The organism is Streptomyces sp. 2A115 (assembly GCF_052245575.1).
Lineage (GTDB): Bacteria > Actinomycetota > Actinomycetes > Streptomycetales > Streptomycetaceae > Streptomyces.
In genome coordinates this window covers 57672-115342 of sequence record NZ_JBQQCG010000010.1, presented here as the reverse complement: position 1 = coordinate 115342, position 57671 = coordinate 57672, and the positions used below count along the sequence as shown (strand labels likewise).

42 protein-coding genes, 1 pseudogene and 1 riboswitch (1 of these 44 only partly in view) are annotated in these 57671 nt (G+C 71.1%); of the genes and pseudogenes, 16 read left to right on the top strand and 27 right to left on the bottom strand.

Features of this window, described 5'->3' with window-relative positions; translation table 11 throughout:
- The 6 genes from ACTWQR_RS11850 to ACTWQR_RS11825 form a co-directional block, all read right to left on the bottom strand.
- Positions 1-116, bottom strand: partial view of a betaine/proline/choline family ABC transporter ATP-binding protein gene (locus ACTWQR_RS11850; RefSeq protein ID WP_443226947.1) — the start only. The gene continues 1210 nt to the left of window position 1, outside the view; the window shows 116 of its 1326 coding nt (coding positions 1-116); its start codon is at positions 114-116; its stop codon lies off the left edge, out of view.
- Positions 117-175: 59 nt separating this feature from the next.
- Entirely contained in the window at positions 176-1702 is a 1527-nt protein-coding gene (locus ACTWQR_RS11845) for a GMC family oxidoreductase (RefSeq protein WP_443226946.1), read from the bottom strand.
- Positions 1703-1818: 116 nt separating this feature from the next.
- Positions 1819-3366, bottom strand: a complete 1548-nt coding sequence (locus tag ACTWQR_RS11840) for an aldehyde dehydrogenase family protein (protein ID WP_443226945.1) — start codon at positions 3364-3366, stop codon at positions 1819-1821.
- 295 nt (positions 3367-3661) lie between these two features.
- Entirely contained in the window at positions 3662-4678 is a 1017-nt protein-coding gene (locus ACTWQR_RS11835; RefSeq protein WP_443226944.1) for a hypothetical protein, read from the bottom strand.
- Positions 4679-4707: 29 nt separating this feature from the next.
- Positions 4708-5064, bottom strand: coding sequence for a hypothetical protein (locus tag ACTWQR_RS11830; RefSeq protein ID WP_443226943.1), 357 nt, complete (start codon positions 5062-5064; stop codon positions 4708-4710).
- A complete protein-coding gene (locus ACTWQR_RS11825) occupies positions 5051-6892 on the bottom strand; it encodes a hypothetical protein (protein WP_443226942.1) in 1842 nt (613 codons plus the stop codon). The genes ACTWQR_RS11830 and ACTWQR_RS11825 overlap by 14 nt, the downstream gene beginning before the upstream one ends.
- A gap of 277 nt (positions 6893-7169) precedes the next feature.
- On the opposite strand from ACTWQR_RS11825, the gene ACTWQR_RS11820 reads away from it, so the two are divergent.
- Complete coding sequence (locus ACTWQR_RS11820; protein ID WP_443226941.1) at positions 7170-8063, top strand: GNAT family N-acetyltransferase; 894 nt, start codon at positions 7170-7172, stop codon at positions 8061-8063.
- Positions 8064-8171: 108 nt separating this feature from the next.
- On the opposite strand, the gene ACTWQR_RS11815 is transcribed toward ACTWQR_RS11820, so the two are convergent.
- From ACTWQR_RS11815 to ACTWQR_RS11795, 5 genes are all read right to left on the bottom strand, one after another.
- Positions 8172-9161, bottom strand: coding sequence for a malate dehydrogenase (locus ACTWQR_RS11815; RefSeq protein ID WP_443226940.1), 990 nt, complete (start codon positions 9159-9161; stop codon positions 8172-8174).
- A gap of 906 nt (positions 9162-10067) precedes the next feature.
- A complete protein-coding gene (locus ACTWQR_RS11810) occupies positions 10068-11333 on the bottom strand; it encodes a helix-turn-helix domain-containing protein (protein ID WP_443226939.1) in 1266 nt (421 codons plus the stop codon).
- 630 nt (positions 11334-11963) lie between these two features.
- Complete coding sequence (locus ACTWQR_RS11805) at positions 11964-12722, bottom strand: helix-turn-helix domain-containing protein (protein ID WP_443226938.1); 759 nt, start codon at positions 12720-12722, stop codon at positions 11964-11966.
- A 186-nt stretch (positions 12723-12908) separates the two neighbouring features.
- Positions 12909-13517: a DUF3017 domain-containing protein gene (locus ACTWQR_RS11800; RefSeq protein ID WP_443226937.1), complete on the bottom strand. Its 609-nt coding sequence runs from the start codon at positions 13515-13517 to the stop codon at positions 12909-12911.
- Positions 13507-14361 carry a bifunctional methylenetetrahydrofolate dehydrogenase/methenyltetrahydrofolate cyclohydrolase gene (locus ACTWQR_RS11795; RefSeq protein ID WP_443226936.1) on the bottom strand — a complete coding sequence of 285 codons (855 nt, stop codon included), beginning with the start codon at positions 14359-14361 and terminating at the stop codon, positions 13507-13509. Before ACTWQR_RS11795 ends, ACTWQR_RS11800 begins: the two co-directional genes overlap by 11 nt.
- Before the next feature lie 255 nt (positions 14362-14616).
- Here ACTWQR_RS11795 and ACTWQR_RS11790 point away from each other — a divergent pair, with 255 nt between their 5' ends.
- The 3 genes from ACTWQR_RS11790 to ACTWQR_RS11780 all read left to right on the top strand — a co-directional run bounded on the left by ACTWQR_RS11790 (position 14617) and on the right by ACTWQR_RS11780 (position 17714).
- Positions 14617-15231, top strand: a complete 615-nt coding sequence (locus ACTWQR_RS11790; RefSeq protein WP_443226935.1) for an RDD family protein — start codon at positions 14617-14619, stop codon at positions 15229-15231.
- Positions 15232-15363: 132 nt separating this feature from the next.
- Positions 15364-16128 carry an FHA domain-containing protein gene (locus ACTWQR_RS11785; RefSeq protein WP_443226934.1) on the top strand — a complete coding sequence of 255 codons (765 nt, stop codon included), beginning with the start codon at positions 15364-15366 and terminating at the stop codon, positions 16126-16128.
- Positions 16125-17714 (top strand): serine/threonine protein kinase, encoded by a 1590-nt coding sequence (locus tag ACTWQR_RS11780; protein WP_443226933.1) that lies wholly within the window; start codon positions 16125-16127, stop codon positions 17712-17714. Before ACTWQR_RS11785 ends, ACTWQR_RS11780 begins: the two co-directional genes overlap by 4 nt.
- Positions 17715-17847: 133 nt before the next feature.
- Here the strand turns inward: ACTWQR_RS11780 and ACTWQR_RS11775 are convergent, their stop codons facing one another.
- Complete coding sequence (locus tag ACTWQR_RS11775) at positions 17848-18849, bottom strand: helix-turn-helix domain-containing protein (protein WP_443226932.1); 1002 nt, start codon at positions 18847-18849, stop codon at positions 17848-17850.
- A gap of 341 nt (positions 18850-19190) precedes the next feature.
- Here ACTWQR_RS11775 and ACTWQR_RS11770 point away from each other — a divergent pair, with 341 nt between their 5' ends.
- The 3 genes from ACTWQR_RS11770 to ACTWQR_RS11760 all read left to right on the top strand — a co-directional run bounded on the left by ACTWQR_RS11770 (position 19191) and on the right by ACTWQR_RS11760 (position 23765).
- Positions 19191-20621, top strand: a complete 1431-nt coding sequence (locus ACTWQR_RS11770; RefSeq protein ID WP_443226931.1) for a serine/threonine protein kinase — start codon at positions 19191-19193, stop codon at positions 20619-20621.
- 60 nt (positions 20622-20681) lie between these two features.
- A complete protein-coding gene (locus ACTWQR_RS11765; RefSeq protein ID WP_443226930.1) occupies positions 20682-21437 on the top strand; it encodes an FHA domain-containing protein in 756 nt (251 codons plus the stop codon).
- A 513-nt stretch (positions 21438-21950) separates the two neighbouring features.
- On the top strand, positions 21951-23765 hold the full coding sequence (locus ACTWQR_RS11760; protein WP_443226929.1) for a protein kinase domain-containing protein: 1815 nt from the start codon (positions 21951-21953) through the stop codon (positions 23763-23765).
- A gap of 85 nt (positions 23766-23850) precedes the next feature.
- Here the strand turns inward: ACTWQR_RS11760 and ACTWQR_RS11755 are convergent, their stop codons facing one another.
- Positions 23851-24267, bottom strand: coding sequence for a hypothetical protein (locus tag ACTWQR_RS11755; protein ID WP_443226928.1), 417 nt, complete (start codon positions 24265-24267; stop codon positions 23851-23853).
- Between the two features lie 186 nt (positions 24268-24453).
- Between ACTWQR_RS11755 and ACTWQR_RS11750 the strand changes: the two genes are divergently transcribed.
- Positions 24454-24870 carry a hypothetical protein gene (locus ACTWQR_RS11750; protein WP_443226927.1) on the top strand — a complete coding sequence of 139 codons (417 nt, stop codon included), beginning with the start codon at positions 24454-24456 and terminating at the stop codon, positions 24868-24870.
- A gap of 146 nt (positions 24871-25016) precedes the next feature.
- On the opposite strand, the gene purH is transcribed toward ACTWQR_RS11750, so the two are convergent.
- Both purH and purN read right to left on the bottom strand, forming a co-directional pair.
- Positions 25017-26606, bottom strand: coding sequence for a bifunctional phosphoribosylaminoimidazolecarboxamide formyltransferase/IMP cyclohydrolase (gene purH, locus ACTWQR_RS11745; protein ID WP_443226926.1), 1590 nt, complete (start codon positions 26604-26606; stop codon positions 25017-25019).
- Positions 26603-27223, bottom strand: coding sequence for a phosphoribosylglycinamide formyltransferase (purN, locus tag ACTWQR_RS11740; RefSeq protein WP_443226925.1), 621 nt, complete (start codon positions 27221-27223; stop codon positions 26603-26605). Before purN ends, purH begins: the two co-directional genes overlap by 4 nt.
- Positions 27224-27592: 369 nt before the next feature.
- Here purN and ACTWQR_RS11735 point away from each other — a divergent pair, with 369 nt between their 5' ends.
- Both ACTWQR_RS11735 and ACTWQR_RS11730 read left to right on the top strand, forming a co-directional pair.
- Positions 27593-28459, top strand: a complete 867-nt coding sequence (locus ACTWQR_RS11735) for a hypothetical protein (protein WP_443226924.1) — start codon at positions 27593-27595, stop codon at positions 28457-28459.
- A 119-nt stretch (positions 28460-28578) separates the two neighbouring features.
- Entirely contained in the window at positions 28579-29565 is a 987-nt protein-coding gene (locus ACTWQR_RS11730; protein WP_443226923.1) for an aldo/keto reductase, read from the top strand.
- 59 nt (positions 29566-29624) lie between these two features.
- Here ACTWQR_RS11730 and ACTWQR_RS11725 read toward each other — a convergent pair whose 3' ends face one another.
- Positions 29625-31766, bottom strand: a complete 2142-nt coding sequence (locus ACTWQR_RS11725) for a cell division protein PerM (RefSeq protein WP_443226922.1) — start codon at positions 31764-31766, stop codon at positions 29625-29627.
- 70 nt (positions 31767-31836) lie between these two features.
- On the opposite strand from ACTWQR_RS11725, the pseudogene ACTWQR_RS11720 reads away from it, so the two are divergent.
- Positions 31837-32739 (top strand): annotated as a pseudogene (locus ACTWQR_RS11720) (sigma factor-like helix-turn-helix DNA-binding protein); the annotation flags it as partial.
- Positions 32740-32859: 120 nt separating this feature from the next.
- Here ACTWQR_RS11720 and sucD read toward each other — a convergent pair.
- From sucD to ACTWQR_RS11685, 7 genes are all read right to left on the bottom strand, one after another.
- Entirely contained in the window at positions 32860-33744 is an 885-nt protein-coding gene (gene sucD, locus ACTWQR_RS11715; protein WP_443226921.1) for a succinate--CoA ligase subunit alpha, read from the bottom strand.
- Between the two features lie 22 nt (positions 33745-33766).
- A complete protein-coding gene (gene sucC / locus ACTWQR_RS11710; RefSeq protein ID WP_443226920.1) occupies positions 33767-34945 on the bottom strand; it encodes an ADP-forming succinate--CoA ligase subunit beta in 1179 nt (392 codons plus the stop codon).
- A gap of 463 nt (positions 34946-35408) precedes the next feature.
- Complete coding sequence (locus ACTWQR_RS11705; protein WP_443226919.1) at positions 35409-37541, bottom strand: hypothetical protein; 2133 nt, start codon at positions 37539-37541, stop codon at positions 35409-35411.
- A 339-nt stretch (positions 37542-37880) separates the two neighbouring features.
- Complete coding sequence (locus ACTWQR_RS11700; protein ID WP_443226918.1) at positions 37881-39053, bottom strand: hypothetical protein; 1173 nt, start codon at positions 39051-39053, stop codon at positions 37881-37883.
- A 368-nt stretch (positions 39054-39421) separates the two neighbouring features.
- Complete coding sequence (locus ACTWQR_RS11695; protein WP_443226917.1) at positions 39422-40720, bottom strand: VWA domain-containing protein; 1299 nt, start codon at positions 40718-40720, stop codon at positions 39422-39424.
- The gene (locus ACTWQR_RS11690; RefSeq protein WP_443227024.1) at positions 40717-43407 is read right to left on the bottom strand and encodes a DUF5682 family protein; all 2691 of its coding nucleotides are present in this window, start codon (positions 43405-43407) and stop codon (positions 40717-40719) included. Before ACTWQR_RS11690 ends, ACTWQR_RS11695 begins: the two co-directional genes overlap by 4 nt.
- A gap of 50 nt (positions 43408-43457) precedes the next feature.
- Positions 43458-44660 carry an ATP-binding protein gene (locus tag ACTWQR_RS11685; protein ID WP_443226916.1) on the bottom strand — a complete coding sequence of 401 codons (1203 nt, stop codon included), beginning with the start codon at positions 44658-44660 and terminating at the stop codon, positions 43458-43460.
- 134 nt (positions 44661-44794) lie between these two features.
- Here ACTWQR_RS11685 and ACTWQR_RS11680 point away from each other — a divergent pair, with 134 nt between their 5' ends.
- Together ACTWQR_RS11680 and ACTWQR_RS11675 are read left to right on the top strand one after the other, a co-directional pair.
- Positions 44795-46147 (top strand): SWIM zinc finger family protein, encoded by a 1353-nt coding sequence (locus ACTWQR_RS11680; protein WP_443226915.1) that lies wholly within the window; start codon positions 44795-44797, stop codon positions 46145-46147.
- A 73-nt stretch (positions 46148-46220) separates the two neighbouring features.
- On the top strand, positions 46221-47858 hold the full coding sequence (locus tag ACTWQR_RS11675) for a DUF5691 domain-containing protein (protein ID WP_443226914.1): 1638 nt from the start codon (positions 46221-46223) through the stop codon (positions 47856-47858).
- 392 nt (positions 47859-48250) lie between these two features.
- Here the strand turns inward: ACTWQR_RS11675 and ACTWQR_RS11670 are convergent, their stop codons facing one another.
- Positions 48251-48667, bottom strand: a complete 417-nt coding sequence (locus ACTWQR_RS11670) for a cobalamin B12-binding domain-containing protein (RefSeq protein WP_443226913.1) — start codon at positions 48665-48667, stop codon at positions 48251-48253.
- Positions 48668-49236: 569 nt separating this feature from the next.
- On the opposite strand from ACTWQR_RS11670, the gene ACTWQR_RS11665 reads away from it, so the two are divergent.
- Both ACTWQR_RS11665 and ACTWQR_RS11660 read left to right on the top strand, forming a co-directional pair.
- On the top strand, positions 49237-50148 hold the full coding sequence (locus ACTWQR_RS11665; protein WP_443226912.1) for an esterase/lipase family protein: 912 nt from the start codon (positions 49237-49239) through the stop codon (positions 50146-50148).
- Between the two features lie 199 nt (positions 50149-50347).
- A complete protein-coding gene (locus ACTWQR_RS11660; protein ID WP_443226911.1) occupies positions 50348-52222 on the top strand; it encodes a M23 family metallopeptidase in 1875 nt (624 codons plus the stop codon).
- 110 nt (positions 52223-52332) lie between these two features.
- Here the strand turns inward: ACTWQR_RS11660 and pcrA are convergent, their stop codons facing one another.
- Positions 52333-54795 carry a DNA helicase PcrA gene (gene pcrA / locus ACTWQR_RS11655; protein WP_443226910.1) on the bottom strand — a complete coding sequence of 821 codons (2463 nt, stop codon included), beginning with the start codon at positions 54793-54795 and terminating at the stop codon, positions 52333-52335.
- A 145-nt stretch (positions 54796-54940) separates the two neighbouring features.
- The gene (locus ACTWQR_RS11650) at positions 54941-55408 is read right to left on the bottom strand and encodes a hypothetical protein (protein WP_443226909.1); all 468 of its coding nucleotides are present in this window, start codon (positions 55406-55408) and stop codon (positions 54941-54943) included.
- 328 nt (positions 55409-55736) lie between these two features.
- A riboswitch (cyclic di-AMP (ydaO/yuaA leader) is annotated at positions 55737-55907 on the top strand.
- A 7-nt stretch (positions 55908-55914) separates the two neighbouring features.
- Between ACTWQR_RS11650 and ACTWQR_RS11645 the strand changes: the two genes are divergently transcribed.
- Entirely contained in the window at positions 55915-57093 is a 1179-nt protein-coding gene (locus ACTWQR_RS11645; RefSeq protein WP_443226908.1) for an NlpC/P60 family protein, read from the top strand.
- 223 nt (positions 57094-57316) lie between these two features.
- Here ACTWQR_RS11645 and ACTWQR_RS11640 read toward each other — a convergent pair whose 3' ends face one another.
- On the bottom strand, positions 57317-57670 hold the full coding sequence (locus tag ACTWQR_RS11640) for a hypothetical protein (RefSeq protein WP_443226907.1): 354 nt from the start codon (positions 57668-57670) through the stop codon (positions 57317-57319).
- Position 57671: the final 1 nt, after the last annotated feature.

Below are 57671 nucleotides of genomic sequence, written 5' to 3'. Positions count from 1 at the left end.
AGGGAGGCGAGTTCGGGGTCGGCGGGGATGCGGTCGGCCTTCGGCCCGAAGACCTTCCAGAGCCCGTCGACGGAGAAGACAGGCTCAACGGCCGTACGATCGTGGGCAGTTGGCATGTCGGCTGCTTCGGTGGTTGTGGTTGGCATACCGACTGACCTACTCGTGGACGTACTCATCACGCACCGCCCCCCACCAGATCCACGCACTTCTCCCCGACCATGAGCACGCCGATCATCGGGTTCACGGCGGGCATCGCCGGGAAGACGGACGCGTCGGCGATCCGGATGCCGTCGAGGCCGCGGATCCTCAACTCCGGGTCCACCACGGCGCGTTGGTCGTCAGGGGCGCCCATGCGGCACGTACCCGCCGGGTGGTAGACCGTGTGGGCCACCTTCCGCGCGTACTCGCTCAGCTCCTCGTCCCCCGTGACGTCCGGTCCGGGGCACACCTCGCGCTTCAGCCAGCCCGCGAGCGGTTCGGACCGGGCGATCTCGCGGGCGATGCGGATCCCGTCGACGAGGGTGCGGCCGTCGTGGTCCTCCTCGTCCGTGAAGTAACGGAAGTCCAGAGCGGGTTTGACGGTCGGGTCGGCACTCGTCAGGTAAAGGCGACCGCGGCTGCGTGGCTTGGGGATGTTCGGGGTCATCGAGACGCCGTGCGCGGGCCGTTCGTAGCCGAGGCGCTCCGGGTTGTCCGTGAACGGGATCTGGTAGAAGTGGAACATCAGGTCCGGGCCCGCGTGTTCGGGGTCGCGCCGCACGAACAGACCGGCGTCGGAGTCCATCGCCGAGTTCTCGGGGATCGGCCCGTTCGTCTCCCAGACGATGACCGACTCGGGGTGGTCGAGCAGGTTCTCGCCGACACCCGGCAGGTCGTGGACGACGGGGATGCCGAGCTCCTCCAGGTCCTTCCTCGGCCCGATGCCGGAGTGGAGGAGCAGCCGGGGCGAGTCCACGGCCCCGGCGCACAGCAGGACTTCGTTCCTGGCCCGTACGAGGAGTTCCTCGCCGTCCTTGGTGCGCACGTGCACGCCGCGCGCCCGCGTTCCGTCCAGCTCCAGCCGGTACGCCCAGGTCTCCAGCAGGATCGTCAGGTTCGGCCGGTCGAGGAAGGGGTGCAGATACGCGACCGACGCGCTCGACCGCTTGTTGTTCTCCGGGTGGTACGCGAGGTCGAAGAAGCCGACGCCCTCGGTGAACGGTTCCTTGTTGAACCCCTCGACGCGCGGCACGCCGAGCGCCGTCTGTGCCGCGTCCACGAAGTCGCGCGCGATGGGGTTACGGTCCTTCTCGTCGACGGCGACGATGTTGTTCCGCAGCCGCGCGAAGTACGCCTCCATCGGCACCGCGCCCCAGCCCTTGGCCCCCGCCGCCTCCCACTCGTCCCAGTCGGACGGCAGGGGCTTGAACGCGATGAGCGTGTTGTGCGAGGAGCAGCCGCCGAGGACGCGGGCGCGGCTGTGCCGGATGTGCGAGTTGCCGCGCGGCTGCTCGGTCGTCGGGTAGTCGTAGTCCAGCTCCCCGCCGAGCAGGCCCATCCAGCGGCGCAGGGTCAGGACGTCCTCGCGGTCGACGTCGCTGGGGCCGCCCTCGATGACGGCGACGCTGACGTCCGGGTTCTCGGTGAGTCTGGAGGCGATGACGGATCCGGCGGTGCCGCCGCCGATGACGACGTAGTCGTACGTTTTCTCGTGCTCGGACATGAAGGAGTACTCCAAGTGCCTTGTGCAGTGGGGGGACCGGCTCCAAGTGCCTTGTGCGGTGGAGGGCTGGCTCCGGGTGCCTTGTGCGGTGGGGGGTTACTGGCTCCGGGCCGGGCTCAGCCCGCGAACCACCGGACCGGCTTCGGGGCGAGGTTCTGGTACACGTGCTTCGTCTCGCGGTACTCGGCGAGCCCCGCGGGACCGAGCTCACGCCCGACGCCGCTCTTGCCGAAGCCGCCCCACTCCGCCTGCGGGAGGTACGGGTGGAAGTCGTTGATCCAGACGGTGCCGTGCCGCAGCCGGCCCGCGACACGCCGGGCACGCCCCGCGTCGGCGGTCCAGACGGCGCCGGCGAGCCCGTACTCCGTGTCGTTGGCGAGCGCGACGGCCTCGTCCTCCGTGCGGAAGGTCTCCACCGTCAGGACCGGCCCGAAGACCTCTTCCCGCACGACCCGCATCTCCCGGTGACACCGGTCGAGAACGGTCGGCTCGTAGAAGTACCCGGTGGCGGGCCTGCTCTCGGACGGCTCGGGGCGCCCGCCGCCGGCCCGCAGCACCGCGCCCTCGGCCAGCGCGGAGGCGACGTACGACTCGGTCTTCTCGCGCTGCTGCTCGGAGACGAGCGGACCGCACTCGACCCCGTCCTCGGTGCCTCGGCCGAGCCGGATGGCGCCGGCCCGCCGGGCGAGTTCGGCGACGAAGCGTTCGCGCACCGACTCCTCGACGATGAGCCTGGATCCCGCCGAGCAGACCTGGCCGCTGTGGATGAACGCGGCGTTGAGGGCCTGGTCGACGGCAGTGTCGAAGCCCTCGTCCGTCGAGCAGGCGTCGGTGAAGACGACGTTGGGGTTCTTGCCGCCGAGTTCGAGGGCGACCTTCTTCACGGTGACGGCGGCGGCCTGCGCGACCTTCGTACCGCTGACGAGCCCGCCGGTGAAGGACACGAGGTCGACGTCCGGGTGCTCGGCGAGCCGGGCGCCGACGCTGTGTCCCGGCCCGGTGACGATGTTGGCGACACCGGTGGGCAGCCCGGCCTCGACGAGCAGCTCCACGAGGGCGACGGTGGTCAGCGGAGTGATCTCGCTGGGCTTGACGACGAAGGTGTTCCCGGCGGCGAGGGCGGGCGCGACCTTCCAACTGGCCTGCAGCAGCGGGTAGTTCCAGGGCGTGATCAGCGCGCAGACGCCGACGGGTTCGTGCACGACGACGCTGTGGATGTCGTCGGACCCGGCGTCGACGACACGTCCCCCGCCCTCTCCGACGACGAGATCGGCGAAGTAGCGGAAGGCGTCGGCGACACAGTCGATGTCGACCCGCCCCTCCTCCAGGGTCTTGCCCGCGTCCCGGCTCTCCAGGAGCCCGAGCCGCTCACGATCACGTACGAGGAGGTCGGCGACGCGGCGCAGGAGGGCGGCGCGCTCGGTGACGGGCGTCCGGGTCCACTCTCCGTGGTCGAAGGCGTGCCGGGCGGCCTCGACGGCGGCGTCGGTGTCCGGCACGCCGCCTTCCGCGACCACGGCGAACGGCTTGGCGTCCGCCGGATCGAGAATGTCGCGCGTGGCTCCGGAGGCGGCGGCACGCCACTCTCCGCCCACGTGAATCGTCTCCTGGGTCTTCCGCTTCTCCTGTGCTTGCTGCGCCCGCTGCGCCTGCTGTCCCGGCATGTTCGGTGTTGCCTTCCGTTCCTGTTCCGTGCCCCTGTGTCACACGCGTGTCACTCTCGGGGGCCGGGAGCACCTGCCCTCCGGCCCGGGATGCATGCACAACCCGTGACGGAAAGTGCGCCGTGTCACTGAAAAACAGGAAGAAATACACCCAGAAGACGCGGACCGTACGCTGAGAGTGATCCGCTGCGATCCGCCCGTGATCCATCCTGATCCGCCGTGATCCGCCGTGATCCGCTGGACGGTCAGGTCGTAGTGACAGCTGCGGGACGGGACGAACCTCGGAACGTGTGAGTCAGTCCACTGCCGCTGGGGCGCATTCACCGAAGGGCGGGCAGAACCACTCCAACGCCGTGGTGAGCAGCGCCAGTTCGTCGTCGCGGCCGTCCGCGTCGGGGCCGTATGCGGCGATGGCGTAGATGTTGCCGTCCGACGCCACGAAGCGCTCGTCGTAGACGTGCCAGGTGCCGACGTCGGGCTCGCCCTTGAGGCTGTCTGCCAAGTACTCCAGCCGTGAGCCCGTGAACTCTCCGTCGTCGAGGTTTTGCAGGGACAGCTCCTCGAAGCCGGCCGGCTTGGAGGTCTCGTCGGACAGGTACAGCTCGAACGAGGCGTCCGGCGACTCCTCGCTCACCTGGTACACCTGCAAGCGGTGTCGGCCGTCGGGGCTGCGGTAGTTGACCACGGCGATGCCGTACTGGGAGTCCACCGAGCTGCGCTTCCACCCCTCGGGTCTCCCGATCCAGAAGCCCTCGGTGTCCTCGTACGCCTCGTAGCCCGCCGGGAGTTCGGGAGCCGAGGAGGAGGGCGACGCCGTCTCCTCGGTGGGCGAGGGCGACGGCGACGCGTACGGGTCGCTCTGCCGCGAGGCCCCGGCCGTCGGGGAGGCGCTCGCCGCGGCCGACGGATCGTCCTCGTCGTCCCCGGAACCGACCACCAGGGTCAGCACCAGGCTGACGGCGACCCCGACGGCGGCGGCCCCCGCCAGCACGGACCACACGAGCCGACGGCTCATCCCGCGCGCTGGAACCGGCGCCGCGAGCTGGACCGCGGGCGGCCAGGAGACACCGGTGCCGGCGGCGCCACTCGGCCACGGAGCCGACGGCAGGACCTCCCCGCCACCGCCGGGCTGTTCCGGCGGACCCGCGCTCGACGCATCGGTGCCCGCCGCCCCCTCTCCCGGACTCCACACCGGCGCGAAGTCCGGGCGTGCCGGTGGCGGCGGAGTGGCCTGGGCGGACGTGTTCCCCGTGCCGTCGCCGTCCTCCCAGCGCTGGGTCTCCTCGTTCCAGTACCGCGCTCCCCCGCTCATGGTGTCCCTCTTCTCCCTCTCGCTCCCTCTCACGTCCCCAGCAGGCCGGCCACGGCTCCGGCCGACGCGATCAGGCCGACGAGGGCCTGGGAGTCCTGGAGCAGCTGCCGCACCCGCTCCAGGCGCGTCGGACCGGCCTGCCCGGTGCGGTTGATCTCCTCCTCCGTCTCGGCGAGCGCGGCGTCCAGCTCGGCCGTCCGCTCGTCGGCACGCACCCGGGTCAGGTCGGCGCGCAGTTCGCGCACCGCCTTCAGCAGCTCCTCGGCGGCCTGGTCGCGCTGTACGGCCGCGCCGTGATGGCTCTCGGCGTGCGCGTGGCTGCCGACCGCGAAGGTGCTGTGCGAGACGCCTCCGTTGATGCTGAAGTTCGGCTCATCCGTTGCCATCGGTGCCGGATCCCTTCTGCGGCGCGGCGCCGCCGGTTGCGGTGGACGTGGTGGTCGTGGTGGAAGACGAGGACGAAGAAGACGCGGAGGCGTGGCTGCCGACGGCGAAGGTGCTGCCCTCGACGCCGCCCTCGACGTTCACGCCGCCGCCGCTGATGTTCACGATCTTCTGGACGAACTCGCCGGTCTGGTAACCGGATTCGGCAAGCGCCGCCGTCACTCCGTGCGCGACGCGGTCCTGCACGCTCTTGAGGTAGCGGGAGACGTCCATCTCCTGGAAGAGCGAACCGGCGCTCCCCGAGCCCAGCTCCCGCACGGACAGGGCGGGGCCGTCGGGCAGGGCGCCCGCGTATCCGCCGGTCAGCATCCGCCACGCGTACCACAGGCCCTTGCCGAGGGCGATCAGGGAGCGGGCCGCGGAGCCGGGCACCCGCGCGACGGCCCAGGCCGCCTTGCCGACCACGTTGTTGTGGCGGAAGGCGTGGGCCGTGCGGTCGGCGTTCTTGAAGTCCTCGCGCACCGGCAGCAGCACGTGCGGGGCGGTCTCCAGCATGAGCATGCGGCCCTGGGTGTGGATGCGCACGAAGACCGTGACGACCAGCTCCTCCTCCCAGCCGCCGACCCGGATGCGCAGGAAGTGCCGCCGCTTCTCGGCGCCCTCCTCGACCGCGCGGGCCCGGTGCTCCTCGAAGGCGTGCGGGGTGTACGGCGCCTCCTCGCGGCGCAGCAGCCCCTCGGCGGGCAGGAACACGCACTCGTCGATCTCCAGCCAGCGCAGCCGGTCGCGCACGGTGTGCCCGGCGAACTCGGCGGGCAGCCGAAGCTGTTCGATCAGCGGCCGGATCTTCTCCAGGACCGTGCGGTTGCTGAGCGGCCGCTGTTCCTTCTTCATGCCGTCGGGGCGCAGCTCGACGGCGAGGACCCAGGTCTCGTAGGCCTCGCCCGCACCGCAGAACGGACGGCTCTCGTGATACATGACCAGCGGCGCGTGCTGTTCCAGCCGGACGCGCTCCTTCAGCCGCTGGAAGCGCTGGCCCTCGCCCTGCTCGGCGGGGTCGGCGGCGGCGTCCGGGAAGCGCTGCGGGGACAGTTCGCCGGCCATCACCCGGGCGAACTGGGCCCGCTGGGCGGCCACGCACAGCGCGATGAGCGCGAACACACCGAGCGTGAGCCAGGCCCGCCAGGGCTCGACGAGACTGCTGATCTCGTCCGGGTCCGGGAACAACAGGTCGGACGGGCTGGAGCTGTCGCCGTAGCCGTACGAGTCGCCATAGCCGGACGAGCCATAGCCGGACGAGTCATAGCCGGACGAGTCGTAGGAGCTGTCGTCCGAGCCGCCGAACGCCGCGTAGAGCGTGATGAGCAGGAACATCGCGAAGGTGATACGGCCCCACCAGCGGAGCAGGAAGGCGGGCAGCCGCCGGTACACCGGCGCGTCCGCGTCCCGGCCCCGGATCCAGGCGGCGACCGCGAGCAGCAGGCTGGGTACCAGGAAACCGACCAGCAGACCGCCGGTCAGCGGCAGCCCCACCACCCACAGGCCCATGATCGCCCCGGCCCACAACAGTTCCTGGCGCCGGGCCCGAAGGGCGTGCGCGAGGACGCGGGCCGCGTCGAGGCCGAGCGAGGGCGCCACGATCCGCTGCTCGTTGAGGTGCAGCTGTTCGATGACCCGGTCCCGGTAACCGGAGTCCAGGTAGGTGCCCGCGCACAGCAGCCGGGTCGCCTCGCTGGCGTGCGGCGGAGTGGGCGGCGCCGGCGGTGCTGCCGACGGCGGTGCGTCGGCGTGTGTCTGCTGCGGTTGCTGCGGCACGTATGCGGTGCTCACGCCACTCCCCCGATGCGTGGAAAACACTTTGTTACTGGTTCTGTTGACGGACCATCACCATAGAGTGACGGATGGGACTGGGGGAACCGGAATATCAAGAGGACGACAGTGCGACCCGGGACTCACACGAGGCCTTCACGTCTCCACGACCCTTCACGCCGGCGGGTCCTCCCGACCCGGCCGTCCCGCCGAGGACACCACGGAGCAGCTGTACGCCCTCTGGGAGGGCAGCCGAGTCATGGACGCTCCATAGTTCTTTGACTAGAGTCAAAGAACTATGGAGCCAGTGTCGACGGAGCACGTGGCGGCCTTCCGCCGGTTCAACCGCTACTTCACGCGCCGTATCGGGGCGCTCGACGACCATTACCTCGGCCAGGACCGCCCGCTCGGCGAGGCAAGGCTGCTGTTCGAGATCGAGGACGGAGTGCCGCTGCGCGAGCTCAGAAACCGGCTCGGGCTGGACGCCGGATATCTGAGCCGGATGACGAAGGCGCTGGAGGCGCAGGGAATGGTCCGGGTGAGCGTGCACCCGGACGACAACCGGCTGCGCATGATCGAGCTGACCCCGGCCGGCCGCGTCGAGCTGAAGGAGCAGCAACGGCGGGCCAACGCCCTCGCCGCCGGCCTCCTCGGCGGGCTCAGCGCGGACCAGCGCGAGCAGCTGACCGAGGCGCTGGCCGTCACGCGACGGCTGCTGCGGCTGGCCGGCATCACCGTCGAGCACGTCCCCGGCGCGTCCGCCGATGCTCGCGCCTGCCTGGACGCGTACGCCGCCGACATCGACGCACGGTTTCCGGAAGGCTTCGACGCGTCCGATCTCGTACGGGCCGAAGAGGTGTCTGGGGACTCCGGCGCGTTCTTCGTCGCCTACGAGGAGGGTCACCCGGTGGGCTGCGGGGCGCTGCGCCGGCTGGAGCCCCGCGTCGGCGAGATCCGGCACGTGTGGGTGCATCCGGACGCCCGGCGCCTCGGACTCGCCCGACGGCTGCTGGCGGCGCTGGAAGGGGAGGCGGCCGCGCGCGGTTTCGACGTCGTACGACTCGACACGCACGCGGCACTCACGGAGGCGCAGGCGATGTACCGGGCGTGCGGGTACACGGAGATCCCGGCGTACGTGGATCATGTCTACGCCGATCACTGGTTCGAGAAGCGGCTGACACGGCGGGGATGACGGCGGGGGCGGCAAAGGAGAAGGCGACGGGCCCCGTGCCGGTCGGTACGTACCGGAACAGGGCCCGTGCGGGTTGGGACAGAACGGCTCAACAGAACCGCGGGTGGGTCAGATCAGGCCGAGACCGCGGACCGCCTCGCGCTCCTCCTCGAGCTCCTTCACCGACGCGTCGATGCGGGCGCGGGAGAACTCGTTGATGTCGAGGCCCTGGACGATCTCGTACGAGCCGTCCTTCGTGGTGACGGGGAAGGAGGAGATGAGGCCCTCCGGAACGCCGTACGAACCGTCCGACGGGATGCCCATGGAGGTCCAGTTGCCGTCCGCCGTGCCGTTGACCCAGGTGTACACGTGGTCGATGGCGGCGTTGGCGGCGGAGGCGGCCGACGACGCACCGCGGGCCTCGATGATCGCCGCGCCGCGCTTGGCGACGGTCGGGATGAAGTCCTCGGCCAGCCACTTCTCGTCGTTCACGGTCTCGGCGGCGTTCTTGCCGGCGACCGTGGCGTGGAAGATGTCGGGGTACTGGGTGGCGGAGTGGTTGCCCCAGATGGTGAGGCGCTTGATGTCCGCGACCGTCGAACCCGTCTTCTTCGCGAGCTGCGTCAGCGCGCGGTTGTGGTCCAGGCGGGTCATCGCGGTGAAGCGCTCGGCCGGTACGTCCGGGGCGGCGGCCTGGGCGATGAGGGCGTTCGTGTTGGCCGGGTTGCCCACGACGAGGATCTTGACGTCGTCCGCCGCGTTGTCGTTGATCGCCTTGCCCTGGGGCTTGAAGATGCCGCCGTTGGCGGAGAGCAGGTCACCGCGCTCCATGCCCTTGGTGCGGGGGCGGGCGCCGACGAGCAGGCCGACGTTCGCGCCGTCGAAGGCGACGTTCGGGTCGTCGGTGATGTCGATGCCCTGAAGGAGCGGGAAGGCACAGTCGTCGAGCTCCATGGCGGTGCCCTCGGCGGCCTTGAGCGCCGGCGTGATCTCGAGGAGGCGCAGTTTGACCGGCACATCCGCGCCGAGCAGCTGGCCGGAGGCGATGCGGAAGAGCAGGGCGTAACCGATCTGGCCGGCCGCGCCGGTGACGGTGACGTTCACGGGAGTGCGGGTCATGGCGTTCTCCGTATGACAGCTGACGGTGGGGCGTCCCTGCCCCGGGGTACGGGATTTCAGTTGGCCGCGACGATGATCGATCACCGATGCCGATGATCGGCCGATGATCGATCTCTCGGCGTCAAGAGAGATCCAGCGGTCAGGCTATCGCGCATCCGGGATCTCGCACGGCCGGGTCCGATGTGGCCCACCCCACAAGGCTGGGCACGAGCCGCAAGCCTTCGCACGAAGTGGCGGCCGCCGATCCGGGAGAGAGGGACGGCGGCCGCCGGGTGGGGGTGCCGGGTGCCGGGAGGGGGTGTGACTCCTCCCGGACGGCGCCGGACTCCCGTGGGGGTACTGTCCGCCTGCCCCGGAGCGGGGCAGGCATTCCCCTCGTGCGGCGATTAGTTACTGACGGGGTTTCGGGAGCCGTTGACGGGAGGCGTTGCGGCGGGGGCGAAGGCCTGCTCGGAGGGGCTGCTCGGAGGGGCGACGCTTGCCTCGGAGGCGCCCGACGCCTGCCTCGGAGAGCGCCTGCCCGACGCCTGCCTCGGAGAGCGCCTGCCCGACGCCTGCCTCGGAGCGGCCGCGGTCTCTCTCGGATCCGGGGCGGAGTCCCTCTCGGATCCAGGGCGAAGCCCCACTCGAATCCCGGCCGGGCAGCCGTCTCCGATCGGGCCGAGCACCCGCGCGGATCCGGGCCGAAGCCCCACTCGAATCCAGGGCGAAGCCCCACTCGAATCCCGGCCGGGCAGCCGTCTCCGATCGGGCCGAGCACCCGCGCGGAAACGAGAACGGGCGCCCGTCTCGGAGGAGGCGGAGGCCCGTTTCGGAAACCGTGTCGGGCGCCCGCTTCCAACGGCTCGGGCGCCCGTGCGGGGCGGTGCCCGGTCAATCGTGGGCAGCCTCCCGCATCAGCCGAAATTACTCTGTGCACCCCTTCTGCCCGGACTGCAGAGTGACGCATGCCGTTGCGTCGCCGGCGTCCTTCACGGCCACCATCGGGGTGTAGGCGGTGGTGTCTCCGGCCGTCGCGACCGAACCCGTCTGCTTGGCCTTGCCGACGGTCACACCGACCTCGTCGCCCTGTGCGGCCCCGGTGATGCGGGCCCAGGCGGCGTTGCAGGTCTTGCTGTAGCGGACCTCGACGACGGTCGTGCCGACGGTGACGCTGGTGGCGGTGTTCGCCAGGTCGCCGCTGCAGCCCATGTTCTCCGCGTCCTTGCCGGTGCAGTCCGCGCCGACGCACTTGACGCCCACCGGCAGTTCGGGGTTCGCACTGGCCGAGGCCGTCGGCGTCGGAGTCACGCCCGCGTTCGTCTCGTCGCCGCCGGAGTCCGTGAGGAACATGGCCGCGGCTATCACCACGCCCGCGCCCACGACACCGGCGAGGAACATCGTCAGCCGCCGCTTCCGCCGCTGCCCGTCGGGCGAACCGCCGGAACCCGGCCGCGCGTCCTGAGGCGACCGCCCGGCAGGACCGGCGGGACCGGACAGGCTGGACGGGCCGAACGAACCAGGCGAAGGCGAACCGGACGCACTGGACCCGGAAGAACCGGGCGCCCCCGAAAATCCGGACGCACCGGCGCCGGCACCCGCAGCCCCCGAATACCCGGAGCCGCCGGAAACCCCGGCCGCCCCCGAAGGCGTGGCCACGGCTCCCCACCCGCCACCGCGCGCATCCCCGCCGGAGCCAGAACCGGCACCCGCCCCGGACGGCTTCCGTTGCTCCCCAGACGTCGGATTCCGCGGCGGCACCGTCGGTGCCACCCCGGCCGGCCCCGCGATACCAGGCGTGGGCGCAGCCGTCGCGCTGCCCCCGGCGCGCGCCTGCTTCCCGTTCCGTCCCCCCTTGGCAGGAGTCGGCCCGAACTCCCCGAGCGCGGCACGCGCCTGGGAGATCTGGATCGCCTGCATGGTCATGTCGTGGCGCATCTCCGAGCGGCTCCATGCGCGCTCGGCAAGCTCCCACATCGTGGTCAGATGGACAGGATTTGTCCCGGTCACCTCGGCCAGTGCCACGATCGCGCCTTTCGGCGCGAGCAGCCGACCGTTCAGATACCGCTCCCAGGACGTCTTGCTGTAACCGGTGCGGTCGGCCACAGCGGCGACGCTCAGTCCGCTGCGGTCGACAAGCCGACGCAGCTGACTGGCGAACTCCCTGACCTGCGGATCGAGTTCATCCGGCAAGGCCCTCCAACGAGGCATTGCTACCCCCCTCTTTCCCCCCGTACGTGCTGGCTTTTCCCGCGCGTTAAGCCCTGTGCCGAGTCCGTGTCTGGCTACCCACAGGGATGCGCCCAGTCAGGATCTCAGTTCCCGGGATGGGGGCGCACGGGAGCATTCGGGCCTGTGGGCATGCACCGTTGCACGCCCGCTGGTCTGCGGTCCAGTGTCCCACCGACTTCCCTCCCGGCCGACAGGATCTCCCGGTGAATGCACAGGACGTCCCGGACCGTCCCGATTGGCCACGTTATCCCTGGTGTCGGAGGTGATTGACGTAAATCCTCGAACTTGTCGACACATCGACACATGGGGAACACATATACGACATCATGCGTCACTCGCATCATCAGGGGATCACGCACACACCAGGGCAGGTTGGGTCGTCGACTGCTCAGGTGCTCAAGCCTGCGCCCCGGCGGTACGCACGACGTAGCGGAACCGTCACCTCTCTGCCACAGGAAATTGACAGGCGTTGAACCTCCGTTGGCACCTCCATCACTCTTGACCCCAGGCGTCGCCCGTCCTCGCTCGGGGGAGTGGACGGGCGACGCCCTCTTTGATCGGACCCCGAACGGACCCGAAAGGGAGACCAGGTCAGACCCCGAAACAGACCCGCTCACCGTCGGCCGGCACCAGGCAGACGCGCGCTCCGCGCGGCCCGTCGTCCGCTGCCGTCATCGGTGTCGCGAGGTACCCCTCGGTGTCGCCCTCGTTCACGGCCCGTACGTCCTTGGCGCGCGCCCCGGCCCGGCTCAGTTCGACCCGGTCCCCGACCCTCAGCTGCGACGCACGCGCCCAAACGGCCCGGCACACCTCGCCGTACCGCAGCTCCACGCGCTGCCCGCCCGCAAGGGTGCGCTCGGCGGCCGAGGTCACCATGAACTGCCCGCCGCAGCCCATGTCCGCGGGGTCCCGCCCGTCGCAGGTCTCGCCGGTGCAGCCGGGTGCGTACGTGGCCGGGGCCACCGCCTGTCCCGCAGGCTCGGCGGGTTTGTCCGGAAGGAGCAGGACGGCGGCGCACAGGACGGCGACGACACCGGCACCCGTGACGAGCAGCGGCCCGCGGCGGTACCTCGCGGCCGCGCCCCGCCGTCCCCGCTCCTCCCCGGTTGTACGCCGCCTCCCCCTGCCGCTCCACTCCGCGTCCGCCAGCTCCCACAGCGCCAGCAGTCGTTCGGGGCGCTCCCCCGCGACCCGGCACAGCGCCTCGACGGCGTCGTACGGAACCGGCTTCTCGCCGTTGAGATAGCGGGCCCAGGAGGACTTGCTGTAGGGCGTGCGCACGGCGAGCCGGGCGAGGCTCAGTCCTGCCGACTCTCGTAACTCCCGTAGCCCTATGGTCAGTTGGCGCACTTCCGGGGACCTCTGCGGAGCGGTCTGGCGAGTTGTACTGCTACGACTACCTGCCCACGCACAGCTGACCGCGCCACACCGCGGGGGAAAAAGGAGCGGAGGCCCGCACTCACTCGGGGGAGTGTGCGGGCCTCCGCCGCGCGTACCTTCGCCGCGCGTACGCCGTCCTCGGCGGGCTACGTCGGGCTACGTCCTGATTGTGAAGTGCAGCGTGTCGTCCAGGAACGGGATCTCCAGCAACGGGTTGGGCTGAGCCATCATCGCGAGCAGCACGATGGTGACGCCCAGGACGCCGTACGTGACGAGGTCAGTGAAGCGGGAGCGGACGGCGAGCATGCCCACGTCCGGCAGGATCCAGCGCAGGGCGCCGCCCGCGAGCAGCGCGGCGCCGATCAGCAGGATGCCGACCCGGAAGACGTCGAGCGCGGTCAGCAGCAGCCCGAGTCCGACGGTCGTGGTGACGGCGAGGATCGGCCACTGCCGGGCGGGCGCGGGCGCGTCACGGGGAGCGGCCCGGCCACCGCCCTCGGGGCGCGCGGTGTCCCGCGTGAAGAGCGGAAAGCGCCGGGTGACCCGCTCGGCCTGTCCATCGGGCCCGACCGCGCTGACGGCGTCCCGGGCGGTGAGCTCGCCGTTCCGCACCTGGAGGTCGCCGGGCTCACTGTCCGCGGTCTCGTCCTCCGCCCGAAGAACGGTGGCGTCGCCGTCCCGCGACTGCGCGGCACGCGGCTCCGTGCCGGACGGATCCACGGCATCCCTCTCGGCCGGTGCACCCGGCCCGTCCTCAGCCGGCACTGCGTTCCGCCGCCTCGACCACGTTGACGAGGAGCTGGGCTCGGGTCATCGGGCCCACCCCGCCGGGGTTCGGGGAGATCCACGCGGCGACCTCGGCGACGTCCGGGTGGACGTCGCCCACGATCTTGCCCTCGGCGCTGCGCGAGACGCCGACGTCGAGGACGGCGGCTCCGGGCTTCACGTCCTCGGGGCGGACCAGGTGCGCGGAGCCCGCCGCGGCGACGATGATGTCGGCGCGCTTCAGGTGCGAGGAGAGGTCGCGCGTGCCGGTGTGGCACTGCGTCACGGTGGCGTTCTCGGAGCGGCGTGTGAGCAGCAGCGGCATCGGGCGCCCGATGGTCACGCCACGGCCGACGACCACGACCTCGGCACCCTTGATCTCCACGCCGTACCGGCGCAGCAGGGTGAGGACGCCGTTGGGGGTGCAGGGCAGCGGGGCCGGCTCGTTGAGGACGAGGCGGCCGAGGTTCATCGGGTGCAGGCCGTCCGCGTCCTTGTCCGGGTCCATCAGTTCCAGGATGCGGTTCTCGTCGATGCCCTTGGGGAGCGGCAGTTGGACGATGTACCCCGTGCAGGCGGGGTCCTCGTTGAGCTCCCGTACCACCGCCTCGATCTCCTCCTGCGTCGCCGTCGCGGGCAGTGCGTGCTGGATGGAGGCGATGCCGACCTGGGCGCAGTCGCGGTGCTTGCCCGCGACGTACTTCTGGCTGCCGGGGTCGTCGCCCACCAGGACGGTACCGAGGCCGGGCGTGATGCCCTTCTCCTTCAGGGCCGCCACGCGGACGGTCAGATCGGACTTGATCGCGGCTGCGGTGGCCTTGCCATCGAGAATCTGGGCGGTCATGGGCCCATCCTCGCGGATGACCGGGTCCGGGTTCCAATCCGGGTGCGGACCGGCCGCCCGCGCCTCCGGCATGCATGATCAGCAATGTTGCACTTGCACAACTCCTATGGGGTACGGCTGGACAACACGCCGTGCCTTTAGAACTATGATCCGCGCAGTGCCGCGGGCAGTGCAGGGGGACAGACCGCAACCGCTCATGCTTCTCCTCCGTACAAACCGCGTCGTCCCCGCACCATCAACGGAGGAAGAACCGCCATGAGCTTTGGCGACCCGAACAACCCGTACGGGCAGCCGCCCCCACAGGGCGGGCAGCCGTACGGCCAGCCCCAGCAGCCGCAGGGCCAGCCCGGCTACGGCTACCCGCAGCAGCCCCCGCAGGGCGTCCCGCCCCAGCAGGGCTACGGCTATCCGCAGCAGCCCGGCCAGCAGTACCCCGGATACCCGCAGCAGCAGATGTACGGCGGTACGCCCCCGTACGCCCACTGGGGTCTGCGGGTTGGCGCGACACTGGTGGACGGGCTCATCCTCATGGTCGCTTACATCCCCGCGGTGATCGGGGCGGCGATGGGCTCCGATTCGGGGCAGGCGATCTTCGGCCTCATCTCCATCGTCGCCATTCTCGGTGTGGCGATCTGGATGCTGATCCAGGAGGGCAAGACCGGCCAGACCATCGGCAAGAAGGCTCTCGGCATCCGCCTGCTGCGGGAGAACGACGGCCGGCCGCTCGGAGTCGGCATGGCGTTCGTCCGCCGTCTCGCCCACTTCCTCGACAGCATCGCCTGCTACCTCGGCTGGCTCTGGCCGCTGTGGGACTCCAAGAAGCAGACGTTCGCCGACAAGGTCTGCGGCTCTGTGGTCGTCAAGGGCTGACGGGCGCGTTCTCGCCATTCACGCCAAGGGCCGTGTTTCACCCTGCGAAGGGGGAGACACGGCCCTGGTGCGTCGCCCTACCCTGATCCCACAGCTGCGCGCGGGACGGGGAGCGGGACGGGGAGAACGGCCTTGTACAGCATCATCGTGGTACCTCCGCCGACCACGGAGGACGAGGACAACGACAAGCGCGACAACCCCCAGATCAGGCTCGCGCCCGGCGAACGCCTCGCGTTCGGCCGCTCCGAGACCGACAACGGGCTTGCGATCGCACACGAAGGCGTGTCCCGGAAGGCCGGGGAGATCACCGCGCACGGCGCCTTCTGGATACTGAGCAACCTCTCGGCCCACCAGACGTACGTCGTGGAGAACCCCGAGGGCGCGGGCGAGCACATCAAGGTCGGCCCCGGCCGCCTGGACGCGCCGATCCCCTTCGAGTTCTCCCGGATCGTCCTCCCGGCGGCGGGCGATCTGCTGCCCATCGAGGTGTGGGCGCCCCGCCACGACTTCCTCCGTTCCCCGGACGGCCTGGGCCCGGACGGGGCGACGACCGCACCCGCCTTCTCCGTCGACCGCACCAAGCGGTACTTCGCGGTCCTCGCCGCCCTCTGCGAGCCCCGCCTGCGCGGCGAACCGCACGCACCCCTGCCCACCGTGGACCAGGTCGTGGAGCGGCTGCGTCCCAACTGGCCGGCCGCCTCCCGGACTTCGGTCCAGTGGAACATCGACTACCTGGCCGTGAAGCTGCGTCTCAAGCCGGGTCCCGAAACGGCGGACACGGGCCCGCGCCTCAACGGCAAGAAGGAGTCCCTGGTCTCCCTCGCGCTCCGCTTCGACCTCGTACGGGAGGACGACCTGGTCGTCCTGACGGAGCCGGCCGGCCGGGCGGCGCGGTGACGGAGGCGTACGCGGTCCCGGTGCCCAAGGGGTACCGGGTGGGCTCCTGGGAGGTACGGGACCCGATCGCCACGGGCGCGTTCGGGAGCGTGTATGAGGCCCGGCGCACCCATGCGCGGGAAGACGTGGCGGAATTCCCGAAGTACGCCGCGCTGAAGTTCCTGCCCACCGGCACGGGCACGCCCCGCCAGCTGACCCATCTGCGCGAACTCGCCGAGCGCGAGGTGGAGTTGCACCGCAGGCTCAGGCGCCCGCGGCTCATCCGCATGTACGAGACCCTCACGGTCGACGACCCGGACCACCCCCACCTCGACGGCGCCACCGTCCTCGTACTGGAACGGGCGGAGGGCTCCCTGGCCGCACTCCTGACCCGTACTCCGCGCCCGCCGCAGGGCCCCGCCCTGCTCGCGCAGATCTGTGAAGGGCTGGCCCAGCTGCACCGGGCGAGCTGGGTGCACGGCGATCTCAAACCGGCCAACGTGCTGCTGATGAAGGACGGTTCGGCCCGGCTCGCCGACTTCAACATGGCCGCCGAGATGGAGGGCACCCACGCCTACACGCCCGCCTTCTCCACGCCCGACTACACACCACCGGAACTCCTCTGGTCCGAGATCGGCGAGCGCGGCCGCCAGATCAGGCCCTCCGCCGACATCTGGGCCTTCGGCGTCCTCGCCCACCTCGTCCTCACCGACACGTTCCCGCTGCCGGGCGGCACGCCCTCGGCCCGCCGGGACGCGGCGGTGCGCTACGCACGCGGCACCGAAGAGCTACGCCTGTCGCCCCAACTCCCCGATGGCTGGCGGGAGGTCGTACGGGACTGTCTGGCCCGTACACACACGGAACGCGTCTCCGGAGAGGCGCTGCTGCGGCGAGTGGAGGCGGCGGCCGGCACGGGCCGGTCCCCCCGCGTGCCCCGCCTGCTCCGGCCGCTCCGGCGTCGCGGACGCCGCCCGGCGGTGGTCGTCGGCGCCGCGGCCGCCACCGTCACCGTCACGGCGCTCGCGTACGGCATCAGCACCTGGGCGGGCGACGCCCCGGACGGCAAGGGCGTCACGGACGGCAGGAGCACCGCCGCGACCGAGAAGGTCAGCCAGGCCACCTACGGCGCCGAGGAACTCCGTACCGACAAGGGTGTCCCGGCCGCCTACCGCCCGCTGATCGTCGACTCCGCGCACGACTGTGTGCAGGAGGACGTCACCCCGGCGCTCCTCGCCGCCATGCTGAAAGCGGAGAGCGACTTCGACCCGGACCTGGCCGACCCCGCCCTGGACGAGTACGGCATCGCCCGCTGGACCCCGCGTGTGCTGCGCTTCTGGATCCGTTCCGACGGCACCACCCCCAAGGCGGCGCCCAAGCCCCCCTTTACGCCCGCCGAGTCCATCCCCGCCCTGAGCCGGTACCTGTGCTGGGCCGCGCCGCGCCTGGACTCCGGACTCGACGGCGACCGGCGGGTGTTGATCGCGGCCGCGTACCGGACCTCGTCCGACACGGTGAACGACGCGGCCGGTGTTCCCCCGAAGTACCGCGACTACGCCGACCGCGTCGCCCACTACCTCAAGGAATACACGCCGCCGGGGAAGAAGTGACCCTGAGAGTTCCGAGGTACCGGCGGCCGGGCGCCCCTGACACGCTGGGGACGGGACCGCTCCCGCCGTGTCATGTCCGTATGGGGTGTCGCCGAAGGCGGTGAAACGGCGGCGGCAGGAGTCGAGGCCCGCTTCAACGCGACCCGTGGTCCGGAGTGTTGGCCCGCAGCAGCGCGGCTCCGAGAGGGGTGAGGGTGTGCCGTACGGATGCGGCGTCGCGGTGGCTGGTGATGAGGCCCGCGTCCCGCAAGGCGGTGGCGTGCTGGCTGGCGGATGACGCGGAGACTCCGGCGGCCCGGGCGAGTTCGCCGGTGGTGGCGCCGACGGCGACGGCGCGCAGGACGACGGCGCGGGTCCGGCCGAGCAGGGCTGCCAGGGGTGCGCCGGAGCCGAGGTCTCCGGGGAGCGCGGAGTGGTGGGGCTCATGGCTGAGGGAGTAGATCAGGACGGGATCCAGCTCTGCGTCGCCGAAGGCCACCGGGTTTCCCCAGCAGAAGTACGACGGGACCAGGAGGAGTCCGCGCCCGTTCAGGTAGAGGTCGCGGTCCTCGGGATAGACGGTGTGCAGGACAGGGGACTGCCATCGCAGGGTGGGGCCCAGGTTCTGGAGCATGCCCTCGACCCCGTGGTCGAGCAGGGCGCGGGCGCGGCCGGCCCGTTCGGCGTCGACGCGGGCCTGGATGTGGTCGCTGTGCGGGGCGATGGCCGTGTCGTAGTAGGTCCGCATCGCCTGTACGAGTTCCTTGCGCATACCCGGTTCGGCCAGGCGCGGTGTCCAGGCGGGGGCTCCGCTGGAGCGGGCGAGGATGCCCACCTCGTCCAGGACCCGGTGCTCCGGTGTGGCCAGGATGGCCTCCAGACCGGTGTCGAGTCCTTCGGCGGCCTCGGGAGGGGTGAGGAAGTCGGGGAAGTACGTGGCGCGCGGGACCAGGGGTAGCAGCAGAGTGCGCAGGGTGCGGGTGAGGTGTGTGGAGTGCAGTCGGGCGCGGGCTGTGCGGTACCACTCCGCGTAGGCCCAGCGACCGTTGCGGGACTGGAAGCGGTGCAGGCTTGCACAGATCTCCCACAACGGGTCCGGTGCAGTCGCAACGCGGGTCCGGGCCAGGTCGGCATCGGTGAAGTGGATGCGGAGCATTCGATTCCCCCCTGCTGTCCTGGTCTTTTTGGGCAGAGCCAAAAAGCCTGGATCGCCATGCTCGCGTCAGCAAGCCTGAAGAAGCAAAGAGGCGCGAGGGACCGCGCGCCACTACTCGGGGGAGTGCGTACCAACATGAGGCAAGCGTTCGCTTTCGCATGCACAGACGCGGTGACCGTCGTGTTCACCGCGGCCGGCCGCACCACGGGCGCAAGCGCAGGCACAGGCACAGGGACAAGGACGGGCACGGGCACGGGCACGGGCACAGGGACAGGGACAGGCGGTCAGACGGACTCCGCTCAGCCGAGCCTCTGGCCCCTTACGCCGAGCGGGGTCGCCCGGTGAACGGACCCGATTTCACGGTCCGTGTGCCGAAGGGCTACCGCGTCGGCCGCTGGGAGGTACGGGAGGCCCTCGCCTCCGGCGCGTTCGGCAGCGTGTACGCGGCGAGGAACACCGGGCAAGACACGGACCAGGCGGATCACTCGGACCGGGCGGACCTCGTGAATCACGGCGAGCTGCCGCGGGCGGCCGCGCTGAAGTTCCTGCCGACCGGCACCCGCACCCCACGCCAGCTCCACCACCTGCGCGAACTGGCCGAACGCGAGGTCGAGTTGCACCGTCGGCTCAAGCGGCCGCGGCTGATCCAGATGTACGAGGCCCTGACGGTCGACGACCCGGACCACCCCGAACTCGACGGCGCCACCGTCCTCGTACTGGAACAGGCCACAGGCTCTTTGGACACCCTCCTGGCCCGCTCGCCGAAACCGGAGTCCGGCCCCGCACTGCTCGCCCAGATCTGCGAGGGCCTGCACCAACTGCACCATGCGGGCTGGGTCCACGGCGACCTCAAACCCGCCAACGTCCTGCTGATGAAGGACAGTTCAGCCCGCCTCGCCGACTTCAACCTCGCTGCCGAACTCGAAGGCACCCACGCCTATACCCACGCCTTCTCCACCCCCGACTACACCCCACCCGAACTCCTCTGGGCCGAAATCGGCGAACGCGGCCACCAGATCCGCCCCACCGCCGACATCTGGGCCTTCGGCATCCTCGCCCACCTCGTCCTCACCGGCACATATCCCCTGCCCGGCGGCACGGCAGAGGCCCGCTGCGACGCGACGGTGCGCTACGCGCGCGGACGCGAGGAGCTGCGCCTGTCCCCCGAACTCCCCCCGGACTGGCGGGAGATCATCACCGACTGCCTCGCCCGCACTCACGAAGAACGCGCCACCCTCACCTCAGGCACAGCCGCGCTCCTGCGCCGAGTGGAACAGACCGCCGGGGCCGCCCGCTCACCGCGCCTGCCCCGCCTGCGCCCCCGCAGGTGGCACCGGCCCGCCCTGGTGGCCGGCCTCGCGGCGGCGGTGCTGGGCGTGGCCGCGACGGTGACGTACGCGATGCGTGGCGACGGGCCGACGTACGGCTATCACCGGTGCCCCTTCGAGTCGGTCTGCTTCTTCAGCGAGGAGTTCGGCATGGGCGAGATGTGCAGGTGGGAAAGCGCCGACGCGGACTGGCTGCCGGGTACGGAGACCTGTGGGTGGCTCCGCGACCGCCCGGTCAAGTCGATCTTCAACAACGGCGACGAGTCGAAAGGTCTCAGCGGCGTGGCCCACTACGACGGCCTCGGCTTCACCCTCGACGGCGAGGTCATCACCCGCGAGAGCCCACAAGAGCGGACTGGTTGCACCGCCCGGCGCACCCACGCCGACGCGGCGACCACCTGCGTTCCGCTCTCCCTCCCTTCTCCGACCGTCGAGCCGCAGTGACAACCTCAAAGGCGCGCTGCCAACCCTGACCGCGTCGGTCAGGAGAAGGGGGACGATTCCATGTACAGCGTCATCGTGGTGCCGCCGCAGCCGCGGAGCCCCAGCAGTGGCGTCGATCCCGGCGAGCAGATCAGACTCTCGTCGGGCGAGAGGCTCGTCTTCGGCAGGACCCCGCCGGAAAGCGGTCTGACGATCGCCCACGACGGGGTCTCCCGGGTCGCCGGCGAGATCACCGCGCACCGAGCCTTCTGGATCCTGAGCAACCTCAGCCGGGACCAGACGTACGTGGTGGAGAACCCGGAGGGCGCGGGCGAGCACATCAAGGTCGCGCCGGGCCGCTTGGACGCACCCGTGTCCTTCGAGTTCTCCCGCGTGGTCCTGCCCGCCGCGGGTGACCTGCTCAGCTTCGACGTCTGGGCACCCCGCCACAACTACCGCAGCGCCGCCCGCGGCGGACCCTCCGGCGCCACCACCACCGGGGCGTTCGCCCTCGACCGCACCAAGCGCTACTTCGCCGTGCTGACCGCCCTGTGCGAGCCCCGCCTGCGCGGCGAACCGCACGCCCCGCTGCCCGCCGTCGACGAGACCGTGGAACGCCTGCGGGCCGTCTGGCCGACGGTGACCCGCTCCTCGGTCTACTGGAACATCGACTATCTGGCGGTCAAACTGCGTCTGCGGCCCGGCCCGGACACGGCGGAGCCCGGCCGTCGCGTCAACGGCAAGAAGGAGCTGCTGGTCTCGCTCGCCCTCCGCTTCGATCTGGTCCGCGAGGACGACCTGGTCGTGCTGGCCGCGGCCCCGAGCGAGGCGGCCTGACCGGGTGGTCGTACGCCGTCCCCGAGACCGACCGACCAGGACTCGGACGGCAACAAAATTCGACAACCTACAGCCTGTGCCACTCCTCCGGCGGCACGTCGTACCAGGGCCGGGCACGGATCTGATACGACGTGCCGCCCGTCCACGACGACCTTCTCGCGTGGCCAGGCCAGAAAGCTCACGAGCCCCACCGCCAGGGCCGCTCCGCCGGCCACCCCGGCCCACGCCGTGTACTTCCGCTCCCCCATCCCCGCCACGAACAGCACCGCCGCCACCACCGGCGGGGCCCACACCCACCACGGCGGGCGGCCGAAGTCGTCGCCAACATGCGGGCCGAGGTGGCCTCGCCCTTGAGCAGCCCGACGAAGGAAACCCGGCGCTGACGCCGCGCCGCCGTTGGCCCAAGACAGCGGCGGGACACACGGGACCCGCGATAGCCTCGTGTCAACTGGGGGGCCAGAGCAGTGATTTGCGGAAAGAACGGCTGCGGAAGAACAGCGCATCGGGGGACCCATGTCAGACCAGCGGCCCACGTCGTCGCCGTACTCTCCGGCGTCCGGCGACGCCTCGCTGGAGCAGGCCGGGGCGACCCCGCTGCGGTCCGTGGACCCGGCGCACATCGGACCGTACGTACCGCTCGGGCTGCTCGGCAGTGGCGGGATGGGCCGGGTCTATCTGGCGCGGCCCGCCGACGACGCCCCCGGGCTCGCCGCCGTGAAGGTGATCCGGCCGGAGTACGCCGAGGACGCCGAGTTCCGGCGGCGGTTCGAGCGTGAGGCGTCCGTGCACGCCCAGGTTCGTACGCCGCACGCGCCGCGACTGCTGGGGACCGGGTTCCAGGACGAGCTGCTGTGGATGGCCACGCAGTATGTGCCCGGCCTGAACGCGGCGGAGGCCATCCGCGAGTGCGGCGGGCTCGAACCGGCGGGCGTGTGGCGGCTGGTGGGTGAACTCGGGCAGGCCCTGTCCGCGCTGGCCACCGCCGGAATCGTGCACCGGGACCTCAAGCCGTCCAACGTCATCCTGTCCTTACAGGGCGTCCACGTGATCGACTTCGGCATCTCGCAGGCCGCCGACAGCAGCGCGATCACGACCACCGGGAACCGGGTCGGCACCCCCGCCTTCATGTCCCCCGAGTACCTCAGAGAAGGCCGCTGCGACACCGCCTCCGACGTGTTCTCGCTCGCGAGCACCCTCGTCTACGCGGCCACGGCACGCGCCCCGTTCGGTGACGGCACCGGTGTGGACGTCATGCACCGGGTCGCGTTCGAGGAGCCCAAGCCCGAGATCATGGACGAGCTGTCGGAGGCGGATCCTCCGCTGGCCGCGCTGCTCCTCGCCTGCCTGTCCAAGGACCCCGCCGGGCGGCCCACGCCACAGCAGCTGATCGACGCGGCCGCGGCCCATCCCCGTACGGCGGGTGTGCCGTCGTGGCAGGAGCCGCTCAACTCCCTGCTGCTGGCCAGGAGTCAGGCCCACGAAGTTCTTGGGCACGCCTCCGCCCAGCAGACGGGCCACTTCCGTACGCCCACACAGCGCGTGGCGTCCCCCGCCCTCGCGCCCATTCCCGGTCCTCCCGCCTTCGTGTCTCCTGCTCCGCCCGGTCCCGTACCGCAATCCGGACGCACGGCGGAAGCCGGAGGCCCGACCGCCGGACGTCGCAGGAAGCCCTACTTCGTGATCGCCGCGGTGCTCGCCGTGTGCGCCGTCGCCGTGAGCGCCTTTCTGCTCACCCGACCACCTTCCGTCGGTACCGCCTCCCCCGAGCCGATCGCCGAAACCACCGCCTCCGAGCAAAAGAAGGAAGAGACGGGAAACTCGCCGTCACCCGACTCCTCCCGCTCGCCCGCGCCCTCGCCGTCCCGCGAGAAGGCGGAGGACAACGGCAGTGGAAGCGAGGACGACGCTTCCGGAGCCGGAGCCGGAGCCGGAGCCGTCGGCGGTCAAGGCGGTGCGCAGGCCTCGCCCACCCAGGCGGAGACCACCGCGGCGGGCGGCAGCGGTGGCGACGGCGGGAGCGGCGACGACGGCGGGAGCGCCCCCGCCCCGACCAGGACCACCGCCGAGCCGACCACTCCCCCGTGGATCTCCCAGTGCACCTACTACTCCGGCACCCAGCTCACGCAGGCCGGCGACAAGGGCCAGCGTGTCGTACAGGTGCAGTGCATGCTGTCCAAGCGCGGGTACAGCGTCGGGGGCGCGGGCGTCGACGGGCAGTTCGGCGAGGACACCACGGCCGCCGTCCGGCTCTTCCAGAGCGACAAGGGGCTGGACGTCGATGGCGACGTGGGCCCCAACACGTGGGCGGCACTGCGCGGTTCGACGTGAGTGACGTCGCGACAACCACTAGAACCCAAGTACCACCGGCGGGCCGCCCTGATCACCACCTGCGTGCCTTGCCGGTGCGGGCTGCTCAGGCGGCGTGGTGCCCCGTCGACTCGACGTCGCTCCGGAAGTAGAACTGATACTGGGTGTTGTCCCTGACGTTCGTGGCGACCGCTTTCCAGCTGCCCGCTGTGGCGAGCTTGTAGTCGGCCTGGCACTCCTTGCCGCCGCCGCTGAGAAGGAAGCAGACCTTCACGTAACGGTTGGTGTCGGTCTTGATGTTGATGTCGGCGCAGCTACTCGTCGTCTTGAGGTAGTTGAACGTCGGGAAATTGGGGTAGATGTGCGTGCCCGCCGACTTCGTGTAGTCGCGAGCGTTGCCATAGCAGGACTGAGCGACCGCCTCCCCCTGGGTGGCCGCGCCGGCGCTGCTGGTGCCGAGCAGGCCGCCGCCGATGAGCGCGCCGGTCATGGCGACGGTGGCGAACCGCTTGCGAAGATTCATGGAGGGCCCTTCCCCGTTGATGTGCTGACGTGCGGTCCCGCCACTGTGGCGGGCGGGTAGGGCGCGCGGTACCTGAAAGATTTCAGGTACCGGACGCGAGCACGATCCACCATCGTGGTTGGCGAGTCTCAGGCGGCCCAGGCCATAGGGGAGGTGGGCCGCGGGCATCCACAACGGGGGTTTCTCATGCACATCCGCAAGCGTTTCGTCGCAGTCGCCATGACCGGCGCGCTTGCCGGCGCCGGTCTCATCGGCGGTACGGCCGGTGCGGCCGGTGCGGCCACCCAGGGCGATGTGGTCGCCCAGTCCTGCTACGGCAACGCGTGGAGTTACAGCAAGCCGTCGGGCACCTACTTCCAGCCGCAGAGTGTCACGTACTTCATGACCGGTAACTGCGCCGACATCAACATCAAGACCGACACCGGCCGCAGGGTGAAGGTCTGCTTCTACAGCAGCAGCGGCGGCCTCAACTACTGCCAGAGCGAGTACAAGACCACCACGGCGGGCGAATGGAAGGTCATCGCCGACGACGTTCTGAGGGGCACCAACTTCAAGTTCCAGTTCGCGAGCTCCACCGCCTCGACGGGTAAGCGGGCCCACTGATCACCAAGGCACCCCGGCAGGGATCCCGCGCCGAGGCCGAAGCGTCGCAACCGCCCTCGCCATCCCGAGGGCGAGGGCGGTTGCTTGGGCCTGGAGCGCGGTGCCTTGGGCCTGGAGCGCGGTGCCTTGGGCCTGGAGCGCGGTGCCTAGTGGAAGAAGTGCCGCGTCCCCGTGAAGTACATCGTGATACCCGCCTTCTCCGCCGCCTCGACCACCAGCTCGTCGCGGACCGAACCGCCGGGCTGGACGATGGCCTTGACCCCGGCGGCGCTCAGGACGTCGATGTTGTCCGGGAACGGGAAGAACGCGTCCGAGGCGACGAACGAGCCCCGCGCGCGGTCCGCGCCCGCTCGTTCGACGGCCAGCTTGCAGGAATCGACGCGGTTGACCTGACCCATGCCGACGCCGACGGAGGCGCCGTCCTTGGCGAGGAGGATCGCGTTGGACTTCACCGCGCGGCAGGCCTTCCAGGCGAAGGCCAGATCGGCGAGCTCGGCCTCGCTCAACGCCTCGCCGGTCGCCAGGGTCCAGTTGGCGGGGTCGTCGCCGTCGGCCTGGAGGCGGTCGGTGACCTGAAGCAGGGCACCGCCGTCGATCGGCTTGACGTCAACGGGGTGGGCGGGGCCTTCGGGGCAGCGCAGCACGCGGATGTTCTTCTTCTTGGCCAGTGCCTCCAGCGCGCCGTCCTCGTAGTCGGGAGCGACGATGACCTCGGTGAAGATGTCGGCGACCTGCTCGGCCATCTCCTTCGACACCGGCCGGTTGACCGCGATCACACCGCCGAACGCCGACAGGGGGTCGCAGGCGTGTGCCTTGCGGTGCGCCTCGGCGACGTCCGCGCCGATCGCGATGCCGCACGGGTTGGCGTGCTTGATGATCGCGACGGCCGGCTCGGTGTGGTCGTACGCGGCACGGCGGGCGGCGTCCGTGTCCGTGTAGTTGTTGAACGACATCTCCTTGCCGTGCAGCTGCTCGGCCTCGGCCAGACCGCCCGCGCCCGCGGTGTAGAGGGCGGCGGGCTGGTGCGGGTTCTCGCCGTAGCGCAGGGTGTTCGCGCGCTCCAGCGTGGTGCCCAGGAAGTCCGGGAACGGGGAGTCGTCGGCCGGCGCGTAGGAGGAGGCGAACCAGGAGGAGACCGCGATGTCGTACTCGGCCGTGTGCCGGAAGGCCTCCGCCGCGAGCCGCTTGCGGGTGGCGAGGTCGAAGCCGCCCTTCTTCACGGCGCCCAGGACGTCTGCGTACCGCTCGGGACTGGTGACCACGGCCACGGACGGGTGGTTCTTGGCGGCGGCGCGCACCATCGAGGGGCCGCCGATGTCGATCTGCTCGACGCACTCGTCGGGTGAGGCGCCCGAGGCGACGGTCTCGCGGAACGGGTAGAGGTTCACGACGACGAGGTCGAACGGCTCGACCCCGAGGTCGGCGAGCTGCTGCCGGTGGCTGTCCAGGCGCAGGTCGGCGAGGATGCCCGCGTGCACGCGCGGGTGCAGCGTCTTGACCCGGCCGTCCAGGCACTCGGGGAAGCCGGTGAGCTCCTCGACCTTGGTGACCGGGACTCCGGCGTCGGCGATCCTCGCGGCGGTGGAGCCGGTGGAGACCAGCTCGACACCGGCCTCGTGCAGGCCGCGGGCGAGCTCTTCGAGCCCGGTCTTGTCATAGACGCTGACGAGCGCGCGCCGGATGACCCGCTTGGTGCTCTCGGTACTCGCGGCCGTGCCTGTGCTCTCGGCGGTCACTGGATTACTACCTTTCGTCCCTCAATGCGATAGCCGTTGCGGGCGAGCCGCCCCACGACATCGACGAGCAGCCTTCGCTCGACATCCTTGATGCGCTCGTGCAGAGCGCTCTCGTCGTCCTCGTTGCGGACCTCGACCACGCCCTGAGCGATGATCGGGCCGGTGTCGACGCCGTCGTCGACGAAGTGGACGGTGCACCCGGAGACCTTCGCGCCGTAGGCGAGGGCGTCGCGGACGCCGTGCGCCCCCGGGAAACTGGGCAGCAGCGCGGGGTGGGTGTTCACGAACCGGCCACCGAAGTGGGCCAGGAACTCCTTGCCCACGATCTTCATGAACCCGGCCGAGACGACGAGATCAGGCTCGTACGCGGCCGTGGCCTCGGTCAGTGCCCTGTCCCACTCGTCCCTCGTGGCGTGGTCCTTGACCCGGCACACGAACGTGGGAAGGCCGGCGCGCTCGGCACGCTCGAGGCCTTCGATGCCCGCTCGGTCCGCGCCTACGGCGACGATCTCGGCTCCGTAGACGGCCACCCCCTGCGTCGCGATCGCGTCGAGGAGAGCCTGCAGATTCGTACCTGATCCGGAGACCAGCACAACGAGGCGCTTGGCCTTGGCCACGACGGGGCCCTTTCTCGGGGAGAGCTTGTGCGGTTCTGCGTTTGTGCGGTTCTTGAGTTCGTTCAGTTTTTGCGTTTGTACGGTCCTACGAATGCTTCGCGCCCCCGGATACGGGGAAGTCTACGAAGCGGCCGACCGTCAGCAACGATACCGGCACAGCGAGCGGCCCCCACGGGACGGGGGCGTGGCCGGAAGGTAGCGTCTGGGGAGGATCCGCCCGGGGAACACGGTCGGCGCAGGGGAACGCCTTTTGCGTACGGGACGTTGACCAGGGACGGGTGCGAACGCTCGGGGCGCTGCCCCGGACACGTAACCAGCTCTGTGGACACGTTGCCCGCCAGAGATCACCAAGGGGAAGACGCACACCTGATGCCGGACCGCAGTCTCCGACTCCCTCCGCTGCTCCTGCGCGAGCGGCACCCTTCTCCCACGCCGCCGCGGGAGAGCGACGACGTGCCCGGGGGCGGGCAGGGCTCCGCGGGTGGGCAGGGTTCCGCGGGTGGCACGGACTCCGGTGCTCCGGCTTCCGGGCAGCGCCCCGAGCCGCCTCAGGCGCCCGCCGACGACAACCCCTTCGCGCCGCCCCCGGAGGGCACGCCCGACCGGCCGTGGCAGCCTCGGCGACCTTCGGGTGAGCAGGGGCAGGAGGGCCAGGGGCAGGGCCAGGACGGCGGCTCGCCCTGGGGCAGCCAGTGGAGTGACCGGCAGCCCGGGCCCGCTCAGGGCGGCGGCTTCGGTGACCGGCCCGGTTCCTCGGGCGGCCCCGGTGGGTCCGGCGGACCTGGCGGGCAGGGCGGTCCGGAGGGCTCCGGCGGCCCCGGCGCCGGCATGCGCTGGGACCCGGCGGACCCGGCCCAGCGCCGCGCCCGGTTCGCGCTGCTGTCCGGGATGTGGGCGTTCTTCTTCGCCCTCTTCAGCTGGCCGTACGTCGCGCTGCTGCTCGGCGCGCTGGCCATGTACTGGTCGATCAGTGCGCTGCGCACCAAGCCCCGTACGCCGGATCCGGACACCCCGGCGCCGGACCGGGCAGGCGCCAGACCGCAGACCACGGCGGCGATCAGCGGCCTGGTCACGGCGTCCCTGGCGCTCGTCATGGTCGCGGGCATGTTCACGGCGCAGCTCGTCTACCGCGACTACTACACGTGCGTGAACGACTCGCTGACCAACACGGCGAAGCAGTCCTGCGAGAAGTTGTTGCCGGAGGAGTTGCGGGGGCTGCTCGGAACGCAGAGCTGAGGCGCGGGTCTCCGTTGCCTGCGGATTCCGTTCGTGTTGGTTGACTTGGAGCGCACTTCAAAATCCATACTCCGCCTCAGCGCCCGCCGTTCGGCGGGCCGGATGGGGAGGACACCCGCATGCGCTACCGCACGATCGGCACGGACCCGGGGACCCGCCGTGAGGTGAGCGTCCTCAGCCTCGGCGCGATGCTGTTCGGCACCGTCACCGACGAGGCGACCTCGTTCGCCGTTCTCGACCGTTTCGTCGAGGCCGGCGGCACCTTCATCGACACGTCCGACAACTACGCGTTCTGGGTCAACGGCACTCAGGGCGGCGAGAGCGAGGCGCTGCTCGGCCGCTGGCGCCGCAGCCGCGGCATCGGCGACGAGATCGTCATCGCTACGAAGCTGGGCGCGCGTCCGCTCGCTCCCGGCACGAGTTACGTCGACAACCCCGAGGGGCTGTCTGCCAAGGCGATCCGCGAGGCGGCGGAGGGCAGCCGCGAGCGGCTCGGCGTGCCGAAACTGGATCTCCTGTACGCACACATCGAGGACCCGGCCGTGCCGCTGCGCGAGACGGTCGAGGGCTTCGCCGAACTCGTCGCCGAGGGCACCGTCGGGCTCCTCGGCGCGAGCAACCACTGGACGTGGCGTCTGGAGCGGGCCCGGAGCCTGGCCGCGGCGGCGGGTCTGCCGGGGTACGAGGTCCTGCAGTACCAGCACAGCTACCTGCGAAAGCGCGCGGACCTGCCCGGCCAGCTCTCACCGGACGGCGACCAGGGCGCGGTCGGCGGCGACCTGCTCAGCTATCTGCGCACCGAGCCCTCGCTGACGCTCGTGGCCTACTCCCCGCTGCTGAAGGGGAGTTATGTCCGCGAGGACAAGCCCCTCGGCCCCGAGTTCGACCACGCGGGCACGCCGGCCCGTCTGGCCGCACTCCGCTCGGTCGCCGAGGAGACCGGCGCCACCGTCAATCAGGTGGTCCTGTCCTGGCTCATCGACGCCGAGATCCCGTCGATCCCACTGGTCGGCTGCTCCTCGGTGGCCCAGCTGAACGAGAACCTGGCGGCGCTGGACCTGGAACTGACCGCGGACCAGCGGGCGAGGCTGGACGCGGCGGGCTGACGTGACGTCAATGCTTCATGCCAACGCTTCACGTCAGCGCGTCCCGTCAACGCTTCACGTCAGGCGGAGTTCGGCGGTTCTGTCTCGCTGGACGCCCTTTTGAGTGCGGCCCAGCGGGCCTCGCGGGCGGCGTCGTCGTACCAGTGCGAGTCGAAGGGGCCGGAGGGTCCGGAAGGGTCCGAGGGCAGGAAGTCGTAGAGCGCCAACGCCTCGTCCTCGTCGGGGGTGGCGGGTGGCGTCGCCGGGTGCCGACGGGACGGCCGTACCCACGAGAACCAGGCCTTGGGCGAAGGCCCCCGGTTCCGCCGCCCAGGTGAGGGGGACTCGGGCTCCTGCGCCCGCCGCCCGGAGCCGGGCCCGGTGTCCGGCTCGAATCCGGGCCCGGTGTCCGGCTCGAATCCAGGTCCGGTGTCCGACTCGGATCCAGGCCCAGTATCCGACTCGGATCCAGACCCGGTCTCCAGCTCAGATCCAGACCCGGTGCCCAGCTCCGATCCAGACCCGGCCTGGGGCTGCGGGGCCAAGGACTCCAGGATCAGGGACTGCGAGGCCACGGACCGCGGGGCCAGGGACTCCGGGGCCTGTGGCTCCGGGGTCGGAGACACCAGGCCCCATGGCTTCCCCCGCTGACGGGCGCGTACGCGAGGTTCCCGTACCCGTGGCTCCCGCAGGCGCCAGGCCCGCAGCCCCGCAGCCACCGGCATTCCCGCGACCGCGATCCACCCGGTCGTCGCGGGCCCCGTCTGCCACCAGACGGGGCCGAAGTCGGCCAGCGCGGCCACTCCGAGGCGACCGCCGGCCAGCGCGGCGAGCGCCGCGAGGGCGAATCCGGCCAGGACCGCGGCGAGCAGCACGGTCCCGGCGGTCCGCCCAGCCGACCAGGCCTCGCCGCGCTCGCCGCGCGGCGCCGCCGTCGTCGCCCCGGCACCCCAGGCATCACCGGAACCCGCCTCCCCCGGGCCCCCACGCCGCGGTACCGCCGCCGCCACCGTGAACCACGCCACCACCATCCCCGCGACCAGTGGCACCGCCCCCGCCGCCCAGTTCAGCGGCGTCCCCGGGCCGGCTTCCGGGACCGCCGTAAGCAGCGGAAAGGGCGGCAGCAGCGGCGCGGAAGACGACGTCAGGGGGTTCACCGCGTGCCCGGCGCCGAGCACGAAGCCCGGGCCGAGGGCGTACGCCGCGCTCCACACCGCCGCGTTCGGCAGGAGGGCCAGGGCCAGCAGGAGTACGGCGAACCGGCCCGACCAGCCCTCGGTGAGCTGCGGGAACGACTCCCGAGCCAGCTCCCCGTGCCACACCAGCGAGGCGCCCACGAGCACGGCCCCGCCCCCGACGAGCACCGTCGTCCCGGCGCCCGCGGCACGTACGGCGGCCGTGAGCCGGCGTCGGGCTTCCGGTGCGAGGACGGAGTCGCCGACGACACGGCGCACGCCGTCGGGGAGGCCGTCGAGGGCACGGCGCACGGGTGGCGGCAGAGGCCCGCGCGGGCGGCCGTACGCCGTCCACACCCCCACCCCCGTCGCGGCCGCCGCGAGCACCGGCGGCCACACGGCGACCGACGCCCAAGACGGCCGCAGCGCACCGCCGGACGCGTACAGCGCGGCGGCCGCGCCGACCGTCAGATAGCCGACGAGGACACCGAACCAGGCGGTACCGGCCCATGTGGTACCGACCCAGGCGGCACGGACTGCCGGCGGCACAAGCTCTCCGTCGCCGCCCCCCGTGTCACCATTCCACGCGCCATCGCCCCTCCTGCCACCGTCCCTCCTGCCACCATCCCCCGTGTCACGGTCCCGCGTGTCACGGTCCCGCGTGCCACCGTCCACAGCGTCGCGCGCCGCGCGGTGCAGCAACCACGCGGGGAGGGCGACCAGGAGCAGCGGCGTGACGCCGACCGGCGCGGGTACGCCGGAGAGCGTGTCCGTGCGGACGAGTTCGGTGCCGTGCGCGAGCAGCCACAACGCGGCGGCGACGTGCAGCGCGCCGGCGGGACCGCTGTCCGGGTAGGGCGAACTGATCCACAGGCCCATCACGAGTACGGCGAGCGCACCCAGCCCGAGCCCCGCCGCGAGGGCGCCGCCCAGCAGGCCGGCGGCCAGTCGGGGCGACCGGCCAGATGACCGGCCGGGCAACCGGGCGAGCAGGGACGACGGTGACTGCGACGGGCTGCGGTCGGTCATATGGGTCACGCCCGCCATGCTCCCAACGACACGCGCTTTCTCGTCGTAACAGGCGAACCCTGGATGTGTCGCTCAATATACGTTTTATGTACCTTTACGCGCGAAGGGGCGCCCGGTGACGGACACCACTGCCCCTGCCGCCGCCGATGCCCGGGCCCATGCCGCCGCACCTGCCCGTGCCCTGACACCCACCCAGGCCTTCGACGTGCTCTACGCGTTCGCCGCCCCCGCCCTCGTACGGCAGACCTATCTGCTCACCGGGCGGCACGAGCTGGCGCGCGAGTCAGTGGAGCGGGCCTTCCAGCTGGCCTGGCAGCGCTGGCCGGAGGTGGCGGTCGACAGGGACCCGGCGGGCTGGGTGCGTGCGGCGGCGTACGAGTACGCGATGTCCCCCTGGCACCGGCTGCGCCCGCGTCACCGGCTTCCCGAAGCACCGCCCGCCGCCCTGGACGACCGCGTGCTGCTCTCCGTACTGCTGAGCCTGCCGCCCTCCTACCGCCGCACGCTGCTCCTCCACGACGGCCTCGGCCTCGGCCTGCCGGAGACCGCGGCCGAGACGGAGGCGAGCACGCGCGCGGCGGCGAACCGGCTGCTGCACGCGCGCGAGGCCCTCGCCGAGCATCTCCCGGAGCTGGTGGATCCGCCGGTGCTGCGGCAGCGCCTGACGGAGCTCGCCAGCAAGGAACGGCGGCGGGCCGCCGCGAGGCCCCCCGCGAAACCCGCCGCGGTGCGCTCGGGCAGCGAGCGCCGCGCCCGTTGCTGGACGCGTGCGGCCATCGCCTTCACGGTCCTGATCATCGGCTCCACCGCGCTCACGGCCCGCACGGCCCCCGACCACTACGAGGCCCCGCGGGCCCCCGGCGAAACCGTCCGCGGTGTACCACCGCGCCCGGGCCCCGGCCGGCTCTCCGCGAAGGACGTGAAGCTTCGCACCAAGCTTCACTCCATGTGGGGGAAGGACCCGGGGAGGCTCGTCCCGGAGCTGCGCTGAGGGAGGCGGAACGCAGACGGGCCCGCACCCCCGGCGAGGGGTGCGGGCCCGTCTGCGTACAAGCGCTGTCCAGCTACGTACAAGCGCTGCTCAGCCGAGTGTCAGCCGGCGAGGCTGTATTTAATTGCCCAGAATGGCGCGCGCCAGCTTCGCCGTCTCGGTCGGCGTCTTGCCGACCTTGACGCCGGCGGCCTCGAGGGCCTCCTTCTTCGCGGCGGCCGTGCCGGAGGAGCCGGAGACGATGGCGCCGGCGTGGCCCATGGTCTTGCCCTCGGGTGCGGTGAAGCCGGCGACGTAGCCGACGACCGGCTTCGACACGTTGGCCTTGATGAAGTCCGCCGCACGCTCCTCGGCGTCACCGCCGATCTCGCCGATCATGACGATCAGGTCGGTGTCGGGGTCGGCCTCGAACGCGGCGAGCGCATCGATGTGCGTCGTACCGATGACCGGGTCGCCACCGATGCCGACGGCCGACGAGAAGCCGATGTCACGGAGCTCGTACATCATCTGGTACGTCAGCGTGCCGGACTTCGAGACCAGGCCGATACGGCCCGGCTTCGTGATGTCGCCCGGGATGATGCCGGCGTTGGACTGGCCCGGGGTGATGAGACCGGGGCAGTTCGGGCCGATGATCCGCGTCTTGTTGCCCTTCGACTTCGCGTACGCCCAGAAGGCGGCGGAGTCGTGGACGGCGATGCCCTCGGTGATGACGACCGCGAGCGGGATCTCGGCGTCGATGGCCTCGACGACGGCGGCCTTGGAGAAGGCCGGCGGTACGAAGAGGACGGACACGTTGGCGCCCGTCTTCTCGATCGCCTCGGCGACCGTGCCGAAGACCGGGATCTCGGTGCCGTCGATGTCTACGGACGTGCCCGCCTTGCGGGGGTTCACCCCGCCGACGATGTTCGTGCCGTCGGCGAGCATGAGCTTGGTGTGCTTCATGCCCGTGGCACCGGTCATGCCCTGGACGATGACCTTGCTGTCCTTGTTGAGGAAGATAGCCATGGCTTTGGTTTTCCCTCGTCCCTTACTTGGCCGCGGCCAGCTCGGCGGCCTTGTCGGCCGCGCCGTCCATGGTGTCCACGCGCTGCACCAGCGGGTGGTTGGCGTCCGACAGGATCTTGCGACCCAGGTCCGCGTTGTTGCCGTCGAGGCGGACGACCAGCGGCTTGGTGACTTCCTCGCCCTTGTCGGCGAGGAGCTGCAGCGCCTGGACGATGCCGTTGGCGACCTCGTCACAGGCGGTGATGCCGCCGAAGACGTTGACGAACACGGACTTGACGTCCGGGTCGCCGAGGATGATCTCAAGGCCGTTGGCCATGACCTGCGCCGAGGCGCCGCCACCGATGTCGAGGAAGTTGGCGGGCTTCACGCCGCCGTGGGCCTCACCGGCGTACGCGACGACGTCGAGGGTGCTCATGACGAGACCCGCGCCGTTGCCGATGATGCCGACCTCACCGTCGAGCTTGACGTAGTTGAGGTTCTTGGCCTTGGCGGCGGCCTCGAGCGGGTCGGCCGCGGCCTTGTCCTCGAGCGCCTCGTGCTCCGGCTGGCGGAAGTCGGCGTTCTCGTCGAGGGACACCTTGCCGTCCAGCGCCAGGATGTCGCCGGAAGCGACCTTGGCGAGCGGGTTGACCTCGACGAGGAGCGCGTCCTCGGCGATGAAGGTGTCCCACAGGGTCACGAGGACCTCGGCGACCTTCTCGGCGACCTCGGCCGGGAACTTCGCCTGGGCGACGATCGCGCGGGCCTTCTCGATCGAAACGCCCTCGACGGCGTCGACGGGGACCTTCGCGAGGGCCTCGGGTGTCTTCTCGGCAACTTCCTCGATGTCCATGCCGCCCTGCACGGACGCCATGGCGAGGAAGGTGCGGTTCGTGCGGTCGAGGAGGTACGAGACGTAGTACTCCTCAAGAATCTCCGGTGCCGTCTCGGCGATCATCACCTTGTGGACCGTGTGGCCCTTGATGTCCATGCCGAGGATGTCCGTCGCGCGAGCGACGGCCTCGTCCGGGGTGGCGGCCAGCTTCACGCCGCCGGCCTTGCCGCGGCCACCGACCTTGACCTGCGCCTTTACGACGGACTTGCCGCCGAGACGCTCGGTCGCCGCGCGCGCCCCCTCAGGCGTGTCGATGACTTCACCGGCCAGCACCGGTACACCGTGCTTGGCGAAGAGGTCCCTCGCCTGGTACTCGAACAGGTCCACGCGCGTCCGTCCCTATCAGTGATCTCGCCGCTCTGCGGTTAGCTGTCTGCGTGGGCGTGCCGCGAAGGGCAACGTGACTGCGCGGTCACAAGGAGGGCGTGGGCACGGGGCCGGCACGCGGCATGTCCGTCTCGCAGGTTATCGCCGTGGGCGGCGGGGTCGTAAATCGCAGGTCACACCAGAGCGGTGATTACGGTCACAGATGCCTTCACGGGGCACGCACGCGCAGGGCCTCACCAGGCTGGGGTTGGCCTGGTGAGGCCCCTTGACAACCCCTGAGGGGCTCAGATGAACGGCCCCCGAAGGGCGCAGGGCGGGTGGTCCCCACCCCAATGGGGACCACCCGGCCCTATCCGCAGGGTTTCGGTCGGACGGGCCGATGGTTTTCGGCCGTACGAGGCCGGGGCCCTGCGGGGTCGGGTGGGGTGGCGTGCTGACGGCGCGGTGAGGTGGTCCGCCGCGCTCAGACGCCGTACGGGGAGCCGTACTGGCCGTACGGGGCGGGCTGGACCTGCTGGCCGTACTGCGCGTACTCGGTGTTCGGCAGGTAGCTCGGCGTGACCGACTCGGCCACCCCCTGGACGCCGGTGACGGCGTTTCCGGCCAGCGGGCCGCCGGCCGACTCGACGGTCCCGGTCAGGTCCATCGCGAAGGGCGCGACCTGCCCGGCGACACCGGTCACACCGGCCGCGAACGGGCCGACCTCGCCGACCACTCCGTCCGCGAAGGGCCGTACGTCCCCCGTGACGCCGTACGCCAGCGTCGTGGCGCTGCCGCCGACGCCCCGCACGATGCCCTGCGCTCCGTGCACGACGGGCTGGACGTACTCGACGACCGTCTCCGCGACCGGCCGCACCGCACCGGCCACGCCCTCGGCGAAGGGCGGCACCTGGCCGACGACTCCCTGGGCGAAGGGGCCGACCTGGCCGGTCACGCCGTACGCGAGCGGCGGAACGTCGCCGACCACGCCGGCCACACCAGTCACGCCGGTCGCGAAGGGCCGCACGTCACCGACGACTCCGTCGGCGAGCGTGGTCGCGTCACCGGCCGCCTGCCCGGCGACCGGGAGCACGCCGTGCACCGCGGTGCCGGCGACGGGCGGGAGGACGGAGTCGACGGTTTCGTCGGTGGCCTGACCCACGACGCCGGTCGCGTACGGGGGGACCTGGCCCACGACGCCGGTCGCGTACGGAGCCACGTCGCCGACCACGCCGGCCGCGTACGGGGCGACATCGCCCACCACGCCGGTCGCGTACGGGGCCACTTCGCCGACCACACCCGCCGCGTAGGGAGTGACGTCACCGACGACACCGTGGGTGTACGAGTGCACGTCCGCCACGACGCCGTAAGCCAGAGCGGTGCCGGTGCCGACGGCGTACTCGGCGACCGGCGCCAGCCCGTCGACGGCGGTGCCGGCGACGGGAGCCACGCCCGTCATGGCCCGATCGGCAACGGGCGCTACGCCGGCCACGGCCCGGTCGGCGACGGGACCGACACCGCTGACGACGCGGCCCGCGATCGGCGTGACGCCGTGGACGGCTGTGGCGGCGACCGGCGGGACGACGGAGGCCGCCGTCTGGTCGACGATCGGAACGATTGTCGGGACGACAGTTCCGTGGACGCCGTGGACCGTGGCGGGGATGCCGGTGACCGTGGCGGAGGCGTCGGCCTTCACGGCGGTGACGGTGGTTTGGGTTCGGCCGTCGAGGGTGGCGACGGGGCCTTGGACACCTGTGGCGGTGCCGCGGATACCGGTGGCGGTGCCTCGGGCCTGGCCCTTGGCGTCGGTGACCGTGTCCTGGACCTGGGTGGGGATGCCGCCGACCGTGCCCTGGACCTGGACAGGGGCGCCGTTCACGGTCCGTCGGGCGTCGGCGACCGTCCGGCCGGCGGTGGCGACGGTCTGCCGGACCTTGGCCCGGGCGCCGGAGGGGACACCCGTGGCGGTGCGCTGGGCGGCACCGAGCTTCGTGTGCGCGGCGGCGAGCGCCTTCTCGAGTTCCGGCGCGAACACCGCCAACGGGCCGAAGAGGTAGTCGACCTCGTCCTGGGGGCTGGTGGCGTCTGACACTGTGTCGGGCGCTGTGTCGGACACCGCGTCCGTCGCCCCGGCCCCGGCCCCCTGCGCGGCGGAGGCGGCCGATGCGGCCGTGGCCCGGGTGGTCTGCGCGGCGGCCTTCGTCTTCGCGATCCGGTCCGCGGGCAGCTCGCCCTCGACGTACCGGCGGGCCTGATCGGCCGCCTCGGTCTTCGCATCGACGGTCGTCTTCGCCTCGGCGGTCGTGTCGGTGACGGCGTCCTGCGCGGCTTGCGCCTTCTCGGCCGTACCACCGATGACGCGGTTGGCGCCGGTGGCGCCGGTGACCGTGTCCGTGCTGGTGGAGACGTCGCTCTGGACGTCAGCGACCACCCCGTCCACGGTGTCGGTGACCGTGCTGACAGTGCTGCCGACCACGTCGTCCACAGACAGGGACGCGTCGGGTACGGAGGTGGACGAGCTGGGCAGTTCGTCCGCGTTGGCAACGGTTGAACCGAGCGCCCAGGCGCCGGTGACTCCGGCGGCTATGACGATGGAACGGCGAATGTTCTTGTTCATGCGTGCGTCAGATCCTTCGGGATACCAGGACTTCGGGACTTTTTGAGTGGGGGGACTTCCGGATTCCGCAGGCCGGGTCTCCGGAGTGCGGAGTGCCGAGAGCGGATAGCCGGATAGCCGGAGGCCGGTGCGCGGTGCGCGATACGCGGCGGAGTGCGCGATGTCGGGCTGTGTCGGTCAGGGGGAGTTTCAGGGGGTTGAAGACCGACGGCCACGGCAACGGCTCCGCGTCCGGTGGTTGCGTCCGGCCGACTGTGTCCGGAGACCGGAGGGACGTCCGGACGGCGGGCAGACCTGTTCCGCCCCCGCGCGGCAGGTCTCAGCGGGGGAAGGTCCGCCCTAGCCGGGGAACGCCGGAATGTCCCGGTGCCTGTCCCGGGTCCCGGCCGCGGAGACGTCCGCGGCGGCTCCGGGCACCAGCCTCAGCTGGGCCCGCTCGTTCAACGCGACGGCCTGTGCGTCGCCGTGCCGCGACGACCCGTTGTCGATCGCGGACCGATGCCCCAACACACCCGTGGGGTCACCATCAGGAGCCTGCCGCGCGGGAACCCGCACGGCTCCCGCGTCATCGGCATCGGCGGTGTGGTCGTGGCGCAGGTCACCACCGGCCACCGCCTGGCCACCGGCGAGCCGCGGCCCGTAGTACGTACCTGCGCCCTCATCGCGCGCCGTCTTGTCGGCCACCGTATTCTCAGCCTCGCGCCCGGCCGACCCATGCTCGTCCGTCGCCCCGCCCGGCGGCTGCGGCGCCGTGACGACCGGCAACGTCCGCCCCGGAACCGCGGGCAGCCCCGGCAACTCCGGAACGCCAGGCAAGCCCGGCAGCGTGGGGAGTTGAGGCAGCGACGGCCATTCCCGCGGTGGGGCCGACGGCTCGGTGAGCCCACCGGCGATCTGCTCCAACAGACCCCCGATGGGCCGTACGACGCCATCGGCGATCGGCGGTACGACGTCTTCGGTGAGCGGCGGTACGACGTCTTCGGTGACCGGGCGCAGGACACGCTCAGTCACGGGGCGTGCGACCCCATCGGCCACCGGGCGAACGACGCGCTGGACTCCGTCGGTCACGGGCGGGATCTGCCCGGCGAGCCCGGCGGGCTCGGGGGACTTGGCCACCGATGAGGAGCCGGACAGGGACCAGCTCGACGAGAACGCGCTCGACGAATCCGGCTCCGACGACCACTCTCCGGCCTGCTGCTCCGATTCCCGCTCCGAATCCCGTTCCGAACCCTTCGCCACCTGCCCGACCGAACTCGTCACAAGCCGCTCGGCCGAACCCTCCACCGAGCGGACAATCTCCGTCGGCGTCGGCGCAGGCGCCTGCGCCGGTGTCGGTGTCAGCGCCTGCGTCGGTGTCAGCGCCACACCGTCGGCCGCCCGGGCCTGCTCACCGCACAGGAGCCCCAGCACGAGCAACCCACCTACCAGCAGCACCACTTGCAGCGCACGCCGCCCCGCCGCCGTACGCGTCACGCGCAGAGCGACACCGGGTGGTGCGGCTGACAGGGTCAAGACGGGGAGAGCCTCCCGTGCGGGGAACGAGGCAGATCAAGGCAGATCAAGGCAGAACGGAGCGGAACAAGGCGGAGCGGTGTGGAACGAGGTGGGACGGAGCAGGGCGGGGCGTGACAGAAACGCCGCGCGCCCCTGAAGTCCCGCCGATCCTCGCACGGGACTCCCGCGGTTGCGCAAGTCCCCTGTTACCGATGGATACTCATGTCCCGTTTTCCATGTCCGAGCGCCACATGCCCCTTTACCGCCTTACTGCTACCGCCTGACTAACTGTTACCGCCTGACCGACTGTTAGCACCTGACCGACTGTTAGCACCTGACGGCTGCACCGCCTTACCGAGCCTTTACTGCTTGACCGCTGCACCGCCTCACCGAGTAGGGCTCCCGATGTCCGTGTCCGGTATCGGCAGCGGGCGCTTCTCGATCGCCGCCGCCATCACCTCCGGGAAGAGGTCGGGCGTACAGGCGAAGGCGGGCGCGCCCAACGCCGCGAGCGCCGCCGCGTGTTCACGGTCGTACGCGGGAGTCCCCTCGTCGGACAGCGCGAGCAACGTCACGAACTGCACCCCCGACGCCTTCATCGCCGCGACCCTCTTCAGCATCTCGTTCCGGATGCCCCCTTCGTAGAGATCGCTGATGAGCACGACCACGGTGTCCGCGGGGCGCGTTATCTGCGACTGGCAGTACGCGAGCGCCCTGTTGATGTCCGTGCCACCGCCGAGCTGCGTGCCGAAGAGGACATCGACCGGGTCGTCGAGCTGGTCGGTGAGGTCGACGACGGCCGTGTCGAAGACGACGAGCCTGGTGTTGATGGACCGCATCGAGGACAGCACCGCGCCGAACACGGACGCGTAGACGACGGACGCCGCCATCGAGCCCGACTGGTCGATGCAGAGGACGACCTCCTTCTTCACCGACTGCGACGCGCGTCCGTAGCCGATGAGCCGCTCGGGCACGATCGTCCGGTACTCGGGAAGGTAGTGCTTGAGATTGGCCGCGATCGTGCGGTTCCAGTCGATGTCGTGGTGGCGCGGCCGGTTGATACGGGCACTGCGGTCGAGGGCGCCGGTGAGCGTGGCCCTGGTCCGCGTCGCGAGCCGCTTCTCCAGGTCCTCGACCACTTTGCGTACGACGGCCCGTGCCGTCTCCTTGGTCGTCTCGGGCATGGCCTTGTTCAGCGACAGCAAGGTGCCGACCAGGTGGACGTCGGCCTCCACCGCCTCCAGCATCTCCGGCTCCAGCAGCAGCGTGGACAGGCCGAGCCGGTCGATCGCGTCCCGCTGCATGACCTGGACGACGGAGGACGGAAAGTACGTCCGGATGTCCCCCAGCCACCGGGCGACGGACGGCGCTGACGCCCCGAGCCCCGCCGAACGCTCCCTCCCTGCCCGCGCCTTGCCCCCCTTCCCGTACAGGGCACTGAGCGCCCCGTCCATCGCGGCATCCCGCCCGGCGAGGGAACACCCGGTACCGTCCGCCTCCTCCCCACCGAGCACGAGCCGCCAGCGCCGCAACCGTTCGTCGAGGGCGTCGGCCCGGTCGGTGGCGTCGGGGTGATCGGTCAGGACCGCGTGTTCGGTCGGGACAGCACGTTCGGTCGGGACAGCACGTTCGGTCGGGACAGCACCTTCGGCCGCGTCGGCCCGGTCAGTCGCTCCCGTGCTCATCGGATCACCCCCACAAGGTCGTTGTCTTCGGCGTCGGCGTCGGCGTCGGCGCTGGCTGTGGCGCCGGCACGGTCGGCGCCCTCGGTTCCGTCCAGCCCCAGCAGCAGGCGCACCACGGGCAGTACGGCATCCGCGCGTTCGGGGTCGATGTCGGGGGCGAAGCCGGGTATCCCGGAGGCGGTCGCCGCGACGCTCCTCCCGCCTGTTGCCGGTCCGCGCCGGATCAGTTCGCCGAGGGTGCGGCGCACGCCGGGCTCGTACGCCGAGAAGGTGCGTCGCAGCAACGGCAGCACATCGGTGAACGCGTCTCCCGGCACCCCGGTCAGCCACGCGTCGACCAGCCCGAGCAGCCGCTCGTCGTGCACGAGCAGCATCCCGCCCCCGGAGCCCCCGCCGACGAACCCCTCGATCCAGGCCGCCGCGTCCCCCGGCGCCGTACCCGGCGACAACACGAGCCCCATGAGCCGCGCGGCCTCGTCCTGCGCCAACTCCCCGTCGTCCAGCAGCAACCGGACGGCCCGCCCCCGTATGACGCCAGGAATCATGTCCCGAGCGCAGAGCGTACGCAGCACGGTGTGCCAACGGGCGCGTATGCCGGAACGAGGGCCGGCGTCGGGCCCGGAGCCGCTCCCGGCGCAAGTCCCGGGAACCGACTCGGCGCCGGCCCCGGGCCCGGACGCGACGTCAGCCCCGGAACCAGACGCGGCGTCAGTCCCGTGATCACCTTTAGCGCCAACCCTGGGCCCAGTACCCTCCCCGGAGCCCGGCACAGCGTCGCCCCCGGAGCCCGACTCAGCGCCGTCCCCGCAGCCTGGCCCAGCAACACGCCCCAGGGCAGTCCCCGACGCAGCCCCAGGACGCGACCCCGAGTCGGCCCCCGCGGAGTCCTCCGCTTCCCCCTCCCCCAGCAGCCCCACCGCCCCATGAACCGCATCGACGTGTCCCCGCATCTCCTCCGCGGCCTCCGCGTCCAGCGCGGCGCAGGCCGGGGGCAGGCCGACGAAGACACGCTCGGCGAGACCCGCGGCGACCTCGGCCAGCGCGTGCGTGCCCGTGCCTCGTACGTCGCCGTAGCGCAGGGAGCGGACCAGAGCGGGCAGGGCCTGGGCGAGGTGACCGACGTCGGTGTCCAGGGCGGCGCGGTCGGCGAGGATCCGCATCACCACCGGGAGGGCGTCCGGGAGCTCGGCGAGAAGGCAGCGTTCGGCGAGTGCGGTGACGTCGGCCAGGGCACGCGCACCGACCGCGTCCGCCTCGGTCTTCGCGGTCGCGGCGGCCGGCACGGTCGTGCCCCACACCCCGGCCTCGGCGACCCGCACCGCCAGCTCCGGCTCCCAGCGCAGCCGCCAGGTCTCCCGGAACGTACCGGTGCTGCCGCGCGACGTGACCGCCTCGCCCCACTCGATGCCGAGGAGCCGCAGCCGGTGCAGGAGCCTGCTGCGCTCGGCGTCGTTCTCCTTGCGCAGGTCGAGCTCCAGCTCCCGCTCCAACGCCTCCGGTTTGAGCCGCAGCCGTCGCTGGATCCGGGCGAGGTCGCGCTGCAGAGGCACCGCGGGCGCCGACGCGGGCACCTCGCCCAGCACGTCACCGACGACGAGCCGGTCGCGCACGAGCGCGAGCGGCACGTCCGAGCCCTCGCACATCACGGCCCGTACGGCATCGGTGGTCTCGGTCAGGCCCGGCAACGGCCGGCCCCGCATCGCGGCGAGCGTGTCGGCGAGCCTTACCGCCTCGATGACATGCGCGGACGAGACGAGCCGGTCCTCGTCCCGCAGGAGCCCGGCCACCTTCGTCATCCAGCGCTCGATCGGACGGTCGGCGGCGCTGAACAAGTGCCCGTACCAGCCCGGCGAGTCGATCCCCGCGCCATAGCCGCTCATCCGCGAGAGCCGCCGGTGCGTCCAGGGCACCCACGTCATGTCGGCCTTCGCCTTGGGCAGTCCCTTGAGCAGCGCCCGGTCGGCGGCGACGGTCGTCTTCTGCCGCAGCGCGGGCACGTGCCAGGCTCCGCACACCACGGCCACGTCGTCCCCGAACTCCCGCTGTGCCGAGCGCACCTGGAGCCGCATATACGCCTCCCGCACGAGATCCCGCTCGTGTCCCCCGGTCCCGTACACCTCCCGCAGCGCCCCCATCGCCTCGCCCAGCACCTCGAACGGCCCGAACGCGTCCCCGCTCCGCGCCCCCCGGTGCTCGATCACGTCCTCCCACCAACGCTCGGGGTCGTCGTATCCGGCGGTCTCGGCGAGCACGGCGAGCGGGTCGATGCGGATTGCCTCCTCGGACGCGGCCGGGAATCCGCCCGGCTGTCCCTCCTCCGCCGCATGCCCCTCCCCCTGGCCCTCCGCTTCTTCCTCCTCCCGTCCCCACGCCAACGTGTGCGTGGCCGGAAGGTCGATGAAGCGGGCCGGCACCTCGTGCTCCAGGGCCCACCGGATGGCCACCCACTCCGGTGAGAACTCGGCCAGCGGCCAGAACGCCGACCGCCCCGGCTCGTCCACGACGTGCGCGAGGAGCGCGACGGGCGGCCGCATCTCCTCGTCGGCGGCCAACGCGATCAGCGCGTCGGCCTCCGGCGGCCCCTCGACGAGCACCACGCGGGGACGCGCCGCCTGGAGGGCGGCCCGCACGGCCCGCGCCGAGCCGGGCCCGTGGTGCCGCACCCCGAGCAGCAGCGGCCCTGCCATCCGGTTCACCTCCCCCACCCCATAGGTCTCCGTGGCCCCATCGCGGTCGTTCACGCGCTCACCTCCCGGCAGGCCCGGTAGAAGTCCTTCCAGCCGTCGCGTTCGCGGACGACCGCCTCCAGGTACTCCTGCCAGATGACGCGGTCGGCCGCCGGGTCGCGGACGACGGCGCCGAGGATGCCCGCGGCGACGTCGCCCGCGCGCAGGACGCCGTCCCCGAAGTGGGCGGCCAGGGCGAGCCCGTTGGTGACGACGGAGATCGCCTCCGCCGTGGAGAGCGTGCCGCTGGGCGACTTCAGCTTCGTACGGCCGTCGGCGGTGATTCCGTCGCGCAACTCGCGGAAGACGGTGACGACGCGGCGGATCTCGTCCATACCGTCGGGCGCGGCGGGCAGGTCGAGGGAACGGCCGATCTGGTCGACCCGGCGCGAGACGATGTCGACCTCGGCGTCGGCGCTCTCCGGCAGCGGCAGGACCACCGTGTTGAAACGGCGGCGCAGGGCGCTGGACAGGTCGTTCACCCCGCGGTCGCGGTCGTTGGCGGTCGCGATCAGGTTGAAGCCCCGTACGGCCTGTACCTCCGACCCCAGCTCCGGTATCGGCAGGGTCTTTTCCGACAGGATCGTGATGAGCGTGTCCTGCACGTCGGCGGGGATGCGGGTCAGCTCCTCGACACGGGCCGTCATGCCGTCTGCCATGGCGCGCATGACGGGGCTCGGGACGAGGGCGTCGCGGCTCGGCCCGTGCGCGAGCAGCTGCGCGTAGTTCCAGCCGTACCGGATCGCCTCCTCCGGTGTGCCGGCCGTGCCCTGCACGAGCAGGGTCGAGTCGCCGCTGACCGCCGCGGCCAGGTGCTCGGACACCCATGTCTTCGCCGTGCCGGGCACGCCGAGCAGGAGCAGTGCTCGGTCGGTGGCGAGGGTGGTGACGGCGACCTCGACGATGCGCCGGGGCCCCACGTACTTCGGTGTGATCACCGTGCCGTCCGGCAGTGAGCCGCCGAGCAGGTAGGTCGCGACGGCCCACGGCGACATCCGCCAGCGGGCCGGACGCGGGCGGTCGTCCTGGGCGGCCAGCGCCGCCAGCTCGGCGGCGAACGCGTCCTCGGCGTGCGGCCGCAACTCCTCGCCTGCTTCTCGCGCGGACGCCTGCGCGGGCATGCCCGCGGACGGACCCACGCCCGCGTCCCCGTTCGCGGGCGTGGGCTGGTGCTGGCTCGGGTCGACGGACGTCTGGTCGACGGACACGGACATGGAGCGGTCCCCCTTGCGGCTTGGCCGGTTCGGATCTGGTTCCACCGTGCACTACGCCACTGACAATCGGCTCTGACCTGCGCAAACGATCTCGCAGCGGTCGATTGTCAGTGGTGGGATCTACCTTCGATGACATGACTCAGCAGGGGGTGCGCTGGACTGCGGATCAGGTGCTGGCACTGGCGCCTGACGCCGCGTCGCGCAAAGCGGGAAGCAAACTCGGCGCGGCCGGGCCGTGGTCGGAGGCGGGCAGTACTGACGAGGGGACGGTGTGGGGACTGTGCAGGGGCAGTGGCAGCAAGCCGTATCAGACGGTCATCGACATCGCGGACTCCACCGGGCCCGCGTACAAGTGCAGTTGTCCGAGTCGCAAGTTCCCGTGCAAGCACGCGCTGGGGCTGCTGCTGCTCTGGGCGGGCGGGGAAGGCACGGTGCCGCGGGGGCAGGCGCCGGACTGGGCGGGAGAGTGGATAGAGGGGAGAAGGCGGCAGGCGGAGGAGAAGCGGACGGCGGGTGCGGCGTCCGGAGCGTCGTCGTCGGGTGATCCGGAGGCGGCGCGGCGCAGGGCGGAGCGGCGGGCCGAGCGGATCACCGCGGGGGCGGCGGAGCTGGAGCAGCGGCTGACCGATCTGCTGCGGGGCGGACTGGCCACGGCGGAGCAGGCGGGGTACGGGCTGTGGGAGGAGACGGCGGCCCGGATGGTCGACGCGCAGGCACCGGGACTGGCCGCGCGCGTACGGGAGTTGGGGGCGATCCCGGCGTCCGGTCCCGGCTGGCCGGTGCGGCTGCTGGAGGAGTGCGCGCTGCTCCACCTCCTCGACCAGGGCTGGCTGCGCCGCGAGCGGCTGCCGGACGGCCTGGCCGCGACGGTCCGTTCGCGGATCGGGCTGCCCGGTTCGGCGGACGGCCCGCCAGTGCGCGACCATTGGCTGGTCCTCGCCCAGTACGACACGACGGACAGCCACCTCACGACCCGTCGCATCTGGTTGTACGGGGCGGAGTCGGACCGCACCGTCCAGCTGCTGTCGTACGGGGCGGCCGGCCGCGCACCCGAACTGGCGCTGCCCGTCGGGCTGTCCCTCGACGCGGAAGTGTCCGTGTATCCGGGCGGCCGGCTACGGGTCGCGCTGGGCGAGCAGTTCACGCCTCCGGCGCCCGCGACGCTCCGTCCGCCGGGGGTGAGCGTGGCCGAGGCGGCGGCCCGGTACGGCGAAGCCCTCCGGGACGACCCCTGGCTGGACTCCCACCCGGTGACGCTCGGCCGCGTCATACCGACCCCGGACGGCGACGACTGGCAACTGGTGGACTCGGGCGGCGACTTGGCGCTCCCCCTCAGCCCCGCCGCCCAGTCACGCTCCGGCCTGTGGCGCCTGGTCGCCCTCTCCGGCGGCACACCGGTCACGGTCTTCGGAGAGTACGGCCACCGCGGCTTCACTCCTCTCACTGCGTGGCCGGAGGGCCCGGGAGAGCCGGTGCCCTTGTGCTGACGACGCCACCCTCCGGCCCCCTCAGTTCCTGCGATCTCTCCATTTCCATCTCCACCTCACGGAAGGGACTCTCATGAACGGGACCCCTGCTCCCCCGCACGTGTCCGATCCCGCGGATCTGTCCGGCGGGAGCCGCTGGGAGGCACTCGTGACCGCGGCGTTGCTCGGCACCGCGCGGCGTACGCCGCCGGGCATGGCGGCCGGGCGGGAGGCGCCGGGTGCGTTGCTGGACGCGGCGGCCGTGGAGACCGTACGGCGGCGGGCCGGGATGCGGCCGGGGCGGGCGGCCGCGCGGGTGGAGCCGGCGGCGGGGGATCCCCGTCCGGCGTTGCCGCCGGCGGCCGCGCGCAGGCTGGCGATGCTGCTCGCCGACCGTCCCGGAACAGGTGGCGGCCGCAGAGGGGCGGCGCCCGACCTCATGGAGCTGCTGCCGCAGTGGCTCACCACGGCGAACAGACGCGGGTTCGCGGCGCCCCCGGAAGTGCTGCCCGCCCTCCTGGACGCGGCCCGGGGGCGTACGGACCTGCGCCCTGCGGCGCTGGCGTTCGCGGGCCCGCGCGCACTGTGGCTGGCGCGGCTGAACCCGGACTGGCGGTTCGCGCTGCGTTCGACGCCGGGCGGAGGGGCAGCCCTGCCAGGACCCGAAGAACCAGGACGTATACAGATCTTGTGGCAGGAGGGGCTGTTCGCCGAGCGGGTCGCCCTCCTCTCGGCGATCCGCGCGCGGGATGCGGCGGCCGCGCGGGAGCTGCTCGCCACGACATGGGCGACGGAGCGGGCCGAGGACCGCCTCATGTTCCTCGATTCGTTGCGGACGGGGCTGTGCGCGACGGACGAGCCGTTCCTGGAGCGTGCGCTGGCCGACCGGAGCCGGAACGTGCGGGCCACGGCGGCGGAGTTGCTGTCCGCGCTGCCCGGTTCCGCGCTCGCCGGGCGGATGGCCGAGCGCGCCGGGTCCTGCGTGGCCGTCGACCATACGCACGGCACACCGACCATCGCGGTCGAGGCGCCGCACGCGTGCGATCCGGGCATGGAGCGGGACGGAGTGGCGCCCAATGCTCCGGCAGGCCGGGGAGAACGGTCATGGTGGCTGGGCCAGCTGGTGGAAGCGGCACCGCTCGGCACGTGGTCGCTACGGCTCGGGGGACGTACGCCGGAGGAGATCGTGGCGTTGCCCGTGGCGGACGACTGGCAGAGCGAGCTGCATGCCGCGTGGTGCCGGGCGGCGGTGCGACAGCGTGATCCTTCCTGGTCCAGAGCTCTGCTGGGCTCTCCCGCGGCGCCGGAGGCCGGAGGGCCGGGGGCGGTTTCGCTGGCCGAACGGGCGAAGCTGCTCGGCACATTGGCGCACGCGGAGCGGGCCGAGTGGGTGGCGGGGTTCATCGCTGTGCACGGGCTGTCCGAGGCGTTTCAGCTGCTCGGGGTGTGCGCGGTGCCTTGGGCGGGGCCTTTGGGGCGGGCCGTGGTGGACGCCCTCAACATCGCGCGGGACGCGGGGAGTTATCCATGGAGTTTCAGCGGAGTCATGGGACTGGCCGAACGCTGCCTGGACCCTTCGGAGGCCGTCCGCCTCGAGCCCCTCGCAGCCATCCCGGACGAGCCCGAGAACGCGGCACCCGGCGCCGGAGGCTACTGGGCCGAGTCCTTCCAGCGCCTGCTCACCACCCTGCGCCTGCGCGCAACCATGCAGAGGGAACTCACGGAGACGTGAGCGCCGGGTGCCAAGCGCCCTCAGGAGCAGAGCTCAACAGCGAGGTGGGGCGGAGGCGGCAGGGTGAGCTGGATCTGTGTGTACTGCGTCACGGTCAAGCCCCACCCACCCAGGGACGCGGGCCTGTGACAGGTGCGGGCTCCGGCGCGTGGGCGCACTCAGCCCACGACACCCCGCAGCCTCACACACCACCGCCCCCACCCGCCCAGGGACGCGAGGCTGCGACACGCACGACTCCGGCGCGGGGCGCACTCGGCCCAAAACAACCCGAGGTTCACAAACCAAACCAAGCCGCTACCCACCCAGGGGCGCGGGGAACTGCGCGACCAGCCCCACAACCCGCACGCACTCACACCGCCCGAGCCCCAGGACCCCGCCCAACCGGCGGAGCCCTACGCTCCGGCAGGCTGCCTGACGTTGGCCCGCACCCAGTCCACGATGGATGCCGTCGTCGCCCCAGGCGTGAAGATCGCGGCGACACCCTTCTCCTTCAGAGGCGGGATGTCCGCCTCCGGGATGATGCCGCCCCCGAAAACCTTGATGTCGGCCGCGTCGCGCTCCTCGAGGAGTTCGATCACGGCGGCGAAGAGCGTGTTGTGGGCGCCGGAGAGGATGGACAGCCCGATCGCGTCGGCGTCCTCCTGGATCGCGGTGTCCACAATCTGCTCGGGCGTCTGGTGAAGGCCGGTGTAGATGACCTCCATCCCCGCGTCCCGCAGCGCCCGCGCGATCACCTTCGCCCCGCGATCATGACCGTCGAGCCCCGGCTTGGCCACCACCACGCGGATCGGACCGGTTGCCACACCCATCACTGCCTCCATGAACCGACTACACCGATCTGCAGAGATCTGCACCGACCATCGACCGTCAACGGTCACAGCGACTGTCTCCGTCACCGTCGATCGTCGCCCATCGACCTGTACCGACTGATAGCACTCGACGGCCAAGACGGCGACTCGCCGCCACCGCACCCACGTCAGGTATGCCCCAGTGGCACAGCCACCTCTCACTTCCCCGGCCGGGGAAGTGAACGAACGTTATCGCCAGCATCCCGCAACCGGCAGTTTCACGGTGCGGACCGAGGGGGAAATCACACAGTGGGACAAGTTCGCCGCGCACCGATCCCACACCCTGCGACACATGGGTCGCAGACGGGACGGGCGCAGGGGAACCGCCACGAGGTCGCCGCACCTCCGCGCCGTCAGCCGCGCGGCGAGGGTGGTGCGGCGCATCAGCGATCGCACGACGACGGGTACTCTCGTCGCTCCACCGGCGTCACACACGCCGCACGTGCCGCGTCGCCCTCCTCGCCCGCGGCTCCCCACGAGGGCACACGGGGGACAGAGCCGTCCTCCCGTGCGCCGACGGGAGGTCGGCCATGAAGGTCACCAGGGCAGTACTGCCCCTCATTCCACTCTGTGAGCGCCTGCTCCCGCTCCCCAGCAGACTGGCCGGACTCTCACTGACGCTCCTGAAGGCGACCGCCCTGGAGATCGCGATCCTCGCGGGCCATCTCCTCCTCTACCCCTCAGGCATCACCTCGGAGCGCCGCCCGACACCGATCGCGCCGCGGATCCCGACCGACGTGGAGGACACCGGCACGGACGACACCCCCGACGCCGCCCGGCTCCCCACTCCCGCCAAGCCCCCGGTCATCCTCCTGCACGGCTTCATAGACAACCGCTCGGTGTTCGTACTGCTGCGCCGCTCCCTGGCCCAGCACGGCAGGCAGCAGATCGAGTCACTCAACTACTCACCGTTGACGTGTGACATACGGACCGCTGCCGAGCTGCTCGGCCGGCACATAGAGGAGATCTGCGAGCGCACCGGGCACCAGGAGGTGGACATCGTCGGGCACAGCCTCGGTGGACTGATCGCGCGGTACTACGTGCAGCGCCTGGGCGGTGACGTCCGCGTCCGGACGCTCGTCACGCTGGGCACGCCGCACTCGGGCACCCGGGTGATGCCGCTGCTGAACGCACATCCGATCGTCCGCCAGATGCGTCCCGACTCCACCGTGATCGAGGAGCTGTGCCAGCCGGCCCCGCACTGCCGGACGCGGTTCGTGAGCTTCTGGAGCGATCTCGACCAGTTGATGGACCCGCTGGAGACGGCCTGCGTCGACCATCCGGACCTGCTCGCGCAGAACGTGCGGGTGAGCGGAGTCGGGCACCTCGCCCTGCCCGTGCACCCGGCCGTCGCGACCGGCATACGACAGGCGCTCGACGCCGAGGAGACGGGAGCCCGCGCCGCCACCCAGACCGGCACCGGCGGCCTGACAGTGGCGTAACCGGAGGTCGCGTAACGGGAAGCCGCATAGGCGGAGGCACCTAACCGGAAGCCGCGCAACCGGAGCGGCGTCCAGGGAAGCGGCTTGGCCGGAAGGCCTACCGGAACCGACGTCACCGACTCCGAACTCTCCCGATTACTCGAACATTCATCGAACGCCAGGCCAAAGCTGTGCCCGCACTCCGCCGAAAGGCGGCCGAATGCCCGTTTCCTGCGAAGGGGAAACCTGCCGAAGATTGTCGCGCCCTCATACCGCCGGGTACAGTCACCGCACTGCTCTGCCAGCCCCTGTCGTCGAGGCGAAAGAGAAGTTGGTGAACGACCGTCACCCGTCGGGGACCGTAACTCCCCCGGCTCCGGCTCCCGAGGCCGCCTCGGCGCACTACGCGTCCCATGGCCAACAGGGGGTCCAGTACGGCGACTTCACCACGTACGACGGCTACTCCGCCAACGGTTTCGGCGAGGGTGCCACCGGCACGTACGACACGACGGGCACGGGCAGTTACGGCACGACGGGCGCCTACGCGACGACGCACTTCGACACTGACCCCCTCTTCGGCGATCTCCCCGGCAACGGACACGGAAGCGGAAGCAACGGCGGTGGCGGCGGAACGGGTTCGTACGACGCCACGTTGGGGGAACCTCCCAGCGGTAACTGGGGGAGTTCGACCGGCAGTCATCAGACGCTGAACTACGACCCGTACGCGGCCCAGCACCACGCGGCGTACGAGACCGGTAGCTATGACACGAGCGGCGTCTGGCCGGACGCCGGTTACCAGTATCTCGGTCAGATTCCGGCGCAGGCCGGAAGCCCCGACGCCACCACCGGCCAGTGGGACGCGAACGCCTGGCATCAGGCCGATACGGTCGACGGGACACAGCAGTGGACCGCGCCGGCCTTCGACACGGGCGCGCACGACGCTACGGCGTGGAACTCGGACGGCGGCGACCAGACCCACCACGCCCAGGTACATGAGCAGGCGCCGGGCCACGGGCAGGATCAGGGGCACGGGCACGATCACGCGCAGACCGAGCATCAGGCCACGCACGAGTCGTATGACCAGCATCAGTCCTACGACCAGCACGAGTCGTACGAGCAGCACGAGTCGTACGAGCAGCAGGCCACCGCCATCTTCGAGCAGGTCGGCTACGACGAACAGGCCTCCGTGGAGGGTGAGTTCACCCCCTCCGACGGCATCGACAACGTGGGCACCGGTCATCGCGCCGGTGCCCACGGTCATGACGAGCCCTCGCTCCTCGAAGACGTCGAGGAGATCAATCCCGTCGCCGCACCTGCCTCCCGCTCGGCGGGCCGCGCGGCCAACCGTTCCGCCTCTCGTTCCCGCCGTCGCCCTCCGCCCAAGCGTTCCGCGCTGCTGACGGTCGCCGTGCCCTCGGCGTGTGTGATGGGCGTGGCCGGGATCGCCGCCGCGACGGTGACCGGCGGGAGCGGGGACGACATCAGGGAGACGACGGCTTCCGCGCCCGACGCGACCGCGGTGAAGCCGTCGGCGGTGAACAACAAGCTGGACACCCAGCTCGAGAACCTCTCCGCGGACGCGGTCGACTTCGCCGACCGGGCCAGCCGGACCCAGGAACGTATCGACTTGAAGGCCCAGCAGGTCGCCGAGAAGCGGAAGGCTGCGGAGGAGGCGGCCCGCAAGGAGCGGCTGCGTCCGAAGTTCGCGCTGCCGGTCGCGCAGAAGGGGCTCAGCGCCTACTACGGACAGGCCGGCATCAACTGGATGTCCGTGCACACCGGCATCGACTTCCCCGTCTCGTACGGCACGACGGTGATGGCCGCGACCGACGGGACCGTCCGCACGCAGTGGAACAGCGCGTACGGCAACATGGTCATCGTGACCGCCAAGGACGGCACGGAGACCTGGTACTGCCACCTCGCCAGCTACAAGGTCTCCTCCGGCGCCGTTGTGAAGGCCGGGGACCCGATCGCTTTCTCCGGCAACTCCGGCAACTCCACGGGTCCGCACCTCCACTTCGAGGTACGCCCGGGCGGCGGCTCGGCGATCGACCCGCTCCCGTGGCTGCGGAGCCACGGCTTGGACCCGACTTAAGCGAACCCTCTGCTGGTTAAGCGAACCCTCTGCTGGAGCTGGAGTATCTGAGGGTCCGCCCCCAGACCCCCGTATCGGCCAGAACGGTGGCTGGTTCTACCCAGCTCGTCCTACAGCTTCTCCACCGGCGCGTACCGCAGCAGCAACCGCTTCGGCTTCTCCTCACCGAAGTCGACAGTCGCCTCCGCGTTCGCCCCCGTGCCCTTCACTCCGACCACCGTGCCCAGGCCGAACTGGTCGTGGGTGACCCGGTCCCCCACCGCCAGCGCCACCACCGGCTTCTCGGTCGCGCCGCCGCGGCGCGTCGCGAAGCCGGAGGCACCCGAGGCCGCCGAGCGCGAGCGGGAGGAGGACAGGGAGGCCGCCACACCGGCGGCGGGACCGGAGGACACCGGCCCCATGGACCCCGTCCGCTTCCACTCCAGATGCGTGTCCGGGATCTCCTCAAGGAAGCGGGACGGCGGGTTGTACGAGGGCTGGCCCCAGGCACTGCGCATCGAGGACCGCGTCAGATACAGCCGCTCACGCGCGCGCGTGATGCCGACGTACGCGAGCCGCCGCTCCTCCTCCAGCTCCTTGGTCTGGCCGAGTGCGCGCATGTGCGGGAAGACGCCGTCCTCCATGCCGGTCAGGAACACCACGGGGAACTCGAGGCCCTTGGCGGTGTGGAGGGTCATCAGCGTTATGACGCCGGACCCGTCCTCGTCCTCGTCCGGGATCTGGTCGGAGTCGGCGACGAGCGCGACCCGCTCCAGGAAGGCGGAGAGCCCGCCCGCCGCCTCGCCCTCACCGGCCTCCTGCTCGAACTCCAGGGCCACGGCGGCGAGTTCCTGGAGGTTCTCGATGCGGGTCTCGTCCTGCGGGTCGGTCGAGGCCTGCAACTCGGCCAGGTAGCCGGTGCGTTCGAGGATCGCCTCCAGAACGGTCGCCGGGCCGGCGCCCGACTCGACGACGGTCCGCAGATCCTCCATCAGCGTGTTGAACCGCTTGACGGCGTTGGTCGAGCGGGCCGCCATGCCGTACGCCTCGTCGACGCGGCGCAGCGCCTGCGGGAAGCTGATCTTCTCGCGCTGGGAGAGCGCGTCGATCATCGCCTCGGCGCGGTCGCCGATTCCTCGCTTGGGCACGTTCAGGATGCGGCGCAGCGGTACGGAGTCCTCGGGGTTCGCGAGCACGCGAAGGTACGCCAGGACGTCCCGGACTTCCTTGCGCTCGTAGAAGCGGACGCCGCCGACGACCTTGTAGGGCAGGCCGACGCGGATGAAGACCTCTTCGAAGACACGGGACTGCGCGTTCGTCCGGTAGAAGACGGCGACGTCGCCCGCCTTGGCCTCGCCCGCGTCCGTGAGCCGGTCGATCTCGTCGGCGATGAACTGGGCCTCGTCGTGCTCCGTGTCGGCCACGTAGCCGGTGATCTGGGAGCCGGCGCCCGCGTTGGTCCACAGGTTCTTGGGGCGGCGGCTCTCGTTACGCTCGATGACCGCGTTGGCGGCGGTGAGGATCGTCTGGGTGGAACGGTAGTTCTGCTCCAGGAGGATCGTCTTCGCGTCCGGGTAGTCCTCCTCGAACTGGAGGATGTTGCGGATGGTCGCGCCGCGGAACGCGTAGATGGACTGGTCGGCGTCGCCCACGACGCACAGCTCGCCCGGGTCCTGGTCCTCGCCGGAGGGGCCCACCAGCTCCCGTACGAGCGCGTACTGGGCGTGGTTCGTGTCCTGGTACTCGTCGACCAGTACGTGGCGGAAGCGGCGGCGGTAGTGCTCGGCGACGTCCGGGAAGGCACGGAACAGGTTGACCGTCGTCATGATCAGGTCGTCGAAGTCGAGCGCGTTCGCCTCGCGCAGCCGTGACTGGTACATCGCGTAGGCCTGGGCGAGGGTCTTCTCGAAGCCGTCGGCGGCCTGGCCCGCGAAGTCCTCCTCGTCGATCAGCTCGTTCTTCAGGTTCGAGATCTTGGCGCTGAACGACTTGGGCGGGAAGCGCTTGGGGTCGAGGTCCAGATCACGGCAGACCAAGGCCATGAGGCGCTTGCTGTCGGCGGCGTCGTAGATCGAGAACGACGACGTGAAGCCGAGCTTCTTCGACTCTCTGCGCAGGATGCGGACGCACGCACTGTGGAAGGTCATCACCCACATCGCGTTGGCGCGCGGGCCGACGAGGTGCTCGACGCGCTCCTTCATCTCGCCCGCGGCCTTGTTCGTGAAGGTGATCGCGAGGATCTCGCCCGGGTGCACCTTGCGCTCGCCCAGCAGATGGGCGATCCGATGCGTGAGCACACGGGTCTTACCGGAGCCGGCGCCGGCCACGATGAGCAGGGGCGAGCCGTGGTGCACGACCGCCGCACGCTGGTTCTCGTTCAGCCCGTCAAGGAGCGCGGCCGGGTCCACGGCGGGCCGGTGGGCGCCGTCGCGGTAGTACCCGTCCCTGCTCGGCGGCACGTCGAAGCGGCCGCCGAACAGGTCGTCCGGAACCGGCTCCGGCGCCTCGTCCTCGGGCGGCGGCGGGGGCTCTTCCTCGTGGGCCCGAGAGGGCTTGAGGTCCGCCAGGAAGCTGTCATCAAAGAGGCTGCTCATCGCTCTCCGAGTCTAGGCGCCCCCACTGACACCCCGCCGCCACCCTGGAAACTCGACGGAATTCGCACTCGGCCACCAGAAGATGGCTGCCGGCAGCCAAGACCTCCATCATCCGAGCCCTGAACCCGAGCCTGAACTCGAGCCCTCAGAACCCGAGGATCTTCCAGAGCCGGCCGCCAGGCGTCTTCTTGCCCTCCATCACCGTGCCGTTACGGTCCGCGATGGACCAGGCCGAGACGTACACCTTCCCGTCGTACGGATCCACGGCCACGCCGCCCGGGAACGGTGCCTTCACGCTCGTGCGCTTGCCGCCGTCGTGCGCGACCTTGACCACACGGCCGGCGAAGAGCTCGCTGACGTACAGGTCACCCTTGCCGTTGACGGCGATCCCGGTGATCGACCCGAAACCGCCCTTCCAGCCGAGGATCTTCCCGGTGCGGGGATCGACACGCCAGACGCGGCCGGTCGGCTTCGCGGCGGAGCCGTTTGTGGAGCTCGCAGAACTCTCAGAAGCCGCGGAACTCGCGGTCGCGGAACTCGCGGGGGCGACTCCCGCCGTGACGGCGAGGGCGACCCCGGTGGCCGAGGCGAGGAAGAGTCGCCCTGTACGCACTTTGTGTGCCCTGCGTTCCACGTGCGCCCTGCGTGCCGCATTCGCCCTGTATGCCATCTGTGCCCCCTGTCGTCCGCGGTCGGCGCCGGCCGTCCCGGGCCGGGCCGTCCCGGGCCGGCGCCGACCCTAGTGGCCGGAAGCGGGCGGACTCCGTAACTCCGAACAACTCACCACAAATCATTCCGGATTGACCCCGGAGAGCGATGTGCGAGGCTAAGGTCACGAAAACGTATCGGGCATATCGAACATCAAACTTCACAAGAGCCACACGAATTGGCTAACTTGCGGAGTAGGCCGCCCGACCCCCACCGGCGAACATCGCCGGGCCGAGCGGCCTCCGCCGAATCCGGTACGCCCTCGTGGCCGACGGAACCGGGGACCCACCGACCTTGGGGTGAATCGGTCCAACTCCCGTCCGGGAGGAGGACCGTAGGGCAAACCTTCCGAAGCACTCGCCCGAACCCGACAGCTAACTCGGTAGGCGGATGACGGAAGGAGTCGCCTTCGTGGCGCCACACCGCAAGACGCGGCCGCCCAGTCCCATGGGCATGAGGACCCCGGCTCTCGCCACCGCGGCCCTCACCTCCGTGGCTCTCCTCTCCCAGACGGCGAACGCCTCGCCGGCCGCGGAGCCCAAGCCGAGCCTGGAGGAAGTCCAGAAGAAGGTCGACGACCTCTACCAGAAGGCTGAGACGGCGACCGAGAAGTACAACGGAGCCAAGGAGAAGACCACCAAGCAGCGCAAGCGCGTGGACACCCTCCTGGACGACGTGGCCCAGCGCACGGAGAAGCTCAACGAGGCGCGCGAGGAACTCGGTACGTTCGCCGCCGCGCAGTACCGCACGGGAGCCTCCGCCCCCGACACCGCTTCCCTCCTCCTCGCGGACAACCCGCAGGACTACTTCGACCAGACCCAGCTGATGAGTCGGCTGACCAGCCGCCAGAAGCAGGCCGTCGACGACTACGTGACGCAGCAGGCCGCTACGACGGAGAAGCGGCAGGAGGCGTCCGAGAGCCTCCAGGCGCTCACCACGACGCAGAGCACGCTCAAGACGTCCAAGGCGGACGTCCAGCGGAAGCTCGCCGAGGCGCGCGAACTGCTTTCGAAGCTGACCGTCGAGGAGAAGGCACGGCTCGCGGCGATCGAGCGCGAGAAGCAGGAGGAGGCGCAGCGCAAGGCTGCGGAGTTGGCGCGGCAGCAGGCGGCCGAGGAGGAGCGGCAACGCCAGGAGGCGGCCGCGCAGGCCCAGCAGGACACGGGAACCTCGACGGGTACGGGGGCGGGGACGTCCACGGGCACGGGGAGCACCTCGGGGACCGACTCCACCTCGTACACCGCCAAGGCCGACAAGGCGCTCGCCTTCGCCCGCGACCAGATCGGCAAGCCGTACGTGTGGGGCGCGAGCGGCCCCGGCTCCTACGACTGCTCGGGCCTCACCCAGGCCGCCTGGAAGGCCGCGGGCGTCACGCTCCCGCGCACCACCTGGGACCAGGTCAACGTCGGCACGACGGTCTCGGTGAACAGCGCACAGCCCGGCGACCTCGTCTTCTTCTACGACGACATCAGCCACGTCGGCATCTACATCGGCGACGGCATGATGATCCACGCGCCGAAGCCGGGGGCGTACGTCCGCGAGGAGTCGATCTACTACATGCCGATCCACAGCGTGGTGCGGCCTGCGTGAGGCGCGCGTGCGTGGAGGGTTTTCTTAAGGCAGTGGAGGGGTTTTCGTAGGGCACAGGTGGCGCACGCGCGCGTACGCCTTCTTAGAGGGGTACGCGCGCGTGCTGCCCGTATCTGCTGCCCGTATCTATCGGCGTACGCGCGAGTGCCTCCCGCATCCATCGGCGTACGCGCGTGTGCTTCCCCCCGTATCCGTGTGCTTTCCGTCTCGCCGATGCCTCCGCTCAGGTCCAGAGCACCGCGATGAAGATGTTCGCGGTGGTCAGTCCGCCCACCACCCCGAACAGCCTCTTCTCCACCTGCTCCTCGTCCCGCTTCACGTACACGAGCCCGAGGATCACTATCAGCAGTGCCAGCTTCACGCCGATCTTGACGTTGTTGACGGTCTGGTCGTCTGCCTGGTTGAGGCCGACCAGGATCGCGCCGGTGACCAGCATGGTCAGCGCGCCGTGGAGCATGGCGGGGCCGAAACGGGCCGTGCCGTCGCCCATCGCCTTCATCTGGGTGAGGAAGCCGCCGAGGAGGGCGGCGATGCCGATGATGTGGAGGGCGACGAAGACATGAATGAGTACGTCCATG

Bases quoted from the DNA above. Each gene is read 5' to 3' on its own strand.
- ACTWQR_RS11725 (WP_443226922.1), bottom strand. From the start codon at position 31,766: ATGGCGGGCGTGACCCATATGACCGACCGCAGCCCGTCGCAGTCACCG.
- ACTWQR_RS11765 (WP_443226930.1), top strand. From the start codon at position 20,682: ATGTACAGCGTCATCGTGGTGCCGCCGCAGCCGCGGAGCCCCAGCAGT.
- ACTWQR_RS11660 (WP_443226911.1), top strand. From the start codon at position 50,348: ATGCCCGTTTCCTGCGAAGGGGAAACCTGCCGAAGATTGTCGCGCCCT.
- ACTWQR_RS11685 (WP_443226916.1), bottom strand. From the start codon at position 44,660: ATGTCCGTGTCCGTCGACCAGACGTCCGTCGACCCGAGCCAGCACCAG.
- sucD (WP_443226921.1), bottom strand. From the start codon at position 33,744: ATGGCTATCTTCCTCAACAAGGACAGCAAGGTCATCGTCCAGGGCATG.
- ACTWQR_RS11845 (WP_443226946.1), bottom strand. From the start codon at position 1,702: ATGTCCGAGCACGAGAAAACGTACGACTACGTCGTCATCGGCGGCGGC.
- ACTWQR_RS11760 (WP_443226929.1), top strand. From the start codon at position 21,951: ATGTCAGACCAGCGGCCCACGTCGTCGCCGTACTCTCCGGCGTCCGGC.
- ACTWQR_RS11670 (WP_443226913.1), bottom strand. From the start codon at position 48,667: ATGGGTGTGGCAACCGGTCCGATCCGCGTGGTGGTGGCCAAGCCGGGG.
- pcrA (WP_443226910.1), bottom strand. From the start codon at position 54,795: ATGAGCAGCCTCTTTGATGACAGCTTCCTGGCGGACCTCAAGCCCTCT.
- ACTWQR_RS11790 (WP_443226935.1), top strand. From the start codon at position 14,617: ATGAGCTTTGGCGACCCGAACAACCCGTACGGGCAGCCGCCCCCACAG.
- ACTWQR_RS11680 (WP_443226915.1), top strand. From the start codon at position 44,795: ATGACTCAGCAGGGGGTGCGCTGGACTGCGGATCAGGTGCTGGCACTG.
- ACTWQR_RS11695 (WP_443226917.1), bottom strand. From the start codon at position 40,720: ATGAGCACGGGAGCGACTGACCGGGCCGACGCGGCCGAAGGTGCTGTC.
- ACTWQR_RS11665 (WP_443226912.1), top strand. From the start codon at position 49,237: ATGAAGGTCACCAGGGCAGTACTGCCCCTCATTCCACTCTGTGAGCGC.
- ACTWQR_RS11820 (WP_443226941.1), top strand. From the start codon at position 7,170: ATGGAGCCAGTGTCGACGGAGCACGTGGCGGCCTTCCGCCGGTTCAAC.
- ACTWQR_RS11795 (WP_443226936.1), bottom strand. From the start codon at position 14,361: ATGACCGCCCAGATTCTCGATGGCAAGGCCACCGCAGCCGCGATCAAG.
- ACTWQR_RS11830 (WP_443226943.1), bottom strand. From the start codon at position 5,064: ATGGCAACGGATGAGCCGAACTTCAGCATCAACGGAGGCGTCTCGCAC.
- ACTWQR_RS11640 (WP_443226907.1), bottom strand. From the start codon at position 57,670: ATGGACGTACTCATTCATGTCTTCGTCGCCCTCCACATCATCGGCATC.
- ACTWQR_RS11705 (WP_443226919.1), bottom strand. From the start codon at position 37,541: ATGAACAAGAACATTCGCCGTTCCATCGTCATAGCCGCCGGAGTCACC.
- ACTWQR_RS11675 (WP_443226914.1), top strand. From the start codon at position 46,221: ATGAACGGGACCCCTGCTCCCCCGCACGTGTCCGATCCCGCGGATCTG.
- ACTWQR_RS11690 (WP_443227024.1), bottom strand. From the start codon at position 43,407: ATGGCAGGGCCGCTGCTGCTCGGGGTGCGGCACCACGGGCCCGGCTCG.
- ACTWQR_RS11730 (WP_443226923.1), top strand. From the start codon at position 28,579: ATGCGCTACCGCACGATCGGCACGGACCCGGGGACCCGCCGTGAGGTG.
- ACTWQR_RS11840 (WP_443226945.1), bottom strand. From the start codon at position 3,366: ATGCCGGGACAGCAGGCGCAGCGGGCGCAGCAAGCACAGGAGAAGCGG.
- ACTWQR_RS11735 (WP_443226924.1), top strand. From the start codon at position 27,593: ATGCCGGACCGCAGTCTCCGACTCCCTCCGCTGCTCCTGCGCGAGCGG.
- ACTWQR_RS11815 (WP_443226940.1), bottom strand. From the start codon at position 9,161: ATGACCCGCACTCCCGTGAACGTCACCGTCACCGGCGCGGCCGGCCAG.
- ACTWQR_RS11750 (WP_443226927.1), top strand. From the start codon at position 24,454: ATGCACATCCGCAAGCGTTTCGTCGCAGTCGCCATGACCGGCGCGCTT.
- ACTWQR_RS11835 (WP_443226944.1), bottom strand. From the start codon at position 4,678: ATGAGCGGGGGAGCGCGGTACTGGAACGAGGAGACCCAGCGCTGGGAG.
- ACTWQR_RS11755 (WP_443226928.1), bottom strand. From the start codon at position 24,267: ATGAATCTTCGCAAGCGGTTCGCCACCGTCGCCATGACCGGCGCGCTC.
- ACTWQR_RS11775 (WP_443226932.1), bottom strand. From the start codon at position 18,849: ATGCTCCGCATCCACTTCACCGATGCCGACCTGGCCCGGACCCGCGTT.